Source organism: Pseudarthrobacter sp. CCNWLW207 (genome assembly GCF_037203945.1).
Lineage (GTDB): Bacteria > Actinomycetota > Actinomycetes > Actinomycetales > Micrococcaceae > Arthrobacter.
Genome location: NZ_JBBCBS010000013.1, coordinates 1 through 57,671 on the forward strand (window position 1 = coordinate 1; position 57,671 = coordinate 57,671).

Sequence of the window (57,671 nt, forward strand, 5' to 3'; positions counted from 1 at the left end):
GCCTGCCGCAACCGCATCCGCGAAATCGCCGAAACCCGCGACGGCTTCACCGGCACCGCCCCCGTCATCGCCAACCCGACACCCATCAGATAAGCCCCGTTTTACCTACGACGAACGCCTCCCTTAACAAACAACCAGTCCGAACAGCCAAAGAAAGCCCATGACAACGGAAACCGAAGCAACCCTGACCGCATCCCACACCCAGCCTGCCGCCGTCGTAATTTCCAGTGACGGCCCCCGGCAGGCGGGCCATTCGGCCGAGCCCCGAGGCGAGGCCAACCCCGCGCTGAAATCGGCCGGGCACGTGATTGTTGATTCGCTGGTGGCCCACGGTGTGGAACGCACCTACGTGGTACCCGGCGAGAGCTTCCTGGATGTTTTGGACGGCCTGCACAACTCGGAGATTGAGACCATCGTGTGCCGGCACGAGGGCGGCGCCGCCTACATGGCCGAAGCGGACGGGAAAATGCACCAGCGCCCGGGCATAGCTATGGTGACCCGGGGGCCCGGCGCGGCCAACGCGCATGTGGGTCTGCACACCGCGTGGCAGGATTCCACTCCCATGCTGTTGTTCGTCGGCCTGATCCCCTTCGCGCACCGGGACCGGGAAGCGTTCCAGGAGTTCGACATCAAAGCCTGGTTCGATACCGGCGCGAAGCGCGTGATGGTCCTTGACCATGCGGAGCGGGCATCCGAGATCGTGGCCGAGGCGATGTTTGCGGCGATGAGCGGGCGGCCCGGCCCGGTAGTGGTGGGCTTGCCGGAGGACATCATTCGGCAGCAGATTGAGCCGGCGTTGCACCCCGCCATCCCCGTGGCGGCCGGCGGCATGAGCAGCACCGACGCCGCTGCCCTCAAAGCTGCGCTGGCAGAGTCACGCAAGCCGCTGTTTGTCACCGGCGGCAACGACTGGACGCAAGAGGCGGCGGACCAGCTGACCGGATGGCTCGAGCGGCACAACATTCCGGCTGCAGCCGAATGGCGGACGCAGGGAACAGTCTCCTTCGATTCCCCCTCCTATGTGGGCCCGATCGGCTACGGCCGGCCCCGCCCCACTTACGACCTGCTTGAGGAAACGGACTTGCTCGTCTTTGTGGGGACGGTACCGGGCGATGTGATTACGGACGGGTTCCTCTGCCGGCAGGACTGGAACAAGAAAAACTTCCTGGTCACTGTGGACCCGTCGCTCCGTGGCCGGTCAGGGCCCGTTTCGCGGCAAATCCTGGCCAAGCCCGAGGCCTTTGTCCGCGACCTTGTGGGCATAGACCTGCCGGAGAACGAAGAGTGGAAGGCGTGGGCGGAGCGGATGCGCGGCGAGCAGGAGCGGTTTGCCGCGCTTCCTGCGGCGACGCCGACGGCGGGGCAGGCGAGGATGGACACCCTGATGGCGAACCTCGTGCCGAGGCTGCCGGAAGACTCGATGGTGACCTTCGGTGCGGGGGAGCACACCAACTGGGCCCACCGCTACTTCCCCACGCGCCGCTACGCCTCCATGATCAGCGCCCGTAACGGCTCCATGGGCTACTCGGTCCCCTCAGCCATCGCGGCGTCGTTGGCCGAGCCCCAACGGCGTGTTGTCACGATCGCCGGGGACGGGGAGTTCCTCATGAACGGCCAGGAGCTGGCCACCGCGGCACAGTACGGTGCCACGCCGCTGGTAATCGTCATGGACAACCAGGAATACGGCACCATCCGCACCCACCAGGAGCGGCACTATCCCGCACGCGTGTCCGGAACCCAGCTGAAGAACCCGGACTTTGGCCTGATGGCCCGCGCCTTCGGCGGTTTCGGGGTCACTGTTACCGAAGACTGTGACGTTCCGGCGGCACTGGACGCCGCCTTGGCGGCAATTGATGAGGACGGCGTCTTTGCCCTCATCCACCTCATTGTTGAACAGCGCGTCAAGGCTTACTGAGCGCAGCCTGAGCCAACAGCGGACGACGGCGGGACATCCCGCCGTCGTCCGCTGTTCTTTTGCCCCGCGCCTACCGCTGGACTAGCTCGACATCATTGCGCACGACGCCTTCGGGTTCCCCTCCCGGCTGCCTCGGTCCGCGCGATAACCTGGGCGTTGCGGCAATCAGGAGGGCAGCCACAGCCACGGCGGCGCTCAGGATCAGGCCCGGCCGGTACTGTTCCAGCATCGCGGCCGCATCAACGGCGGCACCTGCGTTACCGTGACCACTCACCATTGCCGTCGTAACGGCCAGCACCAGTGCGGCACCAACCTGGGTGCTGGTTTGGATCAGGCCCGCGGCCAGGCCTTGCTCGGCATCCCGGATGCCTGTGGTGGCCTGGACGTTGATGGACGGGAAGGCGAGGGCGAAACCGACGCCCAGCAGCACGACGGACGGCAGGATGTCGGTCACGTAATTCGGCGAGGTGCCCACACGAAGGAACAGCACGTATCCGAGCGTCAACGCTGCCAGTCCGGTCAGGATCAGCCGCGGGGCGCCGAATCTCTCGATGAGCCGGTCCGCGAAGGGTGCGCTCGAGGCAACCAGCAGGCCCGCCGGGAGCAACGCCAGGGCCATGCCAAGAGGGCTCCATCCCAGTACGGACTGCAGGTACAGCGTCAGGATGAACTGGAAACTCAGGTAGGAACCGAATAGCCCCACGGCACTGAGGTTGGCCCGGGCAACCCAGCCTTCCTTAAGGATGCTGAACCGGATCAGGGGGTGCCTGACGCGGTTTTCGATCACGGCGAACGCTGCCAGCACCGCCGCGGAGACTGCGAATCCGGCGATAGTTGCCACAGATCCCCAGCCGTTTTCCGGTGCCGCTACCAGCGTGTAGACCAGGCCCAGCATGCCGGCCGCGAGCGTGATGGCGCCCCAGACGTCATGCCCGCTCTGTTGCTCTCCATCTGCCGCCTGGCCTGCGGTTCTGTCCCGCGGTATGTACTTCAGGCCAAGGATCACGACGGCGACTGCCACCGGAACGGAGACCAGGAAGGTCCAGCGCCAGCTCAGGGAGGTCATGAGGCCTCCCACAACAAGGCCGAGGGAGAATCCGCTGGCGCCGAACGTGGTGAAGATGGACAGGGCGCGGTTGCGTTCGCGCCCCTCGGCGAAGTTGGTGGTGATGATCGAGAAGGCGGCGGGGGCAGTGAATGCTGCGGCCAGGCCCTTGATGAAGCGGGTGGCGATCAGCAGGGCAGGGTCATCCACCAGCCCGCCAAGCAGGGATGCTGCGGCGAAGACGCTGAGGGCAATCAGGAAGATGCGCCGGCGGCCGAGCAGGTCCGCCATCCGTCCGCCCAGCAGGAGCAGGCTCCCGTAGCCGAGCACATAGGCGGAGACGATCCACTGGAGGGATTCGGTTCCGAGATGAAGTTCGGTGCCGATCGAGGGCAGGGCCACGCCGACCATGGAGACGTCGAGTGCGTCGAGTGCCAGGACGGTGCACAGGACCAGGAGGAGCATCCATTGTGCGCGGGTCCAGCGCACAGCTGTAAGCCGGTCTCCGGCTGATCTTTCAAGGGTGGAGGTTGAAGTCATGGCTACAACTTATATGACGCGTCATTGAATGACAAGGAATATTATGACGTGGACTTTTTGATTGGCTGTGAACTAGAATCGCTGCATGGCAAAACCGCAGGACCAACAGCTGGTTGAGCAATGGCGCAGCATCCAGACCACGTACTTCCACACCGCCGGGGCGCTGGAGCGTGCGTTGGAGGCGAAGTTCAGCATTGGCCTGACAGAGTTTGAAATCCTGGATCTCGTGGCCGAAAACACCGACGAGGCCTGCCGGATGAAGCAACTTGGTGAGCGCACGCCCATGACCCAGAGCGCCATGTCCAAGGTGGTGGACCGGCTCGATAAAGCCGGGCTCATTTCCCGCCACTCCTGCGAAGATGATCGGCGCTCACTGTTCCTGGAACTCACCGACGCCGGCCGGGCGCTCCACCGGGAGGCCGCCGTCGAACACCGCGCTCTGCTGAGGGAAAACCTGGCCAAGGACTAGGCGTCCGTCGCCGGTCGAAAAGAGACGAATTACCGCCGGTGCGCAAGCCGCAGATACTTCGCAATCAGCCGGGCTAGTAGGACAGTGGCGGCGGGTTCAGCGACATCTTAGCAGTCCTCACACACTCTATTTCCCTGCCCGACTTCGCTTCGCCGTCGTCATATCCCAGCGGCTGGCTACGCCGGGGCCAGCGCCCGCACCGAGTTTCGCTCCACGGTGGGGCAGTAGATCTTCTCCGGGCCGCTGGACTGTGGTTCGTCCAGGCCCAGCAGCATCCTGACTCCGGCGGCGCCCAGTTCGTAGTGGGGGAGGGACACGGTGGAGAGTGGAGGCCGCAGGTGGGCAGCGATCACTTCCTGGTTGTCGAATCCCACCACTGCTATGTCGTCGGGGATGGAGAGGCCTTGCTCGCGCAGCCCGTCGTACAGCCCCATCGCCATTCGGTCGTTGTAGCAGTACACGGCCGTGACGTCGCGTTTGAGGAGTGCCTCGGTTGCTCCGTACCCGCCTTCCTGGTCTGGGTAGGCCTCCATGACCAGGTTCTCGTCGAATGTGATGCCTTCAGCTTCCAGCGCTTCCCTGTAGCCCTGGAGCCTGCCGTCCTTCGCCGGGGCGGGGATGGTGGCGTTGATGAACGCGATCCGGCGGTGGCCGTGCTTCAGCAGGATCTCCGTGGCTGAGCGGCCGCCCTGCACTTCGTCCGGGACCACAGCCCGGGCGCCCGGTTCTTCGGCAAAGCAGTTGACCAGCACGAAGTCCGATTCACGGAGTGAGTCCGGAACGTCTGTGGGCCGGTGGAACCAGGTGGAGTAGAGGATGCCGCGGACCTTGTACTCGAGCATCATGGCGATCGCGTCGGTCTCAAGCTCGCGGTTGCCTTCGGTGTTGGCGATGAGGAGGGCGTAGCCATGTTTCCAGGCTTCGTCCTGGGCGCCGTGGATGATCTGGCCTGCGAACGGGGTGGTGGCGATCGCGTCGGCGACCAGTCCAATGAACCTGGAACTGCCGCTGACCAGGTTTTGGGCCATGGCGTTGGGCCGGTAGCCCAGGTCACGGATCGCGTCGCGTACCCGTTTGCGGGTTTCGTCGGAAATCCTGGCGGCCTTTTTCTTGTTCACAACAAGGGAAACAGTGGCTGTGGAGACGCCTGCGGCTTCGGCTACCTGGCGCAGGGTGACGGGCTGGGCACGGCGGGCCTGCTGTAAGGGGGCAGCCGCCGACGGCGTACCCGAAGTGTTCTCCTGCGAAATCATCTGCCCTCCGTCAGGAGTATATCGGCCTGTCATCCCTTGCTCGCCCCGCTTTCCAGGCCCTGGATCATTGCCTTGTTGAGGACGAGGAAGACCAGGAGCAGGGGTGTGATGGTGACGCAGACGGCGGCGAAAGTGGCCGTCCAGTCCGTTTTGCCCATCGCGCCGATATAGTTCTGCAGGCCCAGCGGGATGGTCTTCAGCTCCTCGGAGAGGACGAACGTGTTGGCGAAGATGAAGTCGTTCCAGATGAAGATGCTGTTGACCAGCACCACGGTCACCACAGTGTTGAGCGAAAGGGGCAGTGTGATCAGCCCGAAGATGCGGTACGGCCCGGCACCGTCCAGTGACGCAGCCTCATACGTTTCCCGGGGGATGTACTCAAAGAATGAAGAAAACAGATAGATCGACATCGGCAGGGCGAAGCCGGCCAGGGGGATGATCATCGAGGGGTAGGTATCGAGCAGGTTGATGCTGGAGTAGTCGATAAAGAGCGGTACGAGTGCGATCTGCACCGGCACGATGATGCCGATCAGGAACAGGCTGCGGACGATCTTGCTGAACCGGAAGCCGAGGACTTGCAGGGCATAGGCGGCCATCATGCCAAGCAGCACGATCAGGAGGTTGGCGCCCATCGTGACGATGAAACTGTTCAGGATGTTCATTCCGAGGTTGCCGGTCTCGAAGGCACGGGCGTAGTTCTCGAACGTGATCGCTTTGGGGAGGGCGAACGGGTCGCCGGTCGCGAAGTCGTGTTCGGTGCGCAGGCTGGTGATGAACAGCCAGGCCAGGGGGTAGACCTGCACGATGACGATGAGGGCGATGATCACCCTCGAGAGGGTGCCGTGGAGGCTGGGCGGCCGCCGTCTGCGAAGCGGCGGCCCGCTCTCTGATGGCGCTGCCACGGGCCGGGTAACTGGAGCTGCTGGCGCGGTCATGCGTCCGCCTTTCGTTTGAGCATGAAGAGGATGAGTCCGACGGCGACAAGGCACTCGATGACGATGAAGACGGCGATGGTACTTGCGTAGCCGAAGTCGGTACTGGTGAATGCCGTCTTGTACATGTATGTGGTCAGCAGCTCCGAGGACTGTCCGGGGCCGCCGTTGGTCATGAGGTACGGGATATCGAATCCGCGCAGGCCGTAGGTCGTCGCCATGATCGTCGTGGTGATCCAGACGGGCATGATGTGGGGGAAGCGGATCTTGGTGAAGAGCTGCCACCGGGAGGCGCCGTCCAGGCGGGCGGCTTCCTCAAGTTCCTGCGGGACGGACAGCAGGGCCGCATAGATGATGAGCATGTAGAGTCCGGTGAACCGCCAGCCCTCAGGGGCTGACACGGCAGCGAGCACGGTGTTGATGTCCGAGAGCCAGGGGCGTTCAAGGGCGCCGAGACCGATCCAGTTCAGGAGCTGGTTGAGAAGGCCCACCGGTTCGATCGAGTAGATCCGCACGAAGAGGAACGCGATGGCCACCGTGGAGATCACCGCCGGCAGGAGATAGAGCGTTTTGATCAGCTCGCGGCCGCGTCGCATCGACGTGAGGAGGCTAGCGACAAGCAGCGCGCCACCGAGCTGCAGGACGAGGCAGATGGCGAGATAACCGAGGGCGTTGAAGAACGAGCGCCAGAAGATGTCGTCTGCGGTGAGCATCCGGACGTAGTTTTCGAGCCCCACGAACTCCATATCGCTGATGCCGTTCCACGAAAAGAAGCTCAGGAACAGCGACTGCAGGATGGGGAACAGTACGGCCACGCCGTACAGCAGCAGGGGCGGGAGCAGGAAGACCAGGACTGAGAGTCGTGACCTGTTGGGAAGCATGGCTGGGCCTTTCGGGTGGGGGCCGAAGCCCCCACCGCTGTGATTACTTGAAGAACTTCGGGGCGTTCTGCGCGATGGTGCTGTCCATCGTGCTGGTGAACTGTTCGGGGGTGATGTTGCCCTGGACGAGGAGGACGAGCTCCTGCTGCAGCCTGCCGTTGGTGGTCGGGTCGAGCTGGGTGTCCCATGGCATGGCCTGCTTGTCCCCGAGGTCGTTGGCCATCTCCAGGGCCTTCTTGTACAGCGGGGTTGCGTTCGCCGGAACGGCGGTCTCAACGTTGGTGGTCGGCGAAAGCGCACCGGTGGCTGCGTACTCGGACGGGTACTTCGCCAGGGCGAACTTCAGGAAGTCGCTCACGAGCGGGTCGTACGTCTTGGCGTTGACCGCCATTCCAATGCCCGACGGCGAGACGAACTCGTTTGCCGCGGTGACGGATCCGTCGGTGGTTGGCAGGGTGAAGAAATCGATGTCATCGCGGACGGCAGGATTCAGCTTGTCAGTTGCCAGGCTTGGCAGCTCCCAGGTACCGATGTTGTACATCGCGGCCTGGCCTGAAGTGAACTGGTTCTGTGCATCGGAGTACCCCTGGGAGGAGAAGCCGTCCTGGAAGCACTTGGCCTTGCCAAGCGCAGCCAGCCATTCGACGGTCTTTTGGCCTGCCGGGTCGGTAAATTTGGCTTCGCCCTTCTTGAGCTTCTGGATGAACTCCGGCCCGGCTTCACGGAACGGCTGGTAGGCGACATACCTTTCCAGCGGCCACTGGTCCTGGCCGTCGATGGCGATGGGGGTGATGCCGGCTTCGCGCAGGGCCGTGCACATGGCGGGGATGTCATCGAGTGACTTCGGAGCAGACACGCCGGCCTTCTGCAGGAGTGCCTTGTTGTACCAAATGAATTCCAGCTCGAACTGGAACGGGATCATGTGCAGGGACCCGTCGTCGAAACGCTGGTAATCCAGCGCGCTGGGCCGGTAGTCGTCATAGACGTCCAGGGACTTGAGCAGCTTTTCGGCGTCGACCATTTTGCCTTGCTTCGCCAACTGCTGGGCGAAGGGAGTGGCGTCGGTGTCGAAGAGCTCGGGAAGCTTGTTCGCGGCGGCGAGGGTCTCGAGTTTCTGGATGTAGGAGGGCCGGTCCGGGGTAGTGATCAGGTTGAGCGCGAAGCCCGGGTGGTCCTTGGCGTAGTCCTCGGCGAGCTTCTTCATGATGTTGATGACGGCGCCGTCGGCTGGCCGGGAGAGCAACCACGAGATTTCCCGTGGCTTGACCTCTCCGGTGGGACTGACGTTGGAAGGGTCAGTGGTTCCTCCGCCGCCGCATCCTGCGAGGGCGATGGCAGCGGCAGCAGCCACGGCAGCCGTGAATAGCTTTTTCATAAAAATCTCCTTTGATTCGGGTGAAAGCAGTGCGGGTGTTTAGTTGTCTGTGCGCTTGCGTATGTGAAGGTCGGTAAGGGTGGCGGACCCTTCTCCGGTGAAGACGCCGATCCGTCCCGCCGGGAAGTCGTAGATCCTGGTGCTGAGGGCCACCTGACTGTCCAGGACGGCTACGCACAGGTCCCCCTCCACGATGAGTTCGAGGGTGTGTTCACCGGGAGCCAGGTCGCAGGCACGTTCGAGTTCGATCTCGAACGGAACGTCCCCGGAGACATGCCATTGCGAGTCGCCGGTGACTTTCCGGGGCCACCGGTCGAACACCATGCGGCCGCGCTTCGGTTCAAGGCGGAGAACGTAGGATTGGTCCCCGTCCTGGCTTGAGCGCAGCAACAGCCCGCATTCGGTGGTGCCGGGTTCGATGTCCAGTACCGCCGTGGCGTAGAACTGAGCGGGCAGTACTTCGTCGGTGATGGTGGCGGCATATCCGTCCGGCGCCTCCAGCCGTGCGGGCAGTTCCTTGTTTAGCGATACCGGGACGTCATCCCAGAAGCTGTCCACGAGTTCGTCGGCGAAGCCGAATCCCAGCGTTCCGTCGGTGTTTTGCCGGGCTTCCAGGACCGACATGGTGCCGGCCCACTGCCAGGGCCCGTCGTCGGAATTGTCTTCCTTGCTGGCGATCCAGCCGAAGAAGAAACGGCGTCCATCGCGCTCCGCGGTCTTGGATGCGTAGAACGCACGGCCGTCCACCGAGTCCAGGTTTGGTACTGTCCATGGACCGTCGGGGCTTTTGGCCATGCGGTAGCGGGTGGTGAATGATTCGGAGAACTCCGAGTAGACCATGTACCACCAGTCGCCCCACGCGAAGACGTCCGGGCATTCATGGGTGATGTAGCGCCGGGGGTCCCAGAACGGTTCAGTGTGCTGCCACGTCAGCAGGTCGTCGGAGACGCACTGGGCAATGACACCCCGACGGCGTTCGGGTCCCGCGGAGTGCCGGGCAGCCAAAAGCATCCGCCACTGGCCTGCGGCCTCGTCCCGGAAGACGAAGGGGTCCCGCCAGTCGCCGGACTCGTAGCCGTCCGGGGCACCGAAAGTCAGTTCCGGGTGCTTCACCCACGTCTGCATGCCATCGGTGCTCGTGGCTTGCATCACGAGCTGAAGAGGCGCGCCGTCCGGCCCAAGGTTGCGCGGATTCTGACCCGTGTAGAACAAACGGTGGATGCCGTCCGCGTCGACGACGACACTGCCCGTGTAGGCGTTGAAGTCCGGGTCCGTTTCGCTTCCGTGCGGGAGTGAGACGCCCTGGTCCTCAAACTGGGTGAGGTCTTTGGTGGTGACCAGGTTCCAGGAGGTTCCCGGCTTCGGGTCTGCGCGGACCTCGTGCAGGTAGAAGAGCCAGAACTCCCCGTCCTTCTCGAAGGGGATGAGGTCTCCCACCCAGCCGTCGGCGGGTTTGAAAAAAACTGAGCGATTCATCGGCTCTGATGTCCAATCTGCTAAAGCGTTTAATCACCATCAGCATAAGTGTGCTGGCTCACATGATCAAGCGTTTTAGCAAACTTTCTCCGGCGGCCTATAAATGATGGCTCTTGACAGGAAAGCTGAGTGTACTCATAATTGAGTGTATTCAGTTATCTAAGCCAGCAAGGAGCAGGAAGCATGAGAGCGTTCGTCGTCGAAAAGTACAAAGGCCCACTGCAGGAAGCGGATGTCCCGGAGCCCACCGTGGGGGAGCGGGACGTGCTGTTGAAGGTGCAGGCCGCGGGTCTCAATGTCCTTGATGAGAAGATCCGGGCGGGCGAGTTCAAGCTGATCCTGCCGTACCGGCTTCCTTTGATCGCCGGAAACGATGTTGCCGGAACCGTCATCCGTGTCGGTTCGAAAGTTCGCTCTTTCAAGGTTGGCGACGAGGTTTACGGACGTCCGGCCCAGGACCGCATCGGCACGTTCGCGGAGCGAATCGCCGTTGCGGAGGCCGATCTGGCTCTTAAGCCGGCATCGGTCAGCATGGAGGAGGCGGGCTCGCTTCCACTGGTCGCACTGACCGCGTGGCAGGCGCTCGTCGAGCGAGGCAACGTGAGGCCCGGCCAGAAGGTCCTCATCCACGCCGGCGCCGGGGGCGTCGGATCGATTGCCATCCAACTCGCCAAGCACCTCGGCGCAACCGTGGCAACCACAGCAAGTGCCTCGAATATCGATTTCGTGCGCGAGCTCGGCGCCGACACCGTCGTTGACTACCGCAGCCAAGACTTCGAACAGCTCCTGAGCGGCTACGACTTGGTGCTGGACAGTCTCGGCGGCAAAAACCTCGAAAAGTCCCTGCGCGTGCTCAAGCCCGGCGGCAAAGCCATCGGGATTGTTGGACCTCCAGACCCGGCTTTTGCCCGCGAAGCCGGCCTGAATCCAGTTATGCGCCTGGCCGTCAGGGGCCTGAGTGCAGGCATCCGACGCCAAGCCCGGAATCTGGGCGTCAGCTACGAATTCCTGTTCATGCGCGCCAGCGGCGACCAGTTGCGCCAGATCACAGCCCTCATCGACACTGGAGCGCTGCGCCCCATTGTTGGACGGGTTTTCCCCTTCGACCAGACCGTCCAGGCTGTCCACGGCCTGGAAAAGGGCGGCATTCGCGGCAAGGCCGTCATCAGCATCCCCTGAGCAGAAAACCGGGCAGCGGAACCATCCTCTGCTTCGCCAGATGAGCAACAACACAACATAGGAGAAGCATCATGATCAGGCACGACACCTTGAACGAACCCGTCATCACGTCCTACGCCAAAGCGCCGTCCCGCATCATCAGAGCCGGCGGCGTCAATTACGCCTACCGGGAGCTTGGGCCCAAGGGCGGCATCCCCGTCGTCTTCTTCGTCCACCTCGCGGCAACCCTGGATAACTGGGATCCACGCATCGTGGACGCCATTGCGAAGAACCACCATGTGGTCACCTTCGATAACCAGGGTGTGGGCGCCTCCTCGGGCCAGGTGCCCGACAGTATCGAGGCGATGGCGGATGATGCCTACAACTTCATCGAGGCGCTCGGATTTGGGAAAATCGACATCTTCTCCTTCTCACTCGGCGGCATGATTGCCCAGGCCCTGGTGCTCAAGCATCCGGACCTCGTGCGCAAGCTTGTCCTCACCGGCACCGGTCCTAAAGGCGGCAAGGACATGGACAAGGTAGTCGGGACCACCTACTACGACATCATCCGCGCCGCCCTTACCCGGTCCGACCCCAAGGAGTTCCTGTTCTTCAACCGCGACGCAGCGGGCAAGCGGGCCGCGAAGGAATTCCTGGCGCGACTGGAGGAGCGCACCGCCGACCGCGATCTCCCGATCAAAGTCAGGGCATTCCAGACTCAGCTGGAGGCCATCAAGAAGTGGGGGCGGGGGGCGCCGGCAGACCTTTCGAAGATCACCCATCCCACCCTGATCGCCAACGGGGACAATGACCGGATGGTGCCATCGGTCCTCTCCGAGGACCTGCACCGACGCATCAACGGCTCCGAATTGATCATCTACCCCGGTTCAGGCCATGGAGGTATCTTCCAGTTCCACGACAAGTTCGCCCCGGTAGCGGCAGAGTTCCTCGCCCGCTGATCTTTCGTTGCGACGAAGCCGTCTTCAGATGCCATGCGAAGATGAGAGCTGTAGTTGAGCAGCAGCCTTAGCGGCTGCATTCGTCTGAGCCTGGTCAGAAAGTTCCCGGAAGGTGGTCCATGTCGCTCGCATCCAAGTCCATTGGCCGGCGCGAACGCAACAAGCAGGAGAAGCTTGACCGCATCACCGCTGCCGCCAGCGAACTCTTCTCTGTGCATGGCGTCGACGAGGTCACCACGCAGCAGATCGCAGACAAAGCGGACATCGGCACCGGCACGTTGTTCCTTTACGCCAAGACCAAGGGCGAGCTGCTCCTTCTTGTGCAGAACTCCAGTTATCGCGACGCACTCCAGCGCGGCCGGGCGGCGGCGGAGAAGACCCCAGACGTGCTTGATGCCGTGATGGCCATTGTGCGGCCCGTCGTGGAATGTAACCGCACCCAGATCGATAACGGACGGACCTACCTGCGGGAAATGATTTTCGGCGACCCCGAGGAACCCCACCACCGGCAAGCTCTGGCCCTGTCGGCGGAAACTGAGGAAGCTATCGCCGCGATCCTGCTGCGCGATGAGAGCGTCACCGAAACCCAGGCGACGGCGCGGGCGCACATCGTCTCCGCCATTATGTTTGTCAGCATGGCAGTCGCCGCCAACATCGACCGCACCGTCGATGACCTTCTGCAGGACATCAGGACACAGACCAAGGTCCTCCTGAGTCCAGGAGGGGCCTAAACAACTACGCTGGCGGACAAAACGCTGCCTCGTTAGTAGACCGAGCCCTCAAGCAGCTCGGAGAGCCTGCCCGCCGCGCGCCGGAGTTCCGGCACGCCCGCTTTCAGGGTCGCTTTGGCCATCCAGGCCTTCGTGCACGGCACCCTGCCGGGCATAGGACTGAGTGATGGACGCTCGCTCGCCTGAAGGGCTGGCATGCAGCCGGGGAGCCGTTGGTGGGCTGACTCCCCGGCCGCTCAGGTCATGATGACACCCATTTAGGGTAGGGCTTGGTCTCCCTGTTTGCTTGCCGCCTACTCGGCGAGTGCGGCGATCACCTGGGCGGCAACGGCCTCGCTCGACTGCGGGTTCTGGCCGCTGATGAGGTTGCCGTCGCGGACAACGTAGCTGCTCCAGGCCGGGCCGGACTTCACGATTGCGCCACGCTCGGCGAGCGTCGTAGCAACAAGCCATGGCGTGTACTCACCGGTCCCTCCCGTGAGCTCTTCTTCGTCGGTGAACACGGTCAACTGGCGGCCCGCAAAAGCAAAGCTGCCATCCTTCGAGGTGGCGCTCAGAAGTCCGGCCGGACCATGGCAGAAGGGTGCGATGATCGTGCCGGCGTCGTTCGCCTCGATCAGCAAGGCGCCTAGATCCGGGTCCGTGGCGAGGTCCGCCATGGGGCCGTGGCCACCGGGCAGGACAACCGCGTCGAAGTCGGCAACGCTGACCGAGGTCAAAGCGGCCGGCGTTTCAAGCTCTGCCGCGATGTCCAGGAGGTATCGCTCAAATTCATGAACCATACCCTCGCCTCCCACGATCTCCGGGTTCAAAGAACCGGGATCGACGGTAGGCTTCTTTCCGCCCGGGGTGGCAATGGTGATGTCAGCACCGGAGGCCTTGAGGGAACGGTGGGCCACCACCAGTTCCTCGGCCCAGAAGCCGGTGGGGTGCTGAGTGCCATCGGCAAGTTCAAGGGAATCGGCTGCTGAAACGACCATAAGAATGCGGGACATGTGGTTCCTTCGGGAGTGGTTGCTGCGTGCTGTTCGATGATGCCCCTACCCGCCCGCCCGGTGGTATCGAAAAAGTTCTGGCCCCTATTCGAATTCCTTGGACCTGTCCGTGCGACGATTACACCGATGGCCACTCACAACTTGGAGCACCTCCGGACCTTCCTCACCGTCTACCGCGTGGGATCGCTGACCGAGGCGGCCAAGATGCTGGGCATCTCCCAGCCCACCGCTTCAACGCACGTGCATTCCCTCGAACAGAATCTTGGGTTTAGGCTCTTTGAGCGCAGCCCTTCCGGCGTGACCCCGACGCCCAAGGCAGAAGGACTGGCGAAGGACGTGGGCCAGCACATCGATGCCTTGGACGACCTCGCGTACATCTCCGCGCTGTCCGGAGCCAACGAGTCCGTCCACTTGGGCGGACCCGCAGAGTTCCTGACTGCCATGCTCCTGCCCCACGCCCAAAAACTCACCGAGGCAGTCGGCGCCAGGCTGCGGATCCGCTTTGGGCTGGCTGAGGGCCTGCTCGATGAACTTCGGGCCGGCGACTTGGATATGGTGGTCAGCGCCGTCCAGCCGCGGGTCCAGGGGGTCACCGGAACACCGCTATATGACGAAGAATTCGTCCTGGTCGCAGCACCGTCCTGGCGTTCAAGCCTTTCGGCAGATGCTCCCGACGAGGCCGAATTGGCAGCCATCCCTGTGGTGGCCTATTCCGAGAACTTGCCTATTGTCAGGCGCTACTGGCGCACCGTGTTCGAACGACGTCCTGACAATCTACGGACCAGTTGGATCGTCCCGGATCTTCGTGGCGTGCGTGCCGCCATCCTTGCAGGCGCTGGAATGTCGGTGTTGCCCCGGTACCTGGTCGAGGAGGATTTCGCCTCCGGAACCCTTGTTGCCCTGCACGCCCCTGAGTGGGCTCCGCTGAACACCGTGTACCTGGCTACGCGCACGGGGGACCTCGACCGCAACCACCAGCTGCGTTCCCTCGCGTCCGCCATCCATCGACTGGCCGGCTCCTGATTGTGGCTGCGGATGATGAAAACGGTCGACGGCGGCGCGGCCTGAGTACTGCTGGGCGGGCTGACCCGGGCCAGCCGCATCTGCGGCCGGCCCGGATGCCTCCGTTCGTTGAGGGCGGTCAGTTCAGGTCGAACCGGTCCAGCTCCATAACCTTCACCCAGGCGGCCACGAAGTCGTTGACGAACTTCTCCCTGGCGTCGTCGCTCGCGTAGACCTCGGCCAGGGCACGGAGCTGGGAGTTGGAGCCGAAGACCAGGTCCACCGCGGTGGCGGTCCACTTCAGCTCGCCAGTGGCGACGTCGGTGATCTCGTAGACGTTCTCCTCACCCTCAGACGCCTTCCACCGGGTGCCCGGTGAGAGCAGGTTGATGAAGAAATCGTTCGTCAGAACCTGGGGCCTGTCCGTGAGGACGCCGTGGGTTGACCCGCCGACGTTGACGCCGAGTGCCCGCATGCCCCCAACGAGCGCTGTCATCTCCGGCGCGGAGAGGTCCAGCATGTACGCCTTGTCCAGCAGGAGAGTCTCCGGCTGGATCTTTACGCCCGGGCGCACATAGTTGCGGAACCCGTCCGCCCGCGGCTGCAGGTACTGGAAAGACTCGACGTCGGTCTGGTCCTGGGCGGCGTCGGTACGCCCGGGCCGGAACGGCACGGTGACGGCAAACCCGGCGTCCTTCGCGGCCTTCTCCACCGCAGCGCAGCCGCCGAGGACGATCAGGTCCGCGAGCGAAACCTTCTTGCCCCCGTTCTGGCCGGAGTTGAACTGCTGCTGCACCGACTCGATGGCCTGCAGCGCCGTCGCCAGTTTCTCGGGCTCGTTGGCCTCCCAGCCGCGCTGGGGCTCCAGCCGGATCCGTGCCCCGTTAGCGCCGCCGCGCTTATCCGTCTTGCGGAAGGTTGCGGCAGCGGACCATGCCGTGCCCGCGAGCTGCGAGACAGACAGGCCGGAGTCCAGGAGCGCGGCCTTGAGGGACGCGATGTCCTGCTCATCGATCAGCTCGTGATCGACTGCCGGAAGGGGGTCCTGCCAGAGCTGCGCTTCCGGGACCCACGGCCCAAGCAGGTTGGGGCTGACGGGACCCATGTCGCGGTGCAGCAACTTGTACCAGGCCTTGGCGAACGCGAGTGCGAACTCGTCCGGGTTCTCCAGGAAGCGGCGGGAGATCTTCTCGTAGGTAGGGTCGACGCGCAGCGAGAGGTCGGTGGTGAGCATCGTTGGCCGGTGCTTCTTCTGCGGGTCGTGCGCGTCCGGGATGATCTGCTCGGCGTCTTTGGCCACCCACTGGTTCGCACCGGCGGGGCTCTTGGTGAGCTCCCACTCATGCCCGAACAGGATCTCGAAGAAGCGGTTGCTCCATTGGGTGGGCTTGTCCGTCCAGGTGACTTCGAGGCCGGAGGTGATGGTGTCCGGTCCCTTGCCGGTCCCGTAGCTGCTGAGCCAGCCCAGGCCCTGGGTCTCGAGGTCGGCGCCTTCAGGTTCGGGGCCAATGTGTGGATCGGCTTTGCCCGCGCCGTGTGTCTTGCCGAAGGTGTGGCCGCCGGCGATCAGCGCCACGGTCTCCTCGTCGTTCATTGCCATCCGTTTGAAGGTCTCGCGGATGAAGGCTGCGGCTGCGGCCGGGTCCGGGTTGCCCTTCGGCCCCTCGGGGTTGACGTAGATCAGGCCCATTTCCGTGGCGCCGACGTCCTCCGCCATATGGCTCTCGTCGACGTAGCGTTCGTCGCCTAGCCAGGCGTCTTCCGGCCCCCAGAAAATCTCCTCCGGCTCCCAGACGTCCTGGCGGCCGAAGGCAAAGCCAAAGGTCTTGAAACCCATGGACTCAAGGGCGACGTTGCCTGCGAGGACCAGCAGGTCAGCCCAGGAGAGCTTTTGGCCGTACTTCTGCTTCACCGGCCAGAGCAGGCGCCGGGCTTTGTCGAGGTTGGCGTTGTCCGGCCAGCTGTTGAGCGGCGCGAACCGCTGGCTGCCGTCCCCTGCCCCGCCGCGGCCGTCGTGGACGCGGTAGGTGCCGGCGGCGTGCCAGCTCATGCGGATCATCAGGCCGCCGTAGTGGCCGAAGTCTGCCGGCCACCAGTCCTGGGAGGTGGTCAGGACCTGGATGATGTCCTGCTTGAGGGCGTCGACGTCGAGCTTTTGGAATTCTTCCCGGTAGCTGAATGTGGGGCCGAGGGGGTTGCCGGCGGGGTGGTGGGTGTGGAGTACAGAAAGGTCCAACTGGTTTGGCCACCAGTCCGCGATGGTCCGCGGCCGGTGCGCCTTGGGCTGCGGCGAATCGATCGCCGGGTTCTCACTCTCGCTGCCGTGCGAGGTGGCGCTGTCCGGGGCAACCGGGAGCCCGCCGTCGGTCTTGGAGTCCAGGCCTGGGGCGCTTTCCGGGGTGGGGACCGGGGGCTGGTCCTGGTGATCCGTCATGTGCTTCCTTCCATATGGCCGAGGCCGAGGTCGGACTCGGGCAGCCGGTCTAACCCTCCCATTTGAACATAGACGGGTGGGCCGGGGGAGGGGGCAATCTTATGGCCGCCAAGGCAAAAGGCAGGACGGCGGGCTGGTGTGCACCAGCGGGCCGTCCTGCCCCTATCTTTCGTTGTCAGGACACCGGGAAGTTACCTCGGCGCGCCTGCCCTTTCGCTTTCGCGGGCAGACCCTGGCTCGTGGGCCTCCTGGCTGGCCAGTGACTCCGGTTCCGCCCGATGGGCTTCGAGGTCCTCGAGTGACTTGCCCCTGGTGTCGGGGGACAGGAGGGTAGCGAGGGCTGCGACGACGCAGATGCCGAACGTGGTCAGCCCGATGACGAGGGGAACGTTCGCCGTCCCGGGTGGAGCCACTGCCGTGAAGATGCTCGGGAAGAACGAGGCGATCATGAGGCCGAGGTTCTGCGACACCGCAAACCCGGTCACCCGAATCCGCATGGGGAACTGCTCCTGGAAGAACGTGGCGAAGGTTGCGTTCCACATCTGGAAGAAGATGCCCTGCACAACCACGATGCACACGAAGACCAGCGCGAGGCTCTTTTGCTCGATTGCCCACAGGTATCCGCCCGCCAGGAGACCGCCGCCGATGCCGCCCGCCACCATCAGCATGCGCCGGCCGATCTTGTCGGACAGGCCGCCGAACAGCGGGATCGTCGCAACAGCCGCAATGTTGGCTACGAGGGTCACCCATAGGAATTCGCTGCTGGAGAAGCCAATGCCGTAGCCCTTCTGGGTCGCATAGGACACACCAAAGATGAGCGTCGCCATGCCGATCACGTTGGTGAAGGTCATCAGGACACAGCGGACCAGGACCCACGGGTAGGAGCGCAGGAGGTCAACGAGCGGGAACCGGGGCTTGGCCTTGCCCTGCTCGGAGTGGGCAAGATAAGCAGGCGGCTCTTGCACACGACGGCGAATAACGTAGCCGGCCAGGATCACGAAGGCACTGAGCAGGAACGGGACCCGCCAGCCCCAGGCCTGGAACTGGTCGGCCGGGAGAAGGGCGGAGAGCGGAAGAAGGATGGCGGTGGCAAGGATCGATCCGACCTGCGTGCCCTGGAGGCTGAAGCTCGCGAAGAAGCCGCGCCTGGCATCGGGGGAGTGTTCGACGATCATCGCGCTGGCTCCGCCGAGCTCGCCTGCCACCGCGAACCCCTGGATCAGCCGGAGGATCACGAGCAGGGCCGGCGCCAGGATGCCCACCTGGCCGTACGTGGGCAGGAGTCCCACCGCGAAGGTGGCGAAGCCCATCAACAGCATCGCAAAAACAAGCACCTGTTTGCGGCCGTGGCGGTCCCCGTACGCGCCCAGGACAACAGCGCCCACCGGACGGGAGACATACCCCACCGCATAGGTCGCGAGCGAGGCGATGATCGCCACTGTCGGGTTCTCTGTCGGGAAGAAGATGGCAGGGAAGACGAGCGTTGCGGCCAGTGAGTACAGCGCGAAATCGTAGTACTCAAGCGCGCTTCCGATCCAGCCGCTCATTGCGGCCTTCTTCGGATCCCGGCGTCCCCCGTCGGCTTCGAGGATGGGGCGGGTCTTCCCGCTGGTGGTGCTCATTTCGATGTATTCCTTCGTCGTCATCGGCAAGGAACCGGAGCTGCTCAGTTCCGGATGGTCAGCGTGACCGTGACTGGTTCGCGGGCTAGGAAAGGCCTTTCCCTTGAATCGTTTCATAAATGATACGGCGTGACGCCCGTTACGTCAACGCGACCGACAAACTGGACCACAGCAGCACGGCGGCCTTCGACCCTAGTGGACGGCGCCAAGCTCGATGAGCAGCACGCCGCCGATGATGAGGCCGAGCCCCAGCATCATGACGGGGGTGATCCTCTCCTTGAAGAAGACGCGGCTTCCCAGCGCGGTCAGTGCGACGCCGGCAGCTGCCCAGATGCCGTAGGCAACGCCGAGGCTCATTCCCTGGTCCAGGGTCAACGTGAGCAGGGTGAACGCCAGGAAATACCCGACGCCGACAGGTATGTACCAGCGTCGCTTACCGGTGGATGCGACACGCAGGAACAGGGTGGCGGTCACCTCAGTGAGGATTGCCCCTGCCAGCAGCAGCCACATCATGAGCTAACCATTTCCTTATCCGGTTCTTTCGCCGGCTCTTTGTGTGACCCCAGTTCAACGCAAAGGACTCCGCCGATAACCATGGCTACGCCGATCATCATCATCGGGGTCAGCGCTTCGCCGAAGATGAGGGCCGCCAGTAGCACCGTGAGGGTTACGCCCAGCGCGGCCCAGATGCCGTAGGCGACACCGAGGCCCAGGCCTTTACGGAGGACTGCAGCGAGGAAGCCGAAGGATGCGGTGTAGCCGACGACAACCACCACAAAGAAGGCAGGATTTTCCAGGGCCGCTTTCAGGGAAAGGGATGCCGTCACCTCACTCAAAATCGCGCCGGCAAGAAGAATCCACTTCATTCAATAAGTCCTTGAGAATCATCGGGGCTTGGTCCCCGTGTGTGCAACGGCGTGGACGCTGCTTGTGTTCCCTGGCTTCCGTCCCGGCACAACAGGTGGGAAAACAGGGCGGCTCGTTATGCCTGGGGGACCAGTTCGGAGCCGGCCACCGCGGAGCTGCCGAGGTCACTCCTTGTCAGAGGCTTCCGGTTGTCCAGTGCCCCGGTCCAGGCAGCAGTATCCGCCGCCGCGGCCCAGTTCGGGTAGCGTAAGGAGTGTCGTGTGGACCGTCTTTGCGTCAGCCCTCCGGCTCAACTGCCGCCGCCGAATAGCTGTGTAATTGTAGGATTCTTGAAATAGGTGGACGAAACAAGACAGAGGACGTCCCATCTCCTGTATCATTAGTCTAGATGACTGGCCGCCGCCCGAGTGCGGCCGAAGGAGATGACGTGACAGTAGCACCCGCCTCGGTATCGCCGGCAAGGTTCAGCGCGCAAATCCGCTCGCAGGCCCTTCAGGCACGGATTATGGAGCTCATCCTGGAGCGGGGACTGGATGTTGGTGATGCCCTTCCCACTGAGAGTGAGCTGTCCGCGGAGCTTGGCATGGGGCGGAACACTGTCCGGGAATCCTTGAAGGTCCTGCAGGCCCTTGGGGTCATTGAGATCCGGCACGGGTTCGGCATGTTTGTCGCTCCCAATAATTTCAGCGCACTCGTCTCCGGATTGACCTTTCGGGGCAGGCTCTCGCTCCGCCACAAAGGCGAGGAAGCGATGGAGCTTATCGATGTGCGGCAGGCCCTTGAATCCGGCCTTATCGGGTCGGCCATTGACCTTTTGACCGACGAGCATCTGGCTGATCTCCGGGCCACCATGGAGGCTATGCAGGAGGCAGCCGGCAAGGGCGAACTCCTTGTTCAGCACGATGCGGAGTTCCACCGCCGTCTCTACGCGCCCCTGAATAACGACCTGCTCATCAACCTCATGGACGTCTTTTGGCAGGTCTACCGCCAGATTCATGAGGCGTTGGGCTCGGGACCGGTCAACCTTGAGGAACAGGTCCAGATTCACTGGGACATTTACGACGCGGTCGCCAACAGGGACAAGACCCTGGCTTCCGAACGCCTTCAGCGCCACTTCGACGGCATCCGCCGCAAGTTGAAGGACGTCGCGTCAACCTAACAGAGCGCAGTTCGCAGCGCGGGAACGACAACCCCTAGGGCTGTCCGGATCGTCACTTAAAGCTCCCCGTCCCGTTCATCCTGATGGCCTACCGGAGCATGCGGTGAGGCACCCCACTTTACGAAAGAGCTCCCTTTGCCATGGAAATTTTTGTAGTCCCCGATGCAGCGGGCACCGGAGCTGTCGCCGCCGGGATTCTTGCCGCTGTCATCCGGAGCAAGCCGGATGCGGTTCTTGGTGTCGCTACGGGCAGCTCGCCGATCCCGGTTTACGAGGCGCTGGCCGAGCACCGACTGGACTTGTCCCGCGTCCGCGCGTTTGCCCTCGATGAGTACGTGGGCCTTCCGGCCGGGCATCCGCAAAGCTATGCCGAGGTGGTCCGCCGTGAAGTGACAGAACGTCTGGGTCTGGATCCGGCCCTTGTTTCAGTTCCTGCCGGCGGCGCGGACGATCCCCACCGGGCAGCAGACCTTTATGACGCCGCCATCCGTGCCGGGGGAGGCGTGGACGTGCAGATCCTGGGAATCGGCCACAATGGCCATATCGCCTTCAATGAGCCCGGTTCGGAACTTGATTCCCGCACCCGGGTGGAAGTCCTGGCAGAGCGCACCCGCCAGGCCAACGCGCGCTACTTCCGGTCTGTTGCCGACGTACCGACCAAATGCATCACGCAGGGCCTCGGGACCATCCTGGAGGCGCGGCAGTTGCTGATGGTGGTCAACGGGGCCGACAAGGCCGAAGTCCTGGCAGCAGCGCTCAATGGTCCGGTGTCGCCGGGTTGCCCCGGTTCCGTCCTGCAGTTGCACCCGCATGTCACGGTGGTGGCAGATGAAGCTGCCGCGATGCAGCTAAGTGGCCGGGAGGGGCAGGTTGCTGTGCGGGTAGCGGCCCCCTGCGCCTGACCTAGGGAACAGTCGCCGCCATGCTTACGGCCGGGCGGCGGAGCATAAGGCCGCGGCGGAACACCGTGACGGGCCGGAAGTGACTGTCCACGGCCAGAATGTCGGCCAGAAGCCCGGCGGTAAGGCTGCCAACGTCATCCTGAAGGCCAAGAATCCTGGCGGGAACGGCAGTGGCGGACAGCACGGCGGCCGCCGCGTCCACACCTGATTCAGCTGTCCGGCGCACAACGTCCAGCAGGGTTGCCGTACCGCCCGCGAGTGAACCATTGCTCTTGAGCCGGGCCTCGCCGCCGCCGACGCAGACCCGTGCGGGACCAAGGTCGTAGTCGCCGTCGGGCAGTCCGGTGGCAGCCATCGAGTCGGTCACGAGAATAACGTTCTCGCTGCCAGCGAGTGCGTAGACCATCCGGACCGTGTCCGGGTGGAGGTGGACACCGTCGGCAACAAGCTCCACCGCAACAGTGCCCGATGCTGCCAGGAGCAGGCATGCGGCAACCGGCCCGGGCTGCCTGTGGTGCAAAGGGGGCATCCCGTTGAACAGGTGGGTGATCGTGGGCCGCGCATAGGTTCCGCACCGGGACGAGGCCAGAAGTTCCGCTGCCTGGCTGAGGGAGTCCGCCGTCGTGGATGTATCCGCGTCTGTGTGTCCCAGGGATGGGGTGACACCGAGACCAACCAGCTCCTGAACCAGTGCTGCGGCGCCTGGCAGCTCGGGAGCATAGGTCATGGTGCGCAGGTGTCCGCCGGAGCTGTCGGCCAGGTCCCGGAGCAGGTGGAGGTCCGGTTCGAGGAGAAACCGCGGATCCTGGGCCCCGCAGCGCGCATGGGAAAGGAACGGGCCCTCGGCGTGGATTCCGGCGATCAGTCCCTCGTCAGCGAGCACACGCAGGGTTTCGGCCCCGCGCAAAAGGTCCTTGCGGGGAGCGGTTACCAGACTCGCCAGGAGTGTGGTGGTACCGCTGCTGTGGAGGAAGTCCACCGCGGAGCGGGCTGCTGGGAGATCGCCCCCGGAGAAGTCACCGCCTGCTGCGCCATGGCAGTGCAGGTCCACGAGGCCGGGCAGGAGGAGGGTTCCAGGCGGCAGCTCGACTTCCTCCGGCCCGGGAAAAGAGCGTGTATCGAAGCTTGCCCTTGGGCCGGCGTAGGCGATGCGCTCCCCGGAAACGGCCACCACCGAGTCCTCAAGAACAGCTCCGTCGCTGACGATCGTGCCGGACAGCAGGAAGGCCGGCGGCGTCTTGGAGGTCATTTCAGGGCGTCCGTGAACCAGCCGGTGATGGTGGTTGGGTGCGTTATGGCTGTTCCCACCACCACTGCGAAGGCCCCGGCGTCAAGTGCCTGCCTTGCCTGTTCGGGGGTGTGCAGCCGGCCTTCGGCGATGAGCGGCACGCCGAAGGCCGCCGCGGCGATTTGTTCCAACAGTTCAAGGTCCGGGCCCTGTGTTTTGGGCCGTTCGCCGGAATAGCCGGCAAGCGTGGTGCCGACCAGATCTGCGCCGGCGTCAACGGCGGCAGCTGCGTCCTCGAGCGACCCGCAGTCAGCCATGACCAGTGCGTGGGATTCGGCGTGGATGCCTGCCACTGTCTGGGCGAGCGTGAGGAGATCCGGCCGTGCGCGGCGGGTGCCGTCGATGGCCACGACGTGGGCGCCGGCGTTCGCTACCGCGAGGGCGTGCCGGAGGGTGGGGGTGATGAAAACGCCGTCGTGCCCGTCCTTCCAGAGTCCGATGACCGGGACCTCCACCGCCGCGCGCGTGTGCTGGATATCCGCCAGGCCCTGCACCCGGACCGCGGCCGCGCCGCCGATGACTGCGGAAGCGGCGACCTGTGCGGTGGTGCGGGGATCGCGCATCGGCTCGCCCGGGTAGGCCTGGCAGGACACGATGAGCCGGCCCCGCAAGGATTCAAGGCCATCGGGGGAGAGAATCATGGGTCAGGTCCTTTGGAGAGTGAGTGCATCAGTCAGTACTAGCCTTGCGGCACCGATGATGGCGGCTGCGTTGCCACGTGAGGCGGGAAGCAAAGGAAGGCCGGTCAGGGCTGGGAGGAGTTCGGTCCGGACGGCCCGTGCCATGGGCAGCCACCAGGAGTCTCCTGCATCCGTGAGCCCTCCGGAGACCACGACCACTTCAGGGTCCAGGATGTTGGCGAGCCCCCCTACGGCCTGCCCTGCCGCGGCCGCTGCTGTGTTGATGGTCCTGATGGCGACAGCGTCCCCGTTGGCGGCCAGGGCAAAGACACCGCGGGCGTCCGGTGAATGAGCCTCCCCGCCCAGCCGACGGTAAGCTTCCGGGATTGCCGGCCCTGAGGCGACGGCTTCGAGATGGCCTGATCCGCCGCAGACACAGGGCAGTGGCTGGCCGTTGTGGAAGGCGTATGGCGAGGCAAAGTGGCCAACGTGTCCTCCCACATAGCGGTGCCCCAGAACCGGTTTGCCGTCAAGGACGAAGCTGCCGCCGACGCCGGTGCCGAAGGCCACCAGGAGTGAACTGGCGGTCCCGTCGGCGGCACCGGTCCAGGCCTCGCCGAGCGCGTGGGCGTGGACGTCGTTCACTGTCCGAATAGACGCCGGCGGCAGGTTCAGCCGCGCTGCCAGGCCAGCTGTAATGGCTGTTCCAGCCCAGCCGAGGATCGCGTCAGTTGCTGAAACCACTTCGCCATTCCGGGCGTCAATGACACCTGCCGAACCAACGCCGACATGCTCGACGAGGATTCCGGCGGCAGCAGCGCGTCTTGTGAGTCCAGCAATCAGTCTGGCCGTGGCGCCGAGAATTGCGTCGCCGCCATCGCGGTGGAGAGTGGGAATGGTTTCGGAGAACAGCACTTCACCCTTGTCTGAGACGACCCCGGCAGCAGTTTTAGTGCCGCCCAGGTCAACACCAATGGCGTGCATCAGCTTCAGCGCCCGCGCCTAGAGGAGGCCGTTGCGTTCGAGGATGACCTTGATTGCGGTGGTTTCCTCTTCGTTCAGCGCGGGCATGGGGGCACTCATGGTGTTGGACTCGATGACGCCCATGATCTGCAGGGCGGTCTTGAACGCCCCTAGCCCGGCGGCCCCGCCGGAGACGCGGCCGTTGGGGGTGTAGACGATTTCGAACAGGTCCGCGAGCCGGTCCTGTTCGGCGGCGGCCTTGGCCCAGTCGCCGGCCTGCGCGGCTTGGAAGAGGTTGCGGTAGCCGCGCGGGTCAACGTTGCCGAGGCCTGGCACTACGCCCTGTGCACCGCCGAGGAGGGCGCCGTCAACAACTACTTCGTGACCTGTGAAGATGTCGAAGTTGTCGATTTCCCGGGCAGCGAGCAGGAGTTGGCGGAAGGAGACATCGTCGCCGGAGGAGTCTTTGACGCCGGCGATGACGCCGTCGCGGCCCAGCCGGACCAGCAGGTCGGTGGGGAGCTTGAAGTGCGTCCGGACGGGAACGTCGTACGCGAAAATCGGCTTGTCGATGGCTGCGTGGATAGTGCGGAAGTGCGTTTCGGTCTCCTCCGCGTTGCCGATGGCGTAGTACATGGAGGTGACGACGATGGCGTCAGCTCCAAGATCCACAACTTTGCGTGCCTCCTCGATCACGCGGTTGGTGGTCTGCTCGTTGGCACCCACTATCAGGGGCACCGCTTTAGCACCAGCAGACGCGTTGGCCTCCGCGATGGTGCTGACCACCAGTTCACGCTCCGTGTTGGTCATGTAGGGGACCTCAGCGGAGGAGCCCAGGACAAAAAGTCCGGACACGCCGCCGTCGAGCAGGTGCCTGGTGAGGTTCTGCAGCGAGGCGGTGTCGATGCTGCCGTCCGCGTGGCGGGGGGTGACGACGGGCGGGATGACGCCCTGGAACTGGGTAGGCACGTGAATTCTCCGTTGGTTGTAACTGATGAGGGGGAAAGCTAGATGTGGAGGAGGCTCGGGGCGGCGCCCAGCAGCCTCTTTGTGTAGTCGTTGGTGGGGCTGTCGAAGACCTGCGCAGCGGTGCCCTGTTCCACGATTTTGCCGAAGTACATGACGCAGATCCGGTCCGATACGTACCGGACGGTCTGGATGTCGTGGGAGATGAACACCATGCCGAGGTTCAGCTGGGTCTTCAGGTCAGAGAGCAGGTTCAGCACCTGCGCCCGGACTGAAACGTCCAGGGCCGACGTCGGCTCGTCCGCCACGATGATGTCCGGATCCAGTGCCAGGGCGCGGGCGATCGCCACCCGCTGGCGCTGGCCGCCGGAAACCTGCGACGGCGTCACCTCGGCCGCCGACTGAGGCAGGCCCACGAGGGCCAGCAGTTCCTTGACCTTGGCCGCGCGGGTGGCGGCCGTGCCGATGCCGTGGATCTGCAGGGGGTCGGTGAGGATGTCCTGCACCGTCATGCGCGGGTTCAGCGCGGTGGCCGGGTCCTGGAAGACCACGGACACTGAGCGGCCGAATTCCTTGCGCATGGCGGCATTCCGCTTGATGGCGGGCTTGCCGTGGAAAAGCACTTCGCCCGACGTGGGAGCCTGCAGCCCCACCAGCACTGACGCGAGGGTGGACTTGCCGCAGCCGGACTCGCCCACGATGCCCACGGTTTCGCCGCGGCTGATGCTGAAGTCGACGCCGTCAACGGCTTTGACGATATTCGGGCGGAAGAGCCCGCCGCCGCGTGCGTGGTGGTGGACCTTCACGTCCTTGAGCTCGATGACCGGCTTGCCGGTGGAAATGCTCATTTTGCATCCTCCTTCAGGTGGCTCGCCCAGTAGTGGTCGGCGTCCCCGCCGCCGGCGGCGCCGACGGAGGTGAGGACCAGCTGCTGGTTGGGGTCGGCGTCGGACCGCAGGGACCGCGGGGCGAAGCGGTCACCCGGCGCAAAGTCGCGTGGCGATGGGACGGTGCCGGGGATCTGGTGCAGGCGGACGGCGTCGGCCTCAATGGAGAGGACGGCACCCAGCAGCCCACGGGTGTATTCGTGCCTGGGGTTCTGCAGCAGCTCGGAAGCCTGGGCGGACTCCACCACCTGGCCGGCGTACATCACAGTGATGCGGTGGGCCAGGGACGCCACCAGTGCGAGGTCGTGGCTGACGAAGACCATGGCGAAGCCGAGCTGTTCACGCAGTTCGTTGAGCAGGTCCACCACCTGTTTCTGGACGGTGACGTCCAAGGCGGTGGTGGGCTCATCGGCCACCACGATCTTCGGTGAGCGGGACAGGGCCATGGCGATCAGCACGCGCTGGCGCTGGCCGCCGGAGAGCTCGTGCGGGTAGCTGGCGAGCGTGCGGACGGGATCGAGCTTGACCATTTCCAGCAGCTCGGTGGGGGTTTTCCGGCCGCCGCGCTTGGTCAGCTGCTCCATCTGGTCCTTGATCTTCATGGACGGGTTCAGGGAGCTTAGGGCGTCCTGGTAGACCATTGCGATCTGTTCGCCGCGCAGGCCCTCATACGCCTTGGTGCTGCTGTGCCTGGTGGCAGGATCCAGCAGTTCCTTGCCGTCGAATGTGATGGATCCGGTGACCTCCGCGGTCCTGGGCAGCAGGCCCATGACCGCGAGGGAGGTGATGGACTTGCCGCAGCCGGATTCGCCCACCAGGCCCATGGTTTCTCCTTCGCGTACCGTGAAGGAGACGTTGTCCACGATCGCGGTGTCGCCGAAGCGGCCGGGGAAGCGAATGGACAGGTTCCTGACTTCCAGTACGGTGCGGGCGCCGGCCGGAACCTGGGGGAGGCGGTCTGTGCGCCGGGCCTCGATGGAGGAGAGAAGTTCCAGTTCCCTGTCCAGCAGCAGGTGCGGGTTCGCCGCGGCGAGCTTCGGATCGGAAAGGATGGCGGCCTCGTTGTAGTGCTCCTCGGTGAGGACATCACCGTAGGCGGCGCGGACGCCGTCGAGCTCGTGTTCCTCCACCACCGACGGCTGGGTCACGGACGTTGCGATCTCGGTGTCGACGGCGGCACCAACCGCTGCGCCGGAAACAGCCGCAGCCGAACCGTCGTCGTCCTTCACTGTCACTGCCTTGCGCAGTCTCGGGTTCACCATCGCGTCAGTGAGGCCTTCGGCGAGGATGTTCAGCGAGAGCACGGTCAGCAGGATGGTGGCACCGGCGAAGGTGGTGGCCCACCAGCCGCCGGACAGGACCAGGTTGCGGCCGTAGGAAATCACGTTGCCCCACGAAGGTGCGGGATCCTGCACGCCGGCACCAAGGAAGGACAGCGAGGCCTCGAGGATGATGGCGTCGGCCACCATGACCGTGGCGAAGACCAGGACGGGAGCGGCGGTGTTGCGGACAATGTGCTTGAGCAGGATGTAGAAGCGGCCGGCGCCGATCACGCGCTCAGCACGGACGTAGTCCTCGCCGTACTGGGACAGGACGTTGGCGCGGACCACGCGCGCCAGCTGCGGGGTGTAGATGATGGCGATCGCGATGATGATGGTGGGAACCGAGTTGCCGAACGCCGCCAGCAGCACGGCGGCCAGGGCGATACCCGGGAACGCCATCAGGATGTCCATGAGGCGCATGATCAGTTCGTTCACGGCCTTGCTGGACGTCGCTGCGAAGGAGCCCAGCAGAGCACCCACCAGGATGGCCAGGGTCACGGCGCCGAGGCCGATCATGAGCGAGGACTGGGCGCCGAACAGCAGGCGGGAGAAGATGTCCCGGCCCAGCCGGTCGGTGCCGAAGAAGTGCTCGGCGCCCGGCGGGGTGGCCGGGATGAAGGTCTCCAGCGGATCGTGCGGGGCGATGACCGGTGCGAACACGGCCGCGAGCACAATCATGATGAGGAAGAGGAGGGCGATGCGTGAGCCCCAAGGCAGGGCCTTGAAACGGATGCCCGGGGCACTCAGCCGTTCAGCGAGCTTGCTGCGCATGAGCTATACCGTCCTGATTCGGGGGTTGATGAGCAGGTACAGGAGGTCCACCACGATGTTCACCAGAACGAAGGTGACGGAGATGGTGAGCACCACGCCCTGGACCAGGTTCACGTCCAGGTTGGTGATTCCGTTGAGGATGAGCTGGCCCATGCCGGGCAGGGCGAAGATCATTTCAATCACGACGGCGCCGCCCAGCAGGTAGCCCACGCGCAGTCCCAGCACGGTCACCGGTGTGACCAGGGCGTTGCGCAGGACATTCCTGGAGACGACTTCGCGGTAGGGGACACCATTGCCAATGGCTGTCCGGACATAATCACGGTCCAGTTCCTCCACCATCGAGGTGCGGACCACGCGGATCAGCGAGGCAGAGACCGGGATGCCGAGGGCGAGGGCCGGAAGGGCCATCGAGTTGAGCCAGCCGCCAAAGCCCGATTCCGGCGTCGCGATGCCGCCCGAGGGGAACATCGGGGTGGCCCCGAGAGCGAACCACTGGATCAGCAGGATGCCCAGCCAGAACGACGGCGTGGCGATCGCGGCGATTGAGAAGACGCGGACCAGCTGGTCCTGCCATTTGTCCCGGTGGAGTGCGCCGAGGATGCCGAAGGCGAGGGACAGGACGATTGCGATGATGACGCCCAGGAAGGTCAGCTGCAGCGTGAGGGGAAACGCTGAGCCGATCATGGAGGACACCGACTTTGCCGGCGGGGTGGTGACGCCGAGGTCGAACTGCAGCAGCTTGCCAAGGAAGGCGAAGTACTGCACGACCAGCGGATCGTTCAGGCCGTTTTCCTGGCGGTACTGCTGCTTCGCTTCTTCGCTGGCGCCTTCGCCCAGGGCTGAGCTGGCCTGGTCGCCGGGAGCGGCCTGCAGGACGAGGAAGACCAGCAGGGTGATGCCCAGGATCATCAATGGCAGTGCAGCGAGCCTGCGGCCGAGCAGGCGCAATATCGTGACCAATTTGTTCTCCGGTTTGTTGGGTGTGCCGCGGCGGGGACCGCGTCACGGGGTGGTGCTTCTCGGCCAGGGGGCCATGGCCAGCCGGCCACAGCCCCCTGCTGCGTCGAGTTGGTGGGCCTGGCAACCAGGGGTTGCTAGGCGGTGCGTCCGACGTCGATGAACGACATGCCGGTAGTGGGAAGGGGCTTGAAGCCGTTGAGCTTCTTGTCGTCCCAGGCGGACGGCAGCTGGCGGTGGAAGATCGGGTAGAGCGGGAGTTCGTCGGAAACGAGGTCCACAATCTCGCCGGTGATCTTCTTGGCGTCGGCGCCGGCGGCCTGGGAGCCCTTGTTCATCAGCTCCTGCAGCTTGGCCCGCTCCGGGGCAGTCCAGTAGGCCCGCTTTTCCATCCACGTGGCACCCGAGTAGAACCAGCTCAGCAGCAGGTCAGCGTCGTTGCCGAAGACGGACGGATCGCCCGGGGCTGCGACCACTGAGTAGTCGCCGGCACCGACGCGGTCGGTGTACAGGGCCCCTGACTGGATGCTCTTCACGGAGGCCTTCACGCCCGGGATCTTGTTCCAGGATTCGAGGATCAGCGGAGCAACATCCTTCACCCAGGCGGTGTCCGTGGTGAGCAGCTCGAATTCGAGGCTCGTGACGCCGGCTTCCTTCAGCAGATCTTCGGCTTTTTTGGCGTCGTAGCCGTAGACGTTCTTGGCCTTGACGTAGTCCGGGTGGCCCTCCTGGAAGTAGGAGCTGGCGGCCTTGGCGTTGCCGAACAGGGCCTTCTTGATGATGGCGTCCTTGTCCAGGCCGTAGTGCAGGGCCTGGCGGACCAGCTTGTTGTTGAACGGGGCCTTGTTGCAGTTGAACATCAGGAACATCAGGCCGAAGGACTGCACTGATTCAACCTTGACCTTGGACTTCAGGCCGTCGATGTCCAGGTAGGGGACGTCCTCGATGGCCTGGACACGGCCGGACTGCACGGCGGTGACGCGGGCAGCCGCATCCGAGAGCAGGAGCCAGGTCATGCCCTTCGCCAGTGCCGGCTTGGGGCCGTTGTAGTCGGCGAAGGCTTCGAAGACGATCTTGTCGTCCTTGACGGCGGAGACGAGCTTGTAGGGGCCGGTGCCGACGGGAGCGGCGTCGAAGGCCTTCAGGTCCGTGGCCAGCGCCTTGGGGACAATCTTCACCACGGAGATGCGCGGCCCGAAGCCGGGGAAGGCGTACTTGAGGGTGAACTCCACGGTCTTGTCGTCAACGGGTTTGACGTCCTGGATGAACGGGATGAACTGCGAGAACAGGGACTTGTTGGCCGGGTCCAGCACGCGGGTGAAGGAGAAGGCCACATCCTCGGTGGTGACCGGAGAGCCATCGTGGAACTTGGCGCCGTCCCGGATGGTCACCTGGTAGGTGGTGTCATTGACCTTCTTGGGGTCGGCCGCCGCCAGGGCGTTGTACGGTTCGCGGGTGGCCGGGTGCAGCTCAACGAGGCCTTCGAAGATGTGCAGGTTGGCGGCCATCGGCGTGGCACCCGAGGAGCTCAGGGGATCGAATCCGGTGGAGAGGGCGTAGGAGATGCCTGCCTCGATGGTGAGGTCCTTGTTGACTGCACCGGCGCCCGCGGAGCTGCCGGTTGTGGTGGTCGCTGCTGGGCTGCCGCATGCCGCGACGGATGCGGTGAAAGCTGCAGCGGCGCCCATGGCTCCCGTCAGCTTGAGGAAGTTCCGGCGGCTGGCGTCATTGACCAGCGGCAGGTTCTTAAGAGTCATGTTCATAGGGTGCCTCACCATTCCAGGGTGTTTATCGGATGTAGGACGTCCGAGCTCGTGGTACAACTGTAAGTCCCATCACATGCGGCGGTCAAGTGCCGGTGTTCGCCAAAGGAGTTCGACATTGTCCCTGATCGTGGGTGCGTACCCGGCCGTGCCGGAAGCGCCGCAGCAACAGCAGTTTTACGAAGAGCTCGGCCGTCTTCCGTCCATCCGGGGCCTGGAGCTCCCTTACGGCGAGTCCGGCGGCCGTCCCTGGCCCGCCGGGGCCCCGGAAAGCTGGTCCGCGGTGGTGACCGCCATCCCCGGGACCGTGCAGCGCCTGAACCGGGAGAAGACTTTTGGCCTGGCTTCCACTAACACCCAGGGCCGGTTGGAGGCGCTGGAGTTTGTGTCAGGACTGCGGGACTACGTCCTTAGGCTCGCCAAGGAAGGGCACCCCGTGGAGGCGGTTGAACTGCACTCCGCCCCTCCTCGGTCCTCCTCCCCCAGGGCCCTCAAGGAGTCCTTCAAGGAATTGCTCGACTGGGACTGGGGCGCTACCCGTCTGCTGATCGAGCATTGCGATGCTCCCCGTCCGGGAAGCAAGCCGGAAAAGGGATTCCTGACCCTCAGCGAGGAAGTGGATGTCATCTGTTCCCTTCGGGAGCAGGGGTGGGACCAAGCCGGAATCGTCGTGAACTGGGCCCGGTCCGTCATTGAAACGCAGAACCCTGACACCGCCGTGGAGCACCTGTCACAGGCGCGGGAAGCCGGCGCCCTGGCCGGGCTGATGTTCTCCGGCTGCTCACCGACGGAAACCGAGTTTGGCTACCCCTGGATCGATGCCCATCTTCCTGCCGTGGAGGTGGCCGGCGCCCCGCCGGGCTCGCTGCTGAACGTCAGCGAAATCCAGCGCTGTCTCCGCGCGGCCGGCCCGGTTTCCCTCACTGGCTTCAAGATTGGGCTTCCCCTGCACGGGCTGTCTCCGGAGGAGCGTGTCGCCCGGCTGCAGCAGATGTGCGAGCTGATCGAATAAGCACCGCCGGCGCCCGCCGCTGCCAGGGCTCTGTCGCAGCAGTGTGTGCACGCCCCTTGGGCCATCCCTCATCTGGTTACGGTGAGGACGTATCCTCGACGCTGACCGCTCCGGTGGCGACGTCGAAGCGGAAGATCCGGGACGATTTGTGAGGGGATCCGCCCTGCACTGCACTGAGCGTGTAGGCGACGTCGAAGGTCGTTCGCCCGGCGTCCTCTTCAGTGACGGTGTAGGCGGGCGTGAAGTAGAGGGTCTGATCACCGGCGGAAAGGTCTGTTTCGGGGAAGGCGTCGGCGCCCGGGCCGGCAAGCCGGACCCCGTAAGCAGCCTCGGGCGCATCGTTCCTTGCCCGTCCGGTGAAGGCGATGATGTCCCCGGTTTTGTAGCCCGGTACTACCGGACCGTAGTTCAGGTCCTGCGCCTCGCGGGTGCCGAGGACCTGGACCTGTTCCGGTGAATAGCCCTGGCCAATCTCTTTCCAGGTCCCGGCGCCCCAGCTGCTCCCGTCCGTGGCCAGGACATGGGACTCCCCGGCGTCCTGCCACACTTCGGGCAGTCCCGGGGTGATGGACCGCAGCTCCATGTGGAAGGAAAGGCCTGGCCCGGCCGGGTGCACGCCGCGGTCTGTTACTGCGGGTGTCCGTGCGTCAAGCTGATCTGTCAGCTGGCCCGGAGGGACGGAGACAAAAACTATCTCCCGGTAGCCCCCGCGCTCGTACAGCACACCGATGTTGCCGTCGGGCAGGCGCGTCACGGTCGAATATGCGGAGCTGTCCGCGCACAGGACCAGCTTAGTCGGCCACGTCGCCCCATTGTCGGGGGAGAAGCTCAACACGGTGTTCCGGCGCAGATCGGTGTCGTGGTTGTGGGTCGCCAGCAGCCACTGGTCCGTTGCTGCAGATCCCATGGCGAGCGCCGGCTGTCCGTCGAAGCGGGCAAGCGAGCCGTTATCGCTGGGATCTGGCAGGTCCTCGACGGGAACCAGCCTGCTCCAGCTGTGCCCGCCGTCGTTCGAGAAGGCGGCAAGCCGCCGCGGAGTGGCGCGGCTATGCAGGAGCAGCCGGCCATCGGCCAGCGCGGCCACCTTGTTCTCATTAGGCGCGGCGCCCCCGGGAGCTGCATCAAGAAGTTCTCCCAGGGTCCAGTTGTCCCCGTGGTCGTCACTGTAGGCCGACGCAGCCATGATCCGGCCGCCGCGGAGCACCACAAACTGCTGTACGAGACGACCCAGGTACGGTCCGGTGTGGACCTGGATGCCCTGCCCGGCCGCGGCGAAAATGCCGGTAACCTCCCTGGCGGCGGAACTGCTGGCCTTCAACTGGGCAGTGATCCGCCGGTGCTGCCAGGTCACACCGTCGTCGTCGGAAACGCTGAGGTCGCAGTGCTGAATCAACTCGTCATCCGGGTCCAGTCCTGTGGTGGATTCAAAAAAGCCGGCGCGCGTTCCAGCGGCGTGGAAGAGGAAGATCCGACCTGTTTCGGCATCTACCAGCAGACTTGGATCCCCGTAGCCCTGCAATCCGGACCCGGTACGCACTACCTGCTGGGGTCCCCAATTCTGCCCGTTATCCGTGCTCCGGCGGACCAGCAAATCGATCGGGCTGGGCAGATCATCAAGGTTGGGCCGCCCGTCGTATGCGGCCAACAGGGTACCCTGCGCGGTCACGGCCAGGGCCGGAATGCGGTACTGCCGGTAACCGGCGTGACCCCGAACGGCCAGGACGTGCTCTGTGGATGGAAACGCGGACTCGATCACGCGGGGAACATAGGATGTCACATCTTTAGTGTAGCCAGCTCTAGCTTTGTGACGCGTCACACTCTAGGTTGGTAGGACGTCGTATGTAGGAGCAATGAGGATTGGTGTTACCTGCACCGACGCCTCCATGTAGAGCCGCTCAGCGGCGTCCAGAAAGGGCAATGATTTGCTAAGAATGACAAAACGCAGCAGACAACGATCGATCGGCCGGGCGGCGGGAGCCAGTGCACTGGCACTGGCTCTGCTGGCCGGAAGCGGGCTGGCTGCCCAAGCGACCCCCATCCCGTCCAACAATCCCACCGCCCCGCCAGGCTCCTTCCAGGAACTGAACCTGGCAGCGGACAGGACAGCGAACAACTTCTTTTACCGCATTCCCGCCCTGACCTACCTCGGCAACGGCGTGGTCCTGGCCGCCTGGGACGGCAGGCCCGGCAGCGCTGCCGATGCCCCCAACCCCAACTCCATCGTCCAGAGGCGCAGCACCGACGGCGGCCGGACCTGGGGAGCCTTGCACGTCATCGCTGCCGGGCACGCAGGTGATGCGACCGGCCCGAAGTACGGCTACAGCGACCCTTCCTACATTTATGACGCCGAGGCCGGGAAGGTCTTCGCGTTCTTTGTCTACTCCAAGGACCAGGGATTCTTCGGCAGCCAGTTCGGAAGCGATGACGCAGACCGGAACGTGATTTCCTCTGCCGTCATCGAGTCCTCCGACGGAGGCCTCACCTGGAGCGCGCCGCGCCTGATTACTGACGTCACCAAGCCTGGCACCAGCAAAACCAGTCCGGTGCCCGGCGATGTCCGCTCCAACTTCGCATCCTCCGGCGAAGGCATTCAGCTCAAGTACGGTCCGCATAAGGGCCGGCTGATCCAGCAGTACGCGGGGGACATCCGCCAGGCGGACGGCATTAACAGGATCCAGGCCTACAGCGTCTACTCCGACGACCATGGTGCGACGTGGCACAAGGGCGCTGACGTGGGCGACCGCATGGACGAAAACAAAACCGTTGAACTCTCGGACGGGCGGGTGCTGCTGAACTCGCGGGACAACGCCAACCAGGGCTACCGGAAGGTCGCATTCTCCAGCGACGGCGGAGCCACCTACGGTCCGGTCGCCCAGGACACCGAACTTCCGGACCCGGCCAACAACGGCGCCATCGCCCGGATGTACCCGTCCGCGGCCCAGGGATCAGCCGACGCGAAGAAACTCATCTTCACCAACTCGAATTCCAAGACAGCCCGGGAAAACGTCTCGGCGCGCATTTCCTGCGACGACGGCGCTACCTGGCCCGGTGTGCGCACCATCCGCCCCGGCTTCTCCGCGTACTCCACAGTGACCCGGCTGGAGGATGGCACATTCGGTGTCCTGTACGAGGCCAACTACACGGACAACATGCAGTTCACCACCTTCGACGACGCCTGGCTCAACTATGCTTGCGCCCCACTGTCAGTCCCCGCCGTAACCACGGCGCCGGCGGCAACCCAGCAAGTGCCTGTGACGGTAACAAACCAGGAATCCGGTACGCTGACCGGCGCCACCGCAACCGTCTATACTCCCACCGGCTGGTCCGCCACCACCGTGCCGGTGCCTGACGTCGCGCCGGGCGCATCGGTTACCGTCAACGTGACCCTCACCGCTCCCGCCAACGCCAGCGGCCCGCAAAGCCTTAACGCTGCCTTCACGACGGCGGACGGCCGGGTGGCGCAGTCCACCTTCACGGCCACCGTGCCGGTGGCACCCCAGGTGGGCCTCACCATCACCGGATCCACACCGGCGCGTGACGTGGCAGCCACCCCCTACAAGGCCGGTGACGTGCTGAACTACACCTTCAACGTCAAGAGCACGGCCAACGTCACCGCCAACTCCGTCCCCGTTTCGGGCACGTTCGACGCAGGCTTCCTGCCGCCGTCGGCCCCCAACTGCCGCTACAACAACCTGGCTGCCGGTGCCAGCTACACGTGCACCACGGCCAAGCACACCGTGACCGCGGAGGACATGACCCGCGGCTACTTCGTCCCCGAAGCGGTGTTCTCCGTGACAGCCAGCACGACTCCCAGTCTCACCAAGACGGTGGCGTTCACCGGCGCGGCCGTGGCGCTGCGGGACGGGCTGCTCTCCGCAGACATCAAGGGCGGCCGCAATGACAGTGGCCGGGACCTGGCCTCCCAGCCGTACGTGGCGGGTGAGGCGTTCCCCTATAAGTTCGATGTCACCAACACCAGTCCGCTGACGGAAAGGATCGTCCCCACAGCCGGAAACTTCAGCCCCTTCGTCCCCGACGGGCCCGGTAACTGCCGGTACAGCAGCTTGCCGGCCGGACAGGGCTACACCTGCGCCACTCCCCGCCACACCGTCACCGCCGACGAAGCCGACCAGGGGTTCTTCGTCCCCCGCACCACTTGGGAGGTCAGCGCCGCCGGCCAGACCACCCGCACCTACGCGGTGGACGGCGGCGAAGTGGACCTGAAGGTCCGCGACGCAAAACTCGAAGGCACTATTGCCGCCGAATGGAAAGACTCCGACGGCGACCGGTACGCCTCAGCAGGGGATATCCTCACCTACACCTACACGCTGGGCAATGCCGGCAACGTCGCGCTCACCGGTGTCAGCGCCCCTGCGGCCGGCATCAGCCAGGAACGCCTGAATGCCGGCGACAGCGTAACGGCCACCCGCGACCACGTGCTGACCGCTGCTGACATCGCTGCGGGCGGCCTTGGGCCGGTAACCTTCGAAGCCACGGCCGCCAACGGATCCAAGGAGGTCTCCACCACCGTAAGCGGCGGCGGGACAGAGCTGAACATCCAGCCCGCACAACCTGGCGCGGTTCCGGCCCTGACCGTCCAAGACCTGGATGCGAAGATGCCGCCCTTCGACCTGAAGACCGGCGACAAGTACCGCAACGGCCAGAAAGTCGTCCTGCACAACCTTGAGTACGGGCAGTGGTACTACGTCTATCTCAACAAGCAGAGTTACCGGATCGGCTGGATCTTCCCCACCACGGAAGACGCCGTCGAATTCATCCTGCCGGCAGACGTCCAGAACGGGCGCGACGACGTGGTGGTCCTGGACAAGGACGGCGGGCAGGTCTCCTTCGACCGCCTGCAGGTCACCCCCAAGGGATAACCGGCGGCGACTTTCGGCTCGAGGAAAGGTTGGAACGGTCGACGGGCCCTCGGCGCCTGCGAACACTGGCGAGCCCCTGATTGAACACCTGGTCGCTTCCCTGCGCGGCCTTGGGGCGGAGGTTTCCACCGGGCTGTTCGGGGCCATGATGCAAGTGTCCCTGGTCAATGACGGACCGTTCACGATCAGCCTCGACACCGCCGATTTTTCAGCGCCCCGCCGCGGCGGCCTCGTGGCTACGGAAGGTTAACTCCTTAGCCGTTGATGACCTGCGGTACGCCGAGGGCTTTGAGGCCTTCGACGCCGAACTCCAGGCCATAGCCGGACTGTTTGGCGCCGCCGAAGGGGATGCGGGGGTCCACGGCGCCGTGCTTGTTGATCCAGACGGTACCGGCCTGGATGCGGCCCGCGACTTCACGGGCCGCATCCAGGTTGGAGGACCAGACGGAGGCGCCGAGGCCGACGTCGAGTCCGTTGGCCTTTTCCACTGCTTCGTCGATGGTGCGGTAGCGGATGATGGGCAGGGCGGGGCCGAACTGTTCGTCGGTGACGAGGGGGTTGTTGTTGTCGATGTCCGCCACGAGGGTGGTGGGGTAGAAGTAGCCGGGCTGGGTGGTGTCCGGGTCTCCGCCCAGCAGGACGCGGGCGCCGGAGTCTTTCGCTGCCTGCACGAGGCTCGCGACGACGTCGTACTGTGCTTTGTTCTGCAACGGACCCAGGACGTTGTTTTCGTCCAGGCCGTTGCCCATCGGCATGGCCTTGGCGACGGTGGTCAGTTCGGTGCAGACAGCGTCGTAGATGTCCTCGTGGACGTAGAGGCGCTTGAGGGCTGCGCAGGTTTGGCCCGTGTTGATGAAGGCGCCCCAGAAGAGGTCCTGTGCGATGGCCTTGGGATCGACGTCGGGCAGGACGATGCCGGCGTCGTTCCCGCCCAGTTCCAGCGTGAGCCGCTTGACGGTGTCCGCGGAGGATTTGATGATGGCGCGGCCTGCAGCGGTGGAGCCGGTGAACATAATCTTGCCGATTGCGGGGTGGTCGGTGAGCCGGGCGCCCACCTCACGGCCGCAGGAAACCACTGACAGGATGCCTTCGGGAAGCTCCTCATTCAGGACCTTGGCCAGCGCCAGGACGGACAACGGGGTGTTGCCGGAGGGCTTGACCACCACGGCGTTGCCCATCCGCAGGGCGGGGGCGATTTGCCAGATGGCGATCATCATGGGCCAGTTCCACGGGCCGATGGCGCCTACAACGCCGATGGGCCGGTAATGCAGCTCCGCCCGGGTTTCGCCGTCATCGACAATCATTTCTGGCTCCAACCGGATGGTTGCCGCGGCGCGCAACCATGCCGCGCAGGCGCCCACCTCGAAGCGGGCATTCGGCCCGTTCAGCGGCTTGCCCTGTTCACGGGAAAGGATCCGGGCCAGTTCCTCGGCGGAGCGTTCGACGGCGTCGGCCGCCTTGAGTAGCGCGGCGGACCTGGCGTCGTGGCCCATTGCGGCCCAGGCCGGCTGGGCGGCCTGCGCGTCAGCGACTGCCTGCTCAAGGTACTCAAGGTCATGAATGGGCGCCTCACCCACGATCGCACCAGTAGCAGGGTCAAGGATGGTGCGGGTCTGACCCGAGAACGCGGTGACCTCGTCAAGCAATGATTCGTACGTTTTCATTCTTTACTCCTCTTCGAGCAATGGTGACTAATGCTTCTGGAAGTCCTGCGGGTATTCAGTAGTGTTCAGGACGCTGAGCCGGGAGTTGAAGGGCAGGATGACGGGTTCGCTTGCAGGATCGTCCCAGCCGAACATCCGGCCGATGGAGCGCTGCTCGCGCAGGTCCACCAGCAGCACGGCTTCGACGCACATGACCTTTTCGGTCCAGAAGAAGATGAAGAGGTCATCTGCTACTTCCCAGGTCATGCAACGGTCGGTGTCGGCCAGCCCTGCCTCGCCGCCACGGATGCAATTCCAGGTGAAGGTGCCCGGGTTCAGGTAGATGTGTTCGTACGTTTCGACGTCGCTGTAGCGGTAGTAGATCCGCTTGCCGACCAGGGCCGTGGAGCGCTGGTGGCGCACTGAGGACCCCTCGGTGTTGGCCTGGCTGAAATCGGTGGTGCTCCGCGTCCTGCCGTCCACGGTGACAAACCGGGAAACGCCGGTTGTTGTGGCCCCCGTGTTGCGGTCCGCGATGATGGTGACGTTTTCTGCGGCCGGACCTTCGCCTCGGATGAAGTCGATGATGAAGATGCCGGGTCGGGCTTCGATCGCCTTGTAATTCGCCGTTCCCCTGGCGGTGACGTCACCGCGCTTCAGGCTCCACGCCAGCGCAGATTCATCGTCAAAAACGTACTCAGCCTGGGAGCCGTCCTGGTCCAGGAGGCTCAATGTGGTGCCGGCCAGGGCGGGGGAAGCGGGCAAGGTCTGGTCGCCGAAACCTTCAAGCATGGTGGAGACCGGGGGCCACTGATCTTCGGGGATGTAGTCCTGGATGTCAGCTGAAGTCATGTTCTTGTTCCTTGTTGTTGTGCTGCTGGTTTGTACTGGTCAGGTGGAGGTTTTGGTCAGCCGATGACCGCGGCGAAATTGATGGACGGCTTTTGTGCGCCGCGGGCCATCCCGGCCACGAAGAAGAGGGGGATGCCGAGCAAGAGCCAGCGGGCCACGCCGCCAGCGCCGCCGAGCAATGCGTCGTAGTTGTCCAGCGTCAGATAGCCGATGACGATGAAGGCCAGGAAAGACAGGGACGGTGCAATGACGGTGACCCAGAGGTTGTCCCGGATCCGGTTTCTGGCGAAGAAGACGACGATTGCAGCTGATGTCACCAGCAGGATGGTGATGAAGCCCGCCGTGCCAAGGGCTACGAACCAGGCAAAGACGGTTGTAATGGGGTCGGCGCCTGCGAGCAGGAAGATGCTGATGATCGCCAGGAGAACGAGGCCATTGACGAGTCCTGCGAAGTGCGGGGCGCCGGTCTTGGAGACGGAGGACAGCTTGGCCGGCAGGGCTCCGGCACGGCCGAGGGAAAACAGGTACCGGGAGAACATGTTGGCCAGGCCCAGGAGCATGGCCAGGAAACTCGTGACAACGAGGATCTGCATGGTCAGGTTCAGCCAATAGCCTGCGCTGGATTCGGCGAGATCGAAGACCATTCCTGCTGGGTTTCCGGCGGCGACGGTTTGGATGTTGTCGATGCCGATGGCTCCGCTGATGGCCCAGGTGGAGATGGTGTAGAAGATGCCAATGAAGGCGATCACAAAATAAGCGGCCCGGGGAATGGTGCGCCGTGGGTTCTTTGCCTCCTCGGCGAAGACGACGGTTGCTTCGAAGCTGGTGAAGCAGGCGAAGGCAAACAGCAGGGAAATGCCCAGGCCCGGACCGAAGACACTGGATGGGGTGAACCCTTCAAAGGTGAAGATGCCTAGCCCCTTCTGGGCAATCAGGGACACCACGAGGGCCGCTACCGCAAACGCTTCGCCAAGGATGAGGACCCCCAGCACCTTCAGGCTCGCATCGACGCCCCGCATCGTCAGGCCCGTCACCACAGCGAGCAATACAGCGATCCAGAAGTAGACCGGCAGGCTGATACCTGTGAGGCCTTCGACCAGCAACTGCGCAAAGACACCGAACTGGGACCAGAGTCCAATCTGAAGGCTCAGGTATGTCAGGATGGCGATCCCGGCCCCGCCGGTGGCCCACTTGTTGCCCAAACCCTTGGCCATATAGGCGACAAAGCCGCCCGCGTTGGTGATGTGCTGGCTCATCCGCAGGTATCCGACGGAGAAGAGAGCCACCAGCAGCGCAGCAATCACGTAGATAACGGGCGTTCCCGGGCCGCTGGCCGAAAACAGTACCTGACTGGCTCCCACCACCGCAGCCATGGGAGCGGCTGCGGCAATGGCAAAGAAGGCAATGGCGATGACGCCGAGCTTGTTCGGCCTCAGCCGTGGGGAGGAGGCCGGCGCTGGATCCTCTAGCACCGGGCGTGTAGAGATTCCGACTGGTTCTTGATTCATCCGTTGGCTCTTTCAGAAGTGTGCAAGGCGCAAGGCCTGCGCAGAAGTGTTGGAAGGTCCCTGCTGGCACGCGACGGTGCGCTCCACGGGAAAGGAAATCTGCTCGAGTTGGCTGTACACACTGCGTGATATCAGCCACATTCCAAAACTATACGTTTGTTTAGTTCTGGCTGTCAATGCTTTTTCCAGAGTCGACCAGGAGGGCTAGACTCGGTGCATGAACCAGCCGTCAACCCGGTTGCCCTATGGAGACGGGCGCGATGCCTTGCTGTCCGCGGTGATCGACGTCGTCGGGGAAAAGGGTCTGCGGGGTGTTACGTACCGTGCCGTTGCGTCCCGGGCAGGAGTGAACCACACCCTTGTCACTCATCACTTCGGTTCCATCGAAGGTCTTCTTGCCGCCACCATGGAGTGGGCCATCCAGCGGTCCATCGAGGAGACAGGCCTGGAAAAGATCGCGGACTTTGACGAGAACTTCGCCGATTCACTCCTCGCAACGGTCTCGCGGGAACCGGAGCTGCAGCTGTTCCAGTTCGAGATGCTTCTCGAATCCCGGCGCAATCCCGAGGTACGCGCCTTGGTGGAACGCCTTTACGCGAACTACATGAGCACTGTTGAAGATGCCCTCAGGCAACGGGGCCTCAACGTGGACAACGGTGCCGCCTTGGCCATCTTTGCTGCCCTGGACGGCCTCATGCTGCAATTCCTCACCATCAGCGACCCCGAACGGATCAGGGCCGCCGTCATCCAGGTGGGCAAGCTCGTCGCAATGCTGGAGAGCACCAGCGAAAGCCCCGGCGGCAGCAGCCCCCTCCCGATTCGATAGGTCTGAAATCCGATCGCCTGATGGCGCGTGAGCGCTGGACCAAGAGCCGCGTTGCTCTGGCCGACCAGGTTCTGCAGCCTGGGGCCGGACAGCCGGTAGGTGGCGGGCCCTTGGGCACGCGCCACCTACCGCCTGAGGTAAGCCGTCAGCCGTGAGCGCCGCTGATGGCCTCGTCCATCGCCGCATGACCGGCTCGAAGGGCGTCTGAGGAGACAACGTGGCCGGCCTTGATGACGATGCGTTTCCGGTTGCCGTCCCAAAGCACTGAGGGCTCCTCGAAGGGATCGCCGTCCAGGATCACCAAATCCGCGCAGGCCCCCTCCGCGATGCGTCCCAGATCTTCCCGCCGGAGGAGTGCCGCGTTCGTTGATGTGGCAGAGCGGAGTGCGTCGTAGACGCCCAGCACTTCGACCTGAAGGCGCAGCCCGGCCAGCTGTTCATCCTCAAGCTCACCCATGAGATCGGTGCCGAAGCCAATCCGCACCCCGGCTCCCCGTGCCAGTGTCACGGCGTTCTTGCCCGCGGCCAGTACTTCCTGGTTCTTAGCGGCACCCACCTCGGTAAGTCCGATTTCGGCTCCGCGGCGGCCCATCGCATCGTACGTCACCAGCGTGGGCACGAGATAGACGTCGTGCTCCGCCATGAGCCGGGCGGTTTCAGCATCCAGCAGGTTGCCGTGTTCGATGCAGCGAACCCCGTTGAGCACCGAATGGCTGATGGCTTCGGGGGAGTAGGCGTGCGCGGTGGCGTAACTGCCCCGCCGGGAGGCCTCTTCGGTGACCGTGCGGATTTCCTCGGCGGTGTACTGCGGGACACGGATCGGGTCGACCGGGGAAATCACCCCTCCGGAAGTCATGAGCTTGATGGCGGTGGCACCGGTCCGGAACCTGTGGCGCACCGCCCGCAGCAAGTCCTCAACGCCATCCACGACCTCGCACATATGACCGCCATGGAAGCAGCTTCCATCGTTCGCGGCGCGGATGTCACCGTGACCGCCGGTCTGGCTCAGCGCGGGACCGGTAAAAAAGTAGCGGGGACCGGGGCACAGTCCTTCCTCGATTGCAGCCGCAAGGCCCACATCACCCCCAGCCACGTCCCGCACTGAAGTGAAGCCCCGGCGCAGCGCCGCCTCAAGTCTGCGGGCACCGGCCAGCGCGGAGTAGCTCAAAGGCCCGGTTTCGTTCAGTGCGGAGGTCAGGCTGAGCGCATAGGCGTGGAAGTGGGCGTCAATGAGGCCGGGAATCACCACCCGGCCGCCCGCGTCGAGTACTGGCTCGGAGTCGGGCCAGGCGCCACTGTCCTCTGTGGTGCCGCGCACGGATGTAATCCGGCCGTCGCGGACAGCGATGGAGCCATCAACGAGAGTAGGCGATTCGCCGTCGAAGATCCTGGCGTTCCGGATGGTCAGGTTTCCCGGGAGGTTGGGGATCACGTGGAGTGTTTCCTTCCTGATGTCGTCAGTGGGCTAGCTGGTGGCGGCCAAGGCGGCTTCGAGGAGCTGGACCGATCGCCTCGCGACCTCGACGGCGGCGTCCACGGAGGACTGGTCATAGCTGCCTTCGGGCGCCAGGAAGTTCATGGAGCCGATAGTACGGCCGCCGCTCACCACTGGAACGTTGACAATCGCGCCACACCCCAGCGATTCAATGGTTCCGGAGTCGAAGAAGAAGGCCCTGACCGCTTCCCTGTCAGCGCCCAGGAATGGCTGCTGGCCGATGAGGACCTGCTCCAGCCACACAGGATTGGTGTCCCCCGCGAGGGTTTTCTTCCCGCCTATCGGGTAGACCTCGGGGTGGGTGGTGTAAATGCGAGCCATGCTGCTGCCTTCGTCGGCGATCACGGAGGCAGTGAAGAGGCGGACGCCGACGGTGTCCCGCGCAGAGGCGTAGACGTCGTCGAAGGATTCAAACTGGGAACTCATGGGAGTCCTTTCTGGTTTCGGACGGGGCTGGGAGTGTTGGTTTCTCTTGTGCTGCCGCCGCCAGCACGGTGAGGATCAAATGGACGGACAGCAACTCGGACGGATTGTCCAACGGGACGCCGAGTTCCCGTGCACGGCTAAGCCGGGCCTGGAGGGTGTTGCGGTGCACATCGAGTGCCGCCGCTGCGAGGCTTACCGAGCCGCGGTGGTCAAGGAACGCTGCTACGGCTGCCACTATCGCCTCCCGGTCAGGAGAGGTCATCAGCCGTGGAAGGGTCAGCTCAGCCACCAGTGCCACGGCGTCCTTGTCGACAAAAGTAAATGCCGCCGCTACGCCCAGACCGGCAAAACCCAATACCGTGCCCGGGCCCGCGGACCGGGCTGACACAGCAGACAGCCGGGCCTCCTGAATGATGGACGGAAGCGGCGGAGCCTCCTCCGCCCAGCGGGACAGGCCGGCCACCAGGCCCAGCTCGGCCAAGGCAGGCTGGAGCCGTGCCTTGAGCCGGAGTTCAAGCTGTGAAACAACTGCCTGGTGTGCGGCCGGAACAAGTGCCAGCCAGCCGCCGTCGACCTCCGCCAGAGGACTGCGTGCAGCGACCTTACGCCAGAGCAGCCTCAGCACAGCCGTTAGGTCGTTACCTGGCGCGTGCACACCGCTGCGACAGATCCAGATAGCCGCGTAGCGTTCGTCCCTGCGCCAACCCAGCTGTGAGAGGAGATTCCGGTGATCTTCCTCGAAGGCGGTGCCGGAAGAACCTGGGCCTTGGTTTAGCCTGGCCAGTGCCGCAGTGGGAACAGCGCGGACCGCATCCCGGGAGTTGCCCACCAACCATGCGGCCTTAACCGAAGGAGCCGCTACTTCAAGGATCGAACGAACGAGCCGTAGGTTGTGTACGCCGGAAGCGGGTACACGGGCGGTGAGGGCTGAAGGGACGGCGGCGTTGGCCGCGCCAATGTCAACAGTGATGACCTCGGCCGAATCCCGCGGGGCAGCACCGGCTGAGGCGAGGACGACTCCGTCGTATTCCAGCGAAACGCCCACGCCATCCAGTTCACCGGATATGGTCTTGAGGACGTCAGCGAGTGTACTGTCCTTGGCCACTGCACGGGCGAACCGGGCGAGCTCGGCGTCCACCACGGACAGGGCGGCACCGATTTCAGCTGCCAGAGACAACGCGACTTCGGCCGGATTTCCCTCCGCAGCCAAAAGCGTGATGCCCAGTCGTTCAGCCAGGCCGATCACAGCGTTGGAATAGGTGCTCCCAGCCACGACGACGGCACTGGCCCGCCGCTCCCAGGCATGCCGCAGTGCGGCGGACACAAGCCAACCACCCGAGCCCATTTCTGTCGAGAGGACCACAACGGTGTTCGGCCGCACGCGCTGGATCGCCTCAAGCTGGGAGACAAGAACAACGCTTTCGATAAGTGCGCTGGTGGGGGTGAGGTACAGCGGGGTGGTGCTGCGAAGTGACCCGTGTGCCAGCAGTCCTGCCACATCGAGCCGCGTGTCCTTGATCGACCTACTCATGGCGCCGCCTTGGATGTTTGAGCGGAATGCCGAACGCAGCCGGTTCGGCCAGATCCAGTCCCGCCTCCGAATACCATTGCGGCGCAGCATTGAGTTTTAGCACATCCACAACGTTGCCTACCCGGACGTCGTCCAGGTTGGCCACAGAGCCGTGCTCGGGGTTGAGGAGCGTCACCATGTCAGGGACGGCTGCCGCTACGGCACCGTCCACAAGCACCAGCAAAATCTCATTCTGGACCTCCAGCCGGATGATCTGCCCGGTGGTTTCATCCTCCAGGGTCATACTGGATGGTTGGGCCGGGAGTCCAAGGTCGGTAGGGCGGGACAGGCCTTCGATGTGGCTCACCCGCGCCCGTGAAATCCGCGTCACGCCCAGGAAGTCGGCGAGCGACAGGAACTTGCTCTCCGCCGAGGTTTCGGCGTCGAGGATCTGTCCTATCCGGATCATCCGGCTGATGGAGCCGTGCACTCCGTGCTCCTTCAGCTCACGCGCGGAGCATGGATACATGACAGTGGCGGCCCAGCCGCCGAGCTCGGTGACGAGCGCGCGGACCAGTGTCTCGGCACGTTGCGGATCACTGGCCTCCACCAGTGCGCGCTCGCCGGTTACCCCCATGAGCGCGATGGGGCCAATGGCCACCCCGCCGATATTCAAGGTGGTCTGGCTGATGAGGGGGAAGACGCGCCCCATGGGGTCGGAGTCGATCACGGGAAGCGAGGACTGCAGCCCCACCATGAGCGGAATGATTCCGTTGATGTTGGCGGCGGCGAGCGAATAGATGGCCCGCACCTTGCGGCCGAGTCTGGTTTCGATCGCATCGATACATCCCGTGAACTCGTCACCCACCGGGGGCATGTCAGCGATGAACAGGCCTTGGGTCACCATGCCCACTGCCACTACCAGGTCATCTGGAGCGAGTTCATCCACGGTGACGAGCTCCACGGACTGGTCCTTCATGGCCTCCTGGATCATGCCGGCGTAGATATGGATGGCGGTGGGATCGATGGCGCAGGCCAGGAAATGTGCACCGGTCCGGAGGTGCCCGACGTCTTCAGCCGTGAGGACCGTGCTCATGCCGTGGCCTCCATGGCTTGTGCGGTCGACGCCAGTTCCTCAGAGCCGGAAGTCCCGCCCGCGGCCTGGACCCGGATCCGGACGATTCCGGGATTCCCATAGGGCATGGCGAACACATTTGATTCGATGATGCGGGTGTCTGTGGGGCTCGCGCCCAACTGGACCGCGGCCGACCGGGCTTCCTCTTCCACGCGGTGCTGTACCCGCTGCAGATCCGCCTGTCCGCTGACCCTCTCGAGCCTGTCGATCCACGCCGTCAGCGGTGCCGCGGCACAGCCTATGAGGGTCAGGTCCGGGGCATCTGGAAGTGTTGGCGCCAGGCCGAAGTCAGGCGGGGTGTCCTGGCTTGTGCGGACGTCGGCGACCACTGACGGGATGCCGGGCCGCACCGGATGGTTGGCAGTGTACGGCTCCACGATGGCGGCGTTGGTGGCGAGGCTCGCTTCATACCCCTGCCGGATGAGGCTGTGGGAAACCGGAAGACCGCGGCGGGTGTTGCCCACGCTCACGCCTGCATCGGTGCAGACAACTACTTCGCCGTCAGGCAATCCGCCCAGCGTTGCTGCGCCGAGGATTGCCATTGCAGGATCCGGGTGGAGTCCATGCACGGGGGCTACTGCCAGCCGCGAAAGGGGTGCCCGGCCGCCGTCGTTCCTGGCATAGGAAAGTGTGGCAGCGGGGAAGTGGCGGCGTCCCGCCTCTTCCAGCATTGCCGCCAGGTCTTCGCCCGATTGCATCAGGGCACTATTAAGGATGGCTGTGTAGTCACGGTCGCGGAACACGCTTGAGTAGAAATCACTGGAGATGCTGATCCGCATGTCGCTGTTGTTCGACAGGATGGCATCCGCGATACGCGTTTCGTGCTCCGGGGAGGCGGTGGAGCCGACGGCGGTGATGGCTACGTTCCGCAGGCGCCCAGACAGGATGGAGGGCAATTCCACCAGGAATGCTTTCAGGTCCAGCGGCGCGAGGGGCCGTCCCCGCAGGTCGTGGCCGCCGCGGACGTGCATGGTCCTGATGACCGCAGGCTCAATGAGCGCCGGCAGGACGGTGTTGTGGAACCGATCAGCCGGAGGACGGGGGGAGATGCGGATAGCGACGACGTCCCCTGGCTGCCCCGCAGCGAGCACGCGTCCGACGTCGGCCGTTACGTCTGTGATCCGGGTCCCGAACTGCAGGCGTAACGCGGACAGCACCCGGTCCAGCGCCTCAGCCAGGCTGCCGGCCTGCAGCTGTTCGGCCACGGAGATGACGGAGCGTCCCTCCAGAACGAGCGCCCGGCAACTGGTGCCCTGGAGCATCAGTCCTATCCGCATTGCCGGGCCTCCTGTTCAACTTTCTGCCGGGCCCCTGCCCCGCGGTGCATCCATGTCATATCTCTAGGGTCCACCCTGGACAGTCATCTGGTGGCTTTGCGGAAGAACAACCCGTCGGCTGCAACGGCCACCAGGATGAGGACACCTGTCACCACCTGCTGGTAAGTGGTATCCCAATGCAGCAGGTTGAAGCCGTTGCTGATGACGGTGAGGATCATGACTCCCACGAAGGCCCTCCACATGGCACCCTGTCCGCCGAGGATGCTGGTTCCGCCGATGACCACAGCGGCGATTGCGGTGAGCTCGATGCCGATGGCCATGGCCGGCTGGGCCGATCCGGCGCGGGAGGCCAGAATCATCCCGGCCATTGCCGAGCAGAGGCCGCTGATAGCGAAGACCGCAACGTGGATTGAGCCCGTTCGGATGCCGCTGAGACGGGCAGCTTCCCGGTTGCCGCCCACGGCGTAGATCCTGCGGCCGAAGGTGGTGCGCCACAGAACAATTCCCAGGACCGCGGTCATTGCCAGCATCAGTACCGAGCCTGCGGTGAGGCCGAAAATGCTTGGCCAGGTCCAGGTCTGGAACGATGCAAGCTGGTCAGGCAGCGGTGCCACAATTGCGCCGCCAGTGATCACGATGGCCAGGCCCCGGTAAATGATGCTCACAGCCAATGTTCCGATGAACGAGTTGACCTTCGTGCTGACCACGATCAGCCCTGTAACGGTCCCCAACAGGGCGCCCACCAGCAAGGCTCCGAAGAACCCTGCCGCAACACCGAAGTGCTGGGTAAGAGTCACCCCCGAGATGGCTGAGACTGCGAGCGTGGCTGTTGAGGAAAGGTCAAAGACCCCGCTGATGATGCACAGCGTGGCTGCCGCGGCGAGCAGTCCCACGACGGCGGCCTGGTCGAACAGGTTGATGAAGTTTCGGCCCGTGAGGAATGTTCCGGTGTTCAGGGCCAGGAACAGCATGATGGCGGCCAGGCCAAAAACGATTCCGAAATCTTTGAGATTCAGATTGAACTTTTTTTCTGCCGTTGAAGGCACGGCAACTGCTGTTGTGCTCATGTGGATTCACCTATTTCAGGAAAGCGGAAGTCATGACTTCGTCGCGGGAGGCGTTTCGGTCGAACTCGGCAACAATGCGCCCGTGCCTCATGACATGGATACGGTGGGACAGGCCGAGCACTTCCTCGAGCTCGGAGCTGACCACGATGACTGCTGTACCCTTAGCAGCCAGTTCAACGATGATGCTGTGGATCCGGGCCTTGGCTGCGATGTCCACTCCCCGGGTGGGTTCATCCACCAACAGCACTGCCGGAGGATCCAACAGCCATTTGGCGAAAAGCGCCTTCTGCTGGTTCCCGCCGGAAAGGTTGGCAATAGGCTGTCCCGGGCGGGCGCCGCGTAGGTCAACTGACTTGCTGACGTCCTTGACGGCCGCCCTTTCCCGCCGTGCACTGACGAAGCCGGCCCATGACCGGACGGACAGGGTTGAGAGGGCAATATTCTCTGAGGCTGGCCGGGACATGACCAGTCCTTGTTCTTTCCGCGACTCCGGAATGAGCGCGATACCTGCTTTGATGGCGTCCCTGATGGAGCAGGCGCGGAGGCGGTGGCCGTTGATCTCGACGTGGCCGCCGGTGGTCCGGTCTGCACCGAAAATGGCGAGCAGGGTTTCGCTGCGGCCGCTGCCCACGAGCCCGGCGATGCCCAGGATCTCTCCTCGACGGACCTCAAGAGATATGTCGCTAACCTTGGTGCTGGTCAATCCGGCAACCCGAAGAACAGTCTCAGCTTGGGAGTGAACCTGCGGCACTTCGGGGAGGAGGAAATCGACGTCCCGGCCAACCATCAGCCGCACGAGCGACTCCGGCGTATGGCCGGCAGCGTCTTCGGTGACGATGTGCTGTCCGTCGCGCAGAATGGTCACCCGGTCCACCAAGTCCAGGACTTCCTCCAGGTAATGGGAGACGATGAGGACGGTGGTCCCGGTGGAGGCCAGCCTTTTGATAACCTGCAGGAGTTTTTCCTTCTCGGCCTCGTTGAGGACCGCGGTGGGTTCGTCCATGCACAGCACCTTCGCCCCGCGGGCAAGGGCTTTCAGGATTTCCACCTGCTGCTGTTGGCCGATAGGCAGATTCCCCACGGTTGCCCGGGGGTCCAGGTCAAAACCGGTCTCTTCCAACAGCCGGGCGAAATGGTCGCCGTCCTTGTTGGGGAGGAGGAGGCTTCCACTGTGGGCCCAGCGGCCCAGGAAGACGTTCTCCAGCACCGACAGGTTGGGGATCAGTGCCAATTCCTGGGAGATGAGGGAAATCCCATGGGAGATGGCGTCCCGTGGGGTTGTGATCCTGACCGGGTTTCCGTCCAATTCCATGGTGCCGGAGTCCGCCATGATGGCACCGCCCAGGATTTTGAGCAGGGTGCTCTTTCCTGCGCCGTTTTCCCCCATGATGCCGTGGATTTCCCCGGGGGTCACCGACAGTGTGACGTCTTTCAGCACCGTGGTTGCACCGTAGCGTTTGCCGATTCCGGAGACGGTGATTTCCGGTGCGGTCCTCCGGCTGGCATGCTCGCGTTTTTCCAACTGTTGTATCGCCATGTTGACCTCTGGAGATGGAAGGGAGTTGAGGGCCGGATCCCCGGGGCCGAAGCGGTCAGGCTCCGGCCCCGGGTTGCCCCCGGGAGGTGGCTGGACTAGTCCGAGTACTTTGAGACGTAGTTCAGGGCATCGAGTGCTTCTTTGGTGCCCTTGCTGTTGTTGGGGGCCAGGCTGGCTTCGTCGATGGCAGATTCCACTTGCTTGCCCCGCGCCTTGGCGAGCCCCAGTTCGGTGGCCTTGGCGCCGTTGGCTACGACGTCGCTGACGTAGATGGAGAACCATTTACCGGACCGGACCGCTTCCACATTGGAAACGGATGCACCGTTGCCGATGAACTTGATGTCACTGTTCCCGGCGGCTGCGGCGGCACCGGTGATGGCCTGGGATGCGCCAATCACCACGTCAACATCAGGGTTCGCCTGTGAGACGTTCTGGAATGCCTGGCGGCCGGTGTCCTGGGTGTACCCGCCTTCGACGCTGGCCACGAGCTTGATTTTCGGATCGGTGGCCAGTTCCGTCTTCACGGCATCGGTCCGGGCGTTATCCAGGGGCATGGCCTTGAAGCCTTCGAGGTAGGCCACCTTGCACGTGTCGCCCGGCACCGTGGCGCAGGCTTGCTTGCCCATCTCGCCGAGCACCTTGCCGTTGCGGGTGGGCAGGTCCACGATGCTGATGGCACCAGGGACCTGCGCCTCGATGGTGTCAAACTTTGGCCCGATGACCGAGAATTCGACAACCACCGTGATGCCCGCCTGCACGGCCTGCGTCAAAGGTGCGATGAGGGCCTGGTTGTCATTGGCCTGGACCACGATCACCTCGAACTGCTTGGAAGTGACGGCGTCCTGGATCTGCTGGACCTGGGTCTGGGCACTGAAATTGGAGTCCACAAAGGTGGCGCTGGCGTTGTTGGCTTTGGCCGCCTGCTCCACGCCGAGGTACGTGCCCTGGGCAAAGCCGTTGGATTTGGCAAAACCGAAGAATCCAACGTTGAGTTTCTGGTCTGCACCGGCAGCCACTGCTTCTGTGGTGCTGCTTTGGGCGGGCGGGGTGCATGCTGAGGTCAGCAGGGCGAGGCTCATGAGGGCCATCGCTGCGGCTGGACGCTTGGTGATTTTCACAGTTAATCCTTTCTGTCGCGGCGTTTAGTAGCCGTAGTGGGTCTTGGCGAAGTCCTCGGTGATGAAACCGTTGACGATGTCGTACTCAATGTCTTCGCGGGAGCGCTTGGAGACATCTCCGAAACCGCCGCCGCCCCCGACTGCAAGGCGGACGACGTCGCCGGCCTTGATTTTCCGTGCGTTGGCCTTCAGCGTCCGGACCTCGTCGTGGCGGCCGGGATTGATCACCACTTCCGGGCCTTGGGCGTCAGAACCGCCGAAGAGGCCCCAGGCGGGCGTCTTGGACCTTTCGAACCACAGCCCCACGACGCAGTCGGCGAGGAACTCGTATTCACGGACAACTCCGTTGCCGCCCCGCCACTGCCCGGGGCCACCGGAGTTCGGGCGGATGGAGTACTCGTTGATCCGCAGCGGGTAACGGGTTTCCATCATTTCGATGGGCAGGTCCTTGAGGGACCCGTTGACGTTGTTGATCATGGCGGATTCGCCGTCGGTTCCCTGCCAGGCGCCCCAGCCGCCAAGGGTGGCTTCCATGCTGACGAAGTTCCGGCCGAAGCGGGGATCGAAGCCGGCGGCAGTAATGATCATTGAGTCACCATGGCTGGCGCTGGCCACCCGTTCAGGCATGGCGGGTGCCATTGCCTTGGAGACCAAATCGATCAGCAGCCCGAGATGCGAGAAGTACCACTGGCATGGTGCCGGTGCCACGGCGCCCAGCACTGAGCCGGAACGCACCTGGGTGGTCATGGGGCGGAAGGATCCGCCGTTGGAGTTGGAGTCCGGGCTGACCAGGAGCTTGTACCCCACGCGCAGGGCCGAGACGGCTTGGGCTGCGCCGCAGTTGACCGGGCCCATGGTCTGGTCGGCGGAGCCGGTGACGTCGAAGTCGACAGTGTCGCCGGCGACGGTGATCTTCAGCCTGATCGGGATGGGGGTGTCCAGGTTGATGCCGTCGTTGTCCAGGACGCCTTCGGCTTCGTACACGCCGTCGGGGATGTTGCGGACGGTCTCGCGCTCAATCTCCTCTGTCTGGCGGAAGATCTCATCGCGTGCGGCATCGAGCTGCTCCATGCCGTACCGGCCCACCAGCTCCTTCATCCGGGTGGTTCCCATCCGGAGTGCGGCGATCATCGCGTGCATGTCGCCGATGGTCTGGTAGGGGAAGCGGACGTTGGTGCGGATCAGGTCCACCACGGAGGTTTCAATGCCGGCTTCCATGAGCTTGACCGGCCCCATACGGAAGCCTTCCTGGAAGATGTCCGTGGCATCCATCGAGCCGCCCACATCCTTGGACCCCATGTCCATCCAGTGCGCGCGGGTGGCGGCGAAGCCAACCACCGAGCCGTCGTCAAAAATCGGCGCGAAGATGGTGACATCGTTCAGGTGCGTTCCGCCGAGGTAGGAGTCGTTAAGGATCCACACGTCCCCTTCCTGCCAGACCTCGCGTCCGTACAGCTCCTCCACAGCAATGGAGCACGTTTCCAGGTTGCCGAGGAACAGTGGGAGCCCGGCGGACTGTCCAAGTACGCGGTGTTCGGTGTCCAGCAGCGCCACCACACAGTCACCGCCCTCGTAGAGGATGGGTGAGTAGGCGGAGCGGATCAGGGTGGCGTTCATATCGTCCGCGGCGCTGGTGAGCGCGTTGCGGATGATTTCCACGGTTACGGGATCCAGGGTTTTGACTGCAGTGATTGTCATTAGTGGTACCTCAATTTCCTTCTGCGTCTTCAGTGCGGATGACCAGGGAGCCGAACTCGTCGACCGTGACGTTGAACCCGGGCGGCACCACGGTGGTGGCGGTCTGCTCCACGATGATGGCGGGTCCTTCAAAGGTGTGCCCGGCGGCCAGGTCGTCGCGGCGCACTACGGTGGTCTCGTGTTCCACGTGGTCAAAGACCACCCGGCGCATTTCGTGCTTGAACTCGGGGCTCTGCGCGGTTGCGAAGAGCGGTGCCTCCAGCCGGCCCAGGTCGCCTACCGCCTGGGTCCGCAGTGCGACGATCTCGATGGGGGCGCCCAGGTTGGAGTGCCCGTAGCGCTCGTGGTACATCGCGGAGAAGCGGACCGCCAGGTCGGCGACGAAGCCCTCTGACTCGGGTTCGTCGGCGGACGTGAGGGGGACGTTCAGTGAGAATTCCTGGGACTGGTAGCGCACGTCCACGGAAGCGGTTGTTTGGCGGCTTTCCTCAGGGACGCCTTCGGAAACCAGGGACGTCAGGCCCTCCACTTCCATCCTTCGCAGGACACCGGCCATGTCAGCCACGTCGATGTCTTCGTCGAGGAAGAAGTACGGTTCGGAGAAGTCCTTGCGGATGTTCGTCTGCAGCATGCCCCACGCCGAGAACGCGCCGGGGAAACGGGGAACCACGGTTTCCGGGATCCCGAGTTCCTTGGCGAGGAAGACCGCGTGCATGGGCCCTGCGCCGCCGAACGCCACGAGGGCAAAGTCGCGAGGTTCGATGCCCCGGGAGATGGTGATGGTCCTGATGGCCTGGGCCATCTGGGAGTTGGCTACGTCGCAGATGCCTTCGGCCATGGCGATCGGATCCAGGCCGAGCTCGTCTCCCACTGTCTTCAGGGCCGTGATGGCCGCTTCCCGGTCCAGGGCAACCTGTCCGCCTGCGAACCAGTCGGGGTCCACGCGGCCGAGCACCAGGTTGGCGTCGGTGACGGTGGGCTCGGTGCCGCCGCGGCCGTAGCAGGCCGGCCCGGGGGTGGCACCGGCGGACCGGGGTCCCACCCGGAGACCCCCGGCTTCGAGCCATGCAACAGAGCCGCCGCCGGCTCCCACAGTATGGATGTTGACGACGCTCATGAGCATCGGCAGGCCCTCAAGGTGGGCTTCGGTGGACACGTCGGGTTTTCCGTCGACAACGAGGGAGACGTCAAAGGAGGTCCCGCCCATGTCAACACCGATGAGGTTGCGGTTGCCGGACACGCCAGCCAGTTCGACGTCGCCCATTGCGCCGCCGACCGGCCCGGACAGCAGCGTCTGAAGGGGACGCTTGCGGGCGGACTCTGCAGTGAGCACGCCGCCGGAGGACTGCATGATGTGCAGCGGGGCCTCCACGCCGCGGTCCGCGAGCTTCTCTTCCAGGTCCAAGAGATAATTGCGGACCACGGGACCCGTGTAGGCCTCAACCACCGCGGAGGAGGTGCGCTCGTATTCGCGCCACTCCTTGGCTGCTTCATGTGAAAGCGAAACGGTGAAATCCTCGCCCAGTTCTTCAAGCAGGATTTCACGGGCACGAAGTTCATGGGCAGGGTTCTTGTAGCTGAAGAGGAATGCAACGGCAACGGCGCCGTATCCCTCATCCTGTGCCCGGCGGGCTGCTTGGCGGACGGCCACTTCGTCAAGCGGCCGGATCTCGTGGCCCTGACCGTCGAGGCGTCCGCCGACGCCGATGACGTCCTTCCGCTCGATCAGGGGAGCCGGCTTGCGGTACTGGGCGTTGTAAAGCTCCAGGCGGGGGCCGCGGGCGATGTGGTAGGAGTCCTCCACGCCTGCAGTGGCCAGCAACAGTACTGGAACGCCGCGACGCTCAAGGAAAGCGTTAAGGCCTTGGGTGGTGCCATGCACCAGGAATTCGATATCGGAAAGGTCGGTAACAATCGATTCGAGGCCGGCGATGACGCCGGCGCTCAGGTTGCCCGGCGTGGTGGATGCTTTCGTCGCCTCGTAGGTCCCTGCGCTCTGGTCATACGCCACGATGTCCGTGAACGTTCCGCCGATATCCATCGACACCCTGTAGTTCGGCATGTGTATCTCCTTATGGTTCTGGTGGAACTTGGTGTGTGGAAAATCACGTTAGACAGGGGGCCTTCCGGAACGCGGTGCATCATGCACAATCTGGGGCTAGGAGATAGGGCTCCCTGCCTAAAGAGGCCCTTGGAAAGCCCATTCAGCAGGGGATCCTGGCACCTGAGAAATTGGGGAGTGGATTTCTTGTTTGGGTGCTTGACGCGTTCATAGCGGCGCTCTTAGCCTTGTCCTGCCGCTGCGGGGGCGGCAGGACTGACCCGCGCGTAACCCGCTGACGGACTCCGTTAGGGTTGATGCGTGCGAGCCATCCTTCAGCGGGTCACCCGAGCCGAGGTCACCGTCGACGGCGAAACGGTGGGGTCCATTGACCGCCCGGGACTCGTTGTCCTGGCCGGCGCCACCCACACGGACACCTTGGACGATGCGGCGGCCCTCGCCGCCAAGATCTGGACCCTGCGGATCCTTGAAGGTGAGAGGTCGTGTGCCGACCAGAACGGGCCCCTGCTGGTGGTCAGCCAGTTCACGCTGTACGCCGACACACGGCGGGGAAGGCGCCCCTCTTGGTCGGACGCGGCGCCGGCGGACACCGGCGAGCCCTTGATTGAACACCTGGTCGCTTCCCTGCGCGGCCTCGGGGCGGAGGTGTCCACCGGGCGGTTCGGGGCCATGATGCAAGTGTCCCTGGTCAATGACGGACCGTTCACGATCAGCCTCGACACCGCCGACTTTTCAGCTCCCCGCCGCGGCTGACCATCCGGAAGTTCTGGGCAGCGCAGTCCTGCGGGGGGCGAATACGCTGTCCGAGAACCCGCCCAACTTCTCCTCCACAGGCACGGATCATCCCCAGCAACCAGACGTAAACTGACGTTCGCACCACCTCTCATCTGACTCCGCCAGGACAGAACCTTTGGAGCCGCCATGCTCTGGAAACTGCTTGTTGAATACCTGCGGCCGCACCGGCAGCTGCTGGTCGCCGTCGTGGTTTTCCAGCTGGCGCAGTCCATTGCGTCCCTGTACCTGCCCACTCTGAACGCGGACATCATCGACGAGGGCGTGGCCAAGGGGGATACCGGCGTCATCCTCAGCCTGGGCGCCCTGATGCTGGGGATCACGCTTCTGCAGATCATCTGCGCCGTGATTGCCGTTTATTTCGGCGCTAAGGCCGCCATGGGCACAGGCAGGGACCTGCGCGCCGCCATCTTCAAACGCGTGGGGGAGTTCTCCGAGCAGGAAGTCACCAAATTCGGCGCGCCCAGCCTGATCACCCGGTCCACGAACGACGTCCAGCAGGTGCAGCAGCTGGTGCTGATGGGTGCAACCATGATGGTGGCCGCGCCCATGCTCGCCATCGGCGGGGTGATAATGGCGGTGCGTCAGGACGTGCAGCTGTCCTGGCTGATCGCCGTCGCGGTGCCGGCCTTGATGATCGGCGTGGGGCTGATCATTGTCCGGATGGTGCCGCTGTTCCGGAAGATGCAGAAGCGGATCGACACCGTGAACCGGGTCCTGCGCGAGCAGCTCACCGGCATCCGGGTGGTGCGCGCGTTCGTCCGCGAGGACATCGAGACCGCGCGCTTCGCCCAGGCCAACGACGACGTCACGGACACCGCGCTGCGGGCCGGCCGCTTGATGGCACTCGCGTTCCCCGTGGTCATGCTGGTGCTGAACGTCTCGTCCGTGGCGGTGATCTGGTTCGGCTCGTTCCGGATCGAGGACGGCTCCATGCAGGTGGGCACCCTCATCGCGTTCCTGAGCTACCTGATGCAGATCCTGATGTCCGTCATGATGGCCACGTTCATGGCGGTGATGATCCCGCGCGCCGCAGTCTCCGCGGATCGGATCGGCGAGGTGTTGGGCACGGAGTCGAGCGTCCGGCCGCCGAAGAAGCCCCTCAGCAGTGCGGTGCGTCGCGGCGAGCTGGAAATGCTCGACGCCGGATTCGCTTACCCGGGTGCCGACCAGCCCGTTCTCTCCGGGATCAGCTTCACCGCCAAAGCAGGGCAGACGACGGCGATCATCGGCAGCACCGGCGCGGGCAAGACCACCCTGGTGAACCTCATGCCGCGGCTGTTCGACGCCACTACCGGCGCGGTGCGGATCGACGGCGTGGACGTCCGCGAGCTGCATCCGGATTTGCTCTGGGGGCATATCGGCCTGGTGCCGCAGCGGCCCTACCTGTTCACCGGCACCGTCCGCAGCAACCTGCAGTACGGCAAGCCGGACGCCACCGAGGACGAGCTCTGGACCGCGCTGGAGATCGCGCAGGCCCGGGACTTCGTGGAGGAGATGGAGGGCGGGCTGGACGCGCCCATCTCCCAGGGCGGCACCAACGTCTCCGGCGGGCAGCGGCAGCGGCTGGCCATCGCCCGG

Annotated in this window: 46 protein-coding genes and 2 pseudogenes (1 of these 48 running past the window's edge); 14 read left to right on the plus strand and 34 right to left on the minus strand. The window is 64.2% G+C overall.

Annotated elements, in window-relative coordinates; translation table 11 throughout:
* The first annotated feature begins 160 nt into the window (after window positions 1–160).
* A complete protein-coding gene (locus tag V9L17_RS18295; RefSeq protein ID WP_337352409.1) occupies window positions 161–1,915 on the plus strand; it encodes a thiamine pyrophosphate-dependent enzyme in 1,755 nt (584 codons plus the stop codon).
* A 70-nt stretch (window positions 1,916–1,985) separates the two neighbouring features.
* Here the strand turns inward: V9L17_RS18295 and V9L17_RS18300 are convergent, their stop codons facing one another.
* A complete protein-coding gene (locus tag V9L17_RS18300) occupies window positions 1,986–3,500 on the minus strand; it encodes an MFS transporter (RefSeq protein WP_337352410.1) in 1,515 nt (504 codons plus the stop codon).
* Window positions 3,501–3,585: 85 nt separating this feature from the next.
* On the opposite strand from V9L17_RS18300, the gene V9L17_RS18305 reads away from it, so the two are divergent.
* On the plus strand, window positions 3,586–3,969 hold the full coding sequence (locus V9L17_RS18305; protein WP_337348725.1) for a MarR family winged helix-turn-helix transcriptional regulator: 384 nt from the start codon (window positions 3,586–3,588) through the stop codon (window positions 3,967–3,969).
* A 176-nt stretch (window positions 3,970–4,145) separates the two neighbouring features.
* Here V9L17_RS18305 and V9L17_RS18310 read toward each other — a convergent pair whose 3' ends face one another.
* The 5 genes from V9L17_RS18310 to V9L17_RS18330 are packed head-to-tail and all read right to left on the minus strand — an operon-like array spanning window position 4,146 to window position 9,886.
* Window positions 4,146–5,222 (minus strand): LacI family DNA-binding transcriptional regulator, encoded by a 1,077-nt coding sequence (locus V9L17_RS18310; RefSeq protein ID WP_337352411.1) that lies wholly within the window; start codon window positions 5,220–5,222, stop codon window positions 4,146–4,148.
* A gap of 29 nt (window positions 5,223–5,251) precedes the next feature.
* Complete coding sequence (locus V9L17_RS18315) at window positions 5,252–6,157, minus strand: carbohydrate ABC transporter permease (protein WP_337348728.1); 906 nt, start codon at window positions 6,155–6,157, stop codon at window positions 5,252–5,254.
* Window positions 6,154–7,035, minus strand: a complete 882-nt coding sequence (locus V9L17_RS18320; RefSeq protein WP_337348729.1) for a carbohydrate ABC transporter permease — start codon at window positions 7,033–7,035, stop codon at window positions 6,154–6,156. Before V9L17_RS18320 ends, V9L17_RS18315 begins: the two co-directional genes overlap by 4 nt.
* Window positions 7,036–7,078: 43 nt before the next feature.
* Window positions 7,079–8,410 carry an ABC transporter substrate-binding protein gene (locus V9L17_RS18325; protein WP_337352412.1) on the minus strand — a complete coding sequence of 444 codons (1,332 nt, stop codon included), beginning with the start codon at window positions 8,408–8,410 and terminating at the stop codon, window positions 7,079–7,081.
* A gap of 39 nt (window positions 8,411–8,449) precedes the next feature.
* Complete coding sequence (locus V9L17_RS18330) at window positions 8,450–9,886, minus strand: glycoside hydrolase (RefSeq protein ID WP_337352413.1); 1,437 nt, start codon at window positions 9,884–9,886, stop codon at window positions 8,450–8,452.
* A gap of 183 nt (window positions 9,887–10,069) precedes the next feature.
* On the opposite strand from V9L17_RS18330, the gene V9L17_RS18335 reads away from it, so the two are divergent.
* From V9L17_RS18335 to V9L17_RS18345, 3 genes are all read left to right on the plus strand, one after another.
* Window positions 10,070–11,065, plus strand: coding sequence for an NADP-dependent oxidoreductase (locus V9L17_RS18335; RefSeq protein ID WP_337352414.1), 996 nt, complete (start codon window positions 10,070–10,072; stop codon window positions 11,063–11,065).
* Between the two features lie 71 nt (window positions 11,066–11,136).
* Window positions 11,137–12,003, plus strand: a complete 867-nt coding sequence (locus V9L17_RS18340; protein ID WP_337352415.1) for an alpha/beta fold hydrolase — start codon at window positions 11,137–11,139, stop codon at window positions 12,001–12,003.
* A gap of 119 nt (window positions 12,004–12,122) precedes the next feature.
* Entirely contained in the window at window positions 12,123–12,734 is a 612-nt protein-coding gene (locus V9L17_RS18345) for a TetR/AcrR family transcriptional regulator (RefSeq protein WP_337352416.1), read from the plus strand.
* 32 nt (window positions 12,735–12,766) lie between these two features.
* Here the strand turns inward: V9L17_RS18345 and V9L17_RS18350 are convergent.
* Window positions 12,767–12,850: pseudogene (locus tag V9L17_RS18350) on the minus strand (IclR family transcriptional regulator); the annotation flags it as partial.
* A 177-nt stretch (window positions 12,851–13,027) separates the two neighbouring features.
* Entirely contained in the window at window positions 13,028–13,729 is a 702-nt protein-coding gene (locus tag V9L17_RS18355) for a type 1 glutamine amidotransferase domain-containing protein (protein ID WP_337352417.1), read from the minus strand.
* A 126-nt stretch (window positions 13,730–13,855) separates the two neighbouring features.
* Between V9L17_RS18355 and V9L17_RS18360 the strand changes: the two genes are divergently transcribed.
* Window positions 13,856–14,752, plus strand: a complete 897-nt coding sequence (locus tag V9L17_RS18360; protein WP_337352418.1) for a LysR family transcriptional regulator — start codon at window positions 13,856–13,858, stop codon at window positions 14,750–14,752.
* Between the two features lie 118 nt (window positions 14,753–14,870).
* On the opposite strand, the gene katG is transcribed toward V9L17_RS18360, so the two are convergent.
* The 4 genes from katG to V9L17_RS18380 form a co-directional block, all read right to left on the minus strand.
* On the minus strand, window positions 14,871–17,165 hold the full coding sequence (gene katG, locus V9L17_RS18365; RefSeq protein WP_337348750.1) for a catalase/peroxidase HPI: 2,295 nt from the start codon (window positions 17,163–17,165) through the stop codon (window positions 14,871–14,873).
* A gap of 191 nt (window positions 17,166–17,356) precedes the next feature.
* Window positions 17,357–18,787 carry an MFS transporter gene (locus V9L17_RS18370; protein WP_337352419.1) on the minus strand — a complete coding sequence of 477 codons (1,431 nt, stop codon included), beginning with the start codon at window positions 18,785–18,787 and terminating at the stop codon, window positions 17,357–17,359.
* Between the two features lie 192 nt (window positions 18,788–18,979).
* Window positions 18,980–19,300, minus strand: a complete 321-nt coding sequence (locus tag V9L17_RS18375) for a DMT family transporter (RefSeq protein ID WP_337352420.1) — start codon at window positions 19,298–19,300, stop codon at window positions 18,980–18,982.
* A complete protein-coding gene (locus V9L17_RS18380) occupies window positions 19,297–19,653 on the minus strand; it encodes a DMT family transporter (RefSeq protein WP_337348753.1) in 357 nt (118 codons plus the stop codon). Before V9L17_RS18380 ends, V9L17_RS18375 begins: the two co-directional genes overlap by 4 nt.
* Before the next feature lie 428 nt (window positions 19,654–20,081).
* Between V9L17_RS18380 and V9L17_RS18385 the strand changes: the two genes are divergently transcribed.
* Window positions 20,082–20,813, plus strand: coding sequence for a FadR/GntR family transcriptional regulator (locus tag V9L17_RS18385; RefSeq protein ID WP_337352421.1), 732 nt, complete (start codon window positions 20,082–20,084; stop codon window positions 20,811–20,813).
* Window positions 20,814–20,953: 140 nt separating this feature from the next.
* Window positions 20,954–21,715, plus strand: coding sequence for a glucosamine-6-phosphate deaminase (locus tag V9L17_RS18390; protein WP_337352422.1), 762 nt, complete (start codon window positions 20,954–20,956; stop codon window positions 21,713–21,715).
* A gap of 1 nt (window position 21,716) precedes the next feature.
* Here V9L17_RS18390 and V9L17_RS18395 read toward each other — a convergent pair whose 3' ends face one another.
* The 8 genes from V9L17_RS18395 to V9L17_RS18430 all read right to left on the minus strand — a co-directional run bounded on the left by V9L17_RS18395 (window position 21,717) and on the right by V9L17_RS18430 (window position 31,267).
* Entirely contained in the window at window positions 21,717–22,964 is a 1,248-nt protein-coding gene (locus V9L17_RS18395; protein WP_337352423.1) for an N-acetylglucosamine-6-phosphate deacetylase, read from the minus strand.
* Window positions 22,961–23,644, minus strand: coding sequence for an N-acetylmannosamine-6-phosphate 2-epimerase (locus tag V9L17_RS18400; protein ID WP_337352424.1), 684 nt, complete (start codon window positions 23,642–23,644; stop codon window positions 22,961–22,963). Before V9L17_RS18400 ends, V9L17_RS18395 begins: the two co-directional genes overlap by 4 nt.
* A 3-nt stretch (window positions 23,645–23,647) precedes the next feature.
* Window positions 23,648–24,607, minus strand: a complete 960-nt coding sequence (locus tag V9L17_RS18405; protein ID WP_337352425.1) for an ROK family protein — start codon at window positions 24,605–24,607, stop codon at window positions 23,648–23,650.
* Between the two features lie 18 nt (window positions 24,608–24,625).
* Window positions 24,626–25,555: a dihydrodipicolinate synthase family protein gene (locus V9L17_RS18410; protein ID WP_337352426.1), complete on the minus strand. Its 930-nt coding sequence runs from the start codon at window positions 25,553–25,555 to the stop codon at window positions 24,626–24,628.
* A 38-nt stretch (window positions 25,556–25,593) separates the two neighbouring features.
* Window positions 25,594–26,400, minus strand: coding sequence for an ABC transporter ATP-binding protein (locus V9L17_RS18415; protein ID WP_337352427.1), 807 nt, complete (start codon window positions 26,398–26,400; stop codon window positions 25,594–25,596).
* Window positions 26,397–28,532 carry a dipeptide/oligopeptide/nickel ABC transporter permease/ATP-binding protein gene (locus tag V9L17_RS18420; protein ID WP_337352428.1) on the minus strand — a complete coding sequence of 712 codons (2,136 nt, stop codon included), beginning with the start codon at window positions 28,530–28,532 and terminating at the stop codon, window positions 26,397–26,399. Before V9L17_RS18420 ends, V9L17_RS18415 begins: the two co-directional genes overlap by 4 nt.
* Before the next feature lie 3 nt (window positions 28,533–28,535).
* The gene (locus tag V9L17_RS18425; RefSeq protein ID WP_337352429.1) at window positions 28,536–29,492 is read right to left on the minus strand and encodes an ABC transporter permease; all 957 of its coding nucleotides are present in this window, start codon (window positions 29,490–29,492) and stop codon (window positions 28,536–28,538) included.
* A gap of 134 nt (window positions 29,493–29,626) precedes the next feature.
* The gene (locus V9L17_RS18430; RefSeq protein WP_337352430.1) at window positions 29,627–31,267 is read right to left on the minus strand and encodes an ABC transporter substrate-binding protein; all 1,641 of its coding nucleotides are present in this window, start codon (window positions 31,265–31,267) and stop codon (window positions 29,627–29,629) included.
* Window positions 31,268–31,370: 103 nt separating this feature from the next.
* Between V9L17_RS18430 and V9L17_RS18435 the strand changes: the two genes are divergently transcribed.
* The gene (locus V9L17_RS18435) at window positions 31,371–32,264 is read left to right on the plus strand and encodes a DUF4862 family protein (RefSeq protein ID WP_337352431.1); all 894 of its coding nucleotides are present in this window, start codon (window positions 31,371–31,373) and stop codon (window positions 32,262–32,264) included.
* 76 nt (window positions 32,265–32,340) lie between these two features.
* On the opposite strand, the gene V9L17_RS18440 is transcribed toward V9L17_RS18435, so the two are convergent.
* Window positions 32,341–34,041 (minus strand): sialidase family protein, encoded by a 1,701-nt coding sequence (locus V9L17_RS18440; RefSeq protein ID WP_337352432.1) that lies wholly within the window; start codon window positions 34,039–34,041, stop codon window positions 32,341–32,343.
* A 154-nt stretch (window positions 34,042–34,195) separates the two neighbouring features.
* Here V9L17_RS18440 and V9L17_RS18445 point away from each other — a divergent pair, with 154 nt between their 5' ends.
* Entirely contained in the window at window positions 34,196–37,144 is a 2,949-nt protein-coding gene (locus V9L17_RS18445; RefSeq protein ID WP_337352433.1) for an exo-alpha-sialidase, read from the plus strand.
* Between the two features lie 64 nt (window positions 37,145–37,208).
* Window positions 37,209–37,394 (plus strand): annotated as a pseudogene (locus V9L17_RS18450) (D-aminoacyl-tRNA deacylase); the annotation flags it as partial.
* Between the two features lie 4 nt (window positions 37,395–37,398).
* On the opposite strand, the gene V9L17_RS18455 reads toward V9L17_RS18450, so the two are convergent.
* From V9L17_RS18455 to V9L17_RS18465, 3 genes are read right to left on the minus strand one after another with little or no spacing between them, the layout of a single operon-like run.
* On the minus strand, window positions 37,399–38,808 hold the full coding sequence (locus V9L17_RS18455; protein WP_337352434.1) for an aldehyde dehydrogenase family protein: 1,410 nt from the start codon (window positions 38,806–38,808) through the stop codon (window positions 37,399–37,401).
* Between the two features lie 27 nt (window positions 38,809–38,835).
* Complete coding sequence (locus V9L17_RS18460; RefSeq protein ID WP_337352435.1) at window positions 38,836–39,639, minus strand: MoaF C-terminal domain-containing protein; 804 nt, start codon at window positions 39,637–39,639, stop codon at window positions 38,836–38,838.
* Between the two features lie 56 nt (window positions 39,640–39,695).
* On the minus strand, window positions 39,696–41,147 hold the full coding sequence (locus V9L17_RS18465) for an APC family permease (protein WP_337352436.1): 1,452 nt from the start codon (window positions 41,145–41,147) through the stop codon (window positions 39,696–39,698).
* Between the two features lie 217 nt (window positions 41,148–41,364).
* Here V9L17_RS18465 and V9L17_RS18470 point away from each other — a divergent pair, with 217 nt between their 5' ends.
* The gene (locus tag V9L17_RS18470) at window positions 41,365–41,973 is read left to right on the plus strand and encodes a TetR/AcrR family transcriptional regulator (protein ID WP_337352437.1); all 609 of its coding nucleotides are present in this window, start codon (window positions 41,365–41,367) and stop codon (window positions 41,971–41,973) included.
* Window positions 41,974–42,118: 145 nt separating this feature from the next.
* Here the strand turns inward: V9L17_RS18470 and V9L17_RS18475 are convergent, their stop codons facing one another.
* The 10 genes from V9L17_RS18475 to V9L17_RS18520 all read right to left on the minus strand — a co-directional run bounded on the left by V9L17_RS18475 (window position 42,119) and on the right by V9L17_RS18520 (window position 55,298).
* Complete coding sequence (locus V9L17_RS18475) at window positions 42,119–43,405, minus strand: metal-dependent hydrolase family protein (RefSeq protein WP_337352438.1); 1,287 nt, start codon at window positions 43,403–43,405, stop codon at window positions 42,119–42,121.
* A 33-nt stretch (window positions 43,406–43,438) separates the two neighbouring features.
* Complete coding sequence (locus tag V9L17_RS18480) at window positions 43,439–43,894, minus strand: GAF domain-containing protein (RefSeq protein WP_337348755.1); 456 nt, start codon at window positions 43,892–43,894, stop codon at window positions 43,439–43,441.
* Window positions 43,878–45,425, minus strand: a complete 1,548-nt coding sequence (locus tag V9L17_RS18485) for a helix-turn-helix domain-containing protein (protein WP_337352439.1) — start codon at window positions 45,423–45,425, stop codon at window positions 43,878–43,880. Before V9L17_RS18485 ends, V9L17_RS18480 begins: the two co-directional genes overlap by 17 nt.
* On the minus strand, window positions 45,418–46,500 hold the full coding sequence (locus V9L17_RS18490) for a DUF917 domain-containing protein (RefSeq protein ID WP_337348757.1): 1,083 nt from the start codon (window positions 46,498–46,500) through the stop codon (window positions 45,418–45,420). The genes V9L17_RS18485 and V9L17_RS18490 overlap by 8 nt, the downstream gene beginning before the upstream one ends.
* The gene (locus tag V9L17_RS18495; protein ID WP_337352440.1) at window positions 46,497–47,816 is read right to left on the minus strand and encodes a methylhydantoinase; all 1,320 of its coding nucleotides are present in this window, start codon (window positions 47,814–47,816) and stop codon (window positions 46,497–46,499) included. The genes V9L17_RS18490 and V9L17_RS18495 overlap by 4 nt, the downstream gene beginning before the upstream one ends.
* An 83-nt stretch (window positions 47,817–47,899) precedes the next feature.
* Entirely contained in the window at window positions 47,900–48,883 is a 984-nt protein-coding gene (locus V9L17_RS18500; protein WP_337348759.1) for an ABC transporter permease, read from the minus strand.
* Window positions 48,884–48,893: 10 nt separating this feature from the next.
* Window positions 48,894–50,420: a sugar ABC transporter ATP-binding protein gene (locus V9L17_RS18505; RefSeq protein ID WP_337352441.1), complete on the minus strand. Its 1,527-nt coding sequence runs from the start codon at window positions 50,418–50,420 to the stop codon at window positions 48,894–48,896.
* Between the two features lie 95 nt (window positions 50,421–50,515).
* Complete coding sequence (locus V9L17_RS18510; protein ID WP_337352442.1) at window positions 50,516–51,538, minus strand: sugar ABC transporter substrate-binding protein; 1,023 nt, start codon at window positions 51,536–51,538, stop codon at window positions 50,516–50,518.
* A 24-nt stretch (window positions 51,539–51,562) separates the two neighbouring features.
* On the minus strand, window positions 51,563–53,236 hold the full coding sequence (locus tag V9L17_RS18515) for a hydantoinase B/oxoprolinase family protein (RefSeq protein WP_337348762.1): 1,674 nt from the start codon (window positions 53,234–53,236) through the stop codon (window positions 51,563–51,565).
* A gap of 10 nt (window positions 53,237–53,246) precedes the next feature.
* On the minus strand, window positions 53,247–55,298 hold the full coding sequence (locus V9L17_RS18520; protein ID WP_337348763.1) for a hydantoinase/oxoprolinase family protein: 2,052 nt from the start codon (window positions 55,296–55,298) through the stop codon (window positions 53,247–53,249).
* Between the two features lie 300 nt (window positions 55,299–55,598).
* Here V9L17_RS18520 and dtd point away from each other — a divergent pair, with 300 nt between their 5' ends.
* Both dtd and V9L17_RS18530 read left to right on the plus strand, forming a co-directional pair.
* Window positions 55,599–56,051 carry a D-aminoacyl-tRNA deacylase gene (gene dtd, locus V9L17_RS18525; protein ID WP_337352443.1) on the plus strand — a complete coding sequence of 151 codons (453 nt, stop codon included), beginning with the start codon at window positions 55,599–55,601 and terminating at the stop codon, window positions 56,049–56,051.
* A gap of 168 nt (window positions 56,052–56,219) precedes the next feature.
* Window positions 56,220–57,671: the 5' portion of an ABC transporter ATP-binding protein gene (locus V9L17_RS18530; protein WP_337352444.1), read on the plus strand. It continues 282 nt past the right edge of the window; the window shows 1,452 of its 1,734 coding nt (coding positions 1–1,452); the start codon lies at window positions 56,220–56,222; its stop codon lies off the right edge, out of view.

Bases quoted from the DNA above. Each gene is read 5' to 3' on its own strand.
- V9L17_RS18295 (WP_337352409.1), top strand. From the start codon at position 161: ATGACAACGGAAACCGAAGCAACCCTGACCGCATCCCACACCCAGCCT.
- V9L17_RS18300 (WP_337352410.1), bottom strand. From the start codon at position 3,500: ATGACTTCAACCTCCACCCTTGAAAGATCAGCCGGAGACCGGCTTACA.
- V9L17_RS18305 (WP_337348725.1), top strand. From the start codon at position 3,586: ATGGCAAAACCGCAGGACCAACAGCTGGTTGAGCAATGGCGCAGCATC.
- V9L17_RS18310 (WP_337352411.1), bottom strand. From the start codon at position 5,222: ATGATTTCGCAGGAGAACACTTCGGGTACGCCGTCGGCGGCTGCCCCC.
- V9L17_RS18315 (WP_337348728.1), bottom strand. From the start codon at position 6,157: ATGACCGCGCCAGCAGCTCCAGTTACCCGGCCCGTGGCAGCGCCATCA.
- V9L17_RS18320 (WP_337348729.1), bottom strand. From the start codon at position 7,035: ATGCTTCCCAACAGGTCACGACTCTCAGTCCTGGTCTTCCTGCTCCCG.
- V9L17_RS18325 (WP_337352412.1), bottom strand. From the start codon at position 8,410: ATGAAAAAGCTATTCACGGCTGCCGTGGCTGCTGCCGCTGCCATCGCC.
- V9L17_RS18330 (WP_337352413.1), bottom strand. From the start codon at position 9,886: ATGAATCGCTCAGTTTTTTTCAAACCCGCCGACGGCTGGGTGGGAGAC.
- V9L17_RS18335 (WP_337352414.1), top strand. From the start codon at position 10,070: ATGAGAGCGTTCGTCGTCGAAAAGTACAAAGGCCCACTGCAGGAAGCG.
- V9L17_RS18340 (WP_337352415.1), top strand. From the start codon at position 11,137: ATGATCAGGCACGACACCTTGAACGAACCCGTCATCACGTCCTACGCC.
- V9L17_RS18345 (WP_337352416.1), top strand. From the start codon at position 12,123: ATGTCGCTCGCATCCAAGTCCATTGGCCGGCGCGAACGCAACAAGCAG.
- V9L17_RS18355 (WP_337352417.1), bottom strand. From the start codon at position 13,729: ATGTCCCGCATTCTTATGGTCGTTTCAGCAGCCGATTCCCTTGAACTT.
- V9L17_RS18360 (WP_337352418.1), top strand. From the start codon at position 13,856: ATGGCCACTCACAACTTGGAGCACCTCCGGACCTTCCTCACCGTCTAC.
- katG (WP_337348750.1), bottom strand. From the start codon at position 17,165: ATGACGGATCACCAGGACCAGCCCCCGGTCCCCACCCCGGAAAGCGCC.
- V9L17_RS18370 (WP_337352419.1), bottom strand. From the start codon at position 18,787: ATGAGCACCACCAGCGGGAAGACCCGCCCCATCCTCGAAGCCGACGGG.
- V9L17_RS18375 (WP_337352420.1), bottom strand. From the start codon at position 19,300: ATGATGTGGCTGCTGCTGGCAGGGGCAATCCTCACTGAGGTGACCGCC.
- V9L17_RS18380 (WP_337348753.1), bottom strand. From the start codon at position 19,653: ATGAAGTGGATTCTTCTTGCCGGCGCGATTTTGAGTGAGGTGACGGCA.
- V9L17_RS18390 (WP_337352422.1), top strand. From the start codon at position 20,954: ATGGAAATTTTTGTAGTCCCCGATGCAGCGGGCACCGGAGCTGTCGCC.
- V9L17_RS18395 (WP_337352423.1), bottom strand. From the start codon at position 22,964: ATGACCTCCAAGACGCCGCCGGCCTTCCTGCTGTCCGGCACGATCGTC.
- V9L17_RS18400 (WP_337352424.1), bottom strand. From the start codon at position 23,644: ATGATTCTCTCCCCCGATGGCCTTGAATCCTTGCGGGGCCGGCTCATC.
- V9L17_RS18405 (WP_337352425.1), bottom strand. From the start codon at position 24,607: ATGCACGCCATTGGTGTTGACCTGGGCGGCACTAAAACTGCTGCCGGG.
- V9L17_RS18415 (WP_337352427.1), bottom strand. From the start codon at position 26,400: ATGAGCATTTCCACCGGCAAGCCGGTCATCGAGCTCAAGGACGTGAAG.
- V9L17_RS18420 (WP_337352428.1), bottom strand. From the start codon at position 28,532: ATGCGCAGCAAGCTCGCTGAACGGCTGAGTGCCCCGGGCATCCGTTTC.
- V9L17_RS18430 (WP_337352430.1), bottom strand. From the start codon at position 31,267: ATGGTGAGGCACCCTATGAACATGACTCTTAAGAACCTGCCGCTGGTC.
- V9L17_RS18445 (WP_337352433.1), top strand. From the start codon at position 34,196: ATGACAAAACGCAGCAGACAACGATCGATCGGCCGGGCGGCGGGAGCC.
- V9L17_RS18455 (WP_337352434.1), bottom strand. From the start codon at position 38,808: ATGAAAACGTACGAATCATTGCTTGACGAGGTCACCGCGTTCTCGGGT.
- V9L17_RS18460 (WP_337352435.1), bottom strand. From the start codon at position 39,639: ATGACTTCAGCTGACATCCAGGACTACATCCCCGAAGATCAGTGGCCC.
- V9L17_RS18465 (WP_337352436.1), bottom strand. From the start codon at position 41,147: ATGAATCAAGAACCAGTCGGAATCTCTACACGCCCGGTGCTAGAGGAT.
- V9L17_RS18470 (WP_337352437.1), top strand. From the start codon at position 41,365: ATGAACCAGCCGTCAACCCGGTTGCCCTATGGAGACGGGCGCGATGCC.
- V9L17_RS18480 (WP_337348755.1), bottom strand. From the start codon at position 43,894: ATGAGTTCCCAGTTTGAATCCTTCGACGACGTCTACGCCTCTGCGCGG.
- V9L17_RS18485 (WP_337352439.1), bottom strand. From the start codon at position 45,425: ATGAGTAGGTCGATCAAGGACACGCGGCTCGATGTGGCAGGACTGCTG.
- V9L17_RS18490 (WP_337348757.1), bottom strand. From the start codon at position 46,500: ATGAGCACGGTCCTCACGGCTGAAGACGTCGGGCACCTCCGGACCGGT.
- V9L17_RS18495 (WP_337352440.1), bottom strand. From the start codon at position 47,816: ATGCGGATAGGACTGATGCTCCAGGGCACCAGTTGCCGGGCGCTCGTT.
- V9L17_RS18500 (WP_337348759.1), bottom strand. From the start codon at position 48,883: ATGAGCACAACAGCAGTTGCCGTGCCTTCAACGGCAGAAAAAAAGTTC.
- V9L17_RS18505 (WP_337352441.1), bottom strand. From the start codon at position 50,420: ATGGCGATACAACAGTTGGAAAAACGCGAGCATGCCAGCCGGAGGACC.
- V9L17_RS18515 (WP_337348762.1), bottom strand. From the start codon at position 53,236: ATGACAATCACTGCAGTCAAAACCCTGGATCCCGTAACCGTGGAAATC.
- V9L17_RS18520 (WP_337348763.1), bottom strand. From the start codon at position 55,298: ATGCCGAACTACAGGGTGTCGATGGATATCGGCGGAACGTTCACGGAC.